A 56870-nucleotide genomic window follows, 5' to 3' on the forward strand; every position below is an offset into this window, starting at 1 on the left:
GTGCGCGGCTCCGCGATGCCGCTCGCGATGAACGTGTTCGGCACCGACCGCCGCCTCCTCAAGGCGCTCGGCCTGAAGTCGTACGCGGAGATCAGCGAGAAGATCGGCGGGCTGCTCAAGCCGGAACTGCCGCACGGCTTCATCGGGGTCCGTGAGGCGTTCGGCAAGCTCGGCTCGATGATGCACGTCCCGCCGAAGAAGGTGAAGGAAGCGCCCGTGCAGGAGGTCGTCCTGCACGGCGACGACGTCGACCTGGACCTGCTGCCCGCGCTGTTCACCTGGCCCGAGGACGGCGGCTCCTTCTTCAACCTGGGGCTCACGCACACCAAGCACCCCGAGACGGGCGTACGGAACCTCGGCCTGTACCGGCTCCAGCGGCACGACCGCCGGACCATCGGCATGCACTGGCAGATCCACAAGGACAGCCGCAACCACTACGCCGTCGCCGAGCAGCGGGGGGAGCGGCTGCCGGTCGCCATCGCCTTCGGCTGCCCGCCGGCCGTGACGTACGCCTCGACCGCGCCGCTGCCGGGCGACATCGACGAGTATCTGTTCGCCGGTTTCGTCGCGGGCAGGCGGATCGAGATGGTCGACTGCAAGACCGTGCCGCTGCAGGTCCCCGCGAACGCCGAGGTCGTGCTGGAGGGCTGGCTGGAGCCGGGGGAGATGCTGCCCGAGGGTCCCTTCGGCGACCACACCGGCTTCTACACGCCGCAGGAACCGTTCCCCGCGCTGACCATCGACTGCGTCACGATGCGCAAGCGGCCGCTGCTGCAGTCGATCGTGGTGGGCCGCCCGCCGACGGAGGACGGGCCGCTGGGCCGTGCCACCGAGCGGTTCTTCCTCCCACTGCTCAAGATCATCGTGCCGGACATCGTCGACTACCACCTGCCGGAGTCCGGCGGCTTCCACAACTGCGCGATCGTCTCGATCGACAAGAAGTACCCGAAGCACGCGCAGAAGGTGATGCACGCCATCTGGGGCGCGCACATGATGTCGCTGACCAAGCTGATCGTGGTGGTGGACAAGGACTGCGACGTCCACGACCTGCACGAGGTCGCGTGGCGTGCGCTCGGCAACACCGACTACGCCCGCGACCTCACCGTGGTCGAAGGCCCGGTCGACCATCTCGACCACGCCTCCTACCAGCAGTTCTGGGGCGGCAAGGCGGGCATCGACGCGACGAAGAAGCTTCCTGAGGAGGGCTACACCCGGGACGGCGGCTGGCCGGCCATGGTGGAGTCCGACCCGGGGACGGCGGCGCTCGTCGACCGCCGCTGGAAGGAGTACGGCCTGTGAGCCCCCTCGCCGTGGGCGGCCCGGCCCTCTTCATCGGCACCGACACCGACTACGTGGCGCTCGTGCGCCCCGAACTCGATCCCGCAGACCCGGGCGTCCGGCTGGCCGCGGAGCAGGCGGGCGTCCCGCCGGAGGAGTTCGCGGGCAGCGGGGACACCTGGGCGCTCCTCTTCGAGAGGGCAGGCAGGGGCGACGGCTTCGAGCTGCCCGGTGTACGCGACGCGGAGCCCGCGGACTTCGCGCAGCGGCTGCGCGCCGAGCTCGCCGCGGTGTCCGGGCCGTTCACGGTCGACGGCGGCGCCGTGCTGCGGCTGGAAGCCGTTCCGGCCGGCGCGGACGCGTACGCCTTCACGGCGCACATCACCCCGCCCGACGACGCCGGGACGCGGCTCACCGTGGAGACGGGTCCGCTGCCCGTCGCCGGGCTGCTGGCCGACCTCGACGCGTTCCTCGGGAGCCTCGCATGATGACGACCGCCGACGGGGTCGTGGGTCCGGGCCCGGCGCCGCAGCCGACCAGGAGGGTGAAGGCCTTCCTGCGGCTGGTGATGATCGAGCACTCGGTCTTCGCGCTGCCCTTCGCCTACATCGCCGCGCTCACCGCGATGTTCCGGGCGGACCGGAGCGTCCACTGGGTCGGGCTGCTGCTCGTCACCGTCGCGATGGTGGGACTGCGGACCTTCGCCATGGCCTGCAACCGGATCATCGACCGCGAGATCGACGCCCGTAATCCGCGCACGGCGGGGCGCGAGCTGGTCACCGGCGCCGTGTCCGTCCGCTCGGCGTGGACGGGGGCGCTCGTCGCGCTCGTCGTCTTCCTCGGCGCGGCCGCGCTCCTGGGCCCGCTGTGCCTGGCGCTCGCGCCGGTCGCGGTGGTGCCGATGGTGGTCTATCCGTACGGCAAGCGGTTCACCGACTTCCCGCACGCGATCCTCGGTCTGGCGCAGGCGATGGGCCCCGTCGGGGCGTGGATCGCGGTCACCGGGGCGTGGTCGTGGGACGCGGTGATCCTGGGGCTCGCCGTCGGCGTGTGGATCGGCGGCTTCGACCTGATCTTCGCCTGCCAGGACGTGCAGGCCGACCGCGCCCACGGCGTGAAGTCGGTCCCTGCCCGCTTCGGCATCCCGGCGGCGCTCCACGGCGCCCGTGGGTCACATGTCGTGACGACCGGCCTGCTGGTCTGGTACGCGCTGGCGACGGACGCGGGCGTCCTCTTCTGGGCGGGCCTGGTCATCGTCGTGGCGGCGTTCCTCTACGAGCACACGATCGTCCGCCCGCACGACCTGTCGCGCCTGAACAGGGCGTTCTTCACGGTCAACGGGTTCATCGGCATCGCCCTCTTCGTGTGTGCGCTCGCCGATCTCGTGGTCCGGGGTCTGACCGTATAGCGGCGGCCCGCACGCACCGCCGCTCGGGGCGAGCCGTCACCGGCGTGCGTTGAGCCGGGCGGCCTGGCGCGTCAGGTAGTCGCGCTCGGCGAGGTTGGGTGCCTTCCGGGCCGCCTCGGCGTACAGCCGTGCCGCCGTCGCCGAGTCGCCGTCGCGCTCGTGGAGGTACGCCGCCACCGCCGCGTGGCGGGGCAAGGCGTATCCCTTGCCCGAAGCGTTCGCGGAGGAGTCGTCCAGCGCGGCGAGCGCCGCCAGCCCGGCGCGCGGGCCGTCGGCCTCGCCGACGGCCACCGCGCGGTTGAGCCGGACGACCGGGCTGTCGGTCAGGCGCAGGAGCTCGTCATACCACTCGACGATCTGCACCCAGTCGGTCTCCTCCGCGGTGGGCGCGTCGGTGTGGAGTGCCGCGATGGCGGCCTGGGCCTGGAACTCGCCCAGCCCGTCGCGGGCGAGGGCCGCCTGCAGGATCCCGACGCCCTCGGCGATCGACCGGGTGTCCCAGCGGCCGCGGTCCTGCTCGGCGAGCGGCACCAGGCTGCCGTCGGGCGCGGTCCGGGCGGCACGCCGGGCGTGGTGGAGCAGCATGAGGGCGAGCAGCCCCGCCACCTCGGGGTGGTCGATCGCGGCCGCGAGCTGCCGGGTGAGCCGGATGGCCTCGGCGGAGAGGTCGACGTCGCCGGAGTAGCCCTCGTTGAAGACCAGATAGAGGACGCGCAGCACGGTGGCGACGTCGCCCGGCTGGTCGAACCGCACGCCGGAGACGGTGCGCTTGGCGCGGCTGATGCGCTGCGCCATGGTCGCCTCGGGCACCAGATAGGCCTGGGCGATCTGCCGGGTGGTCAGTCCGCCGACGGCCCGCAGTGTGAGCGCGACCGCGGACGACGGGGTCAGCGACGGGTGGGCGCACAGGAAGTAGAGCTGGAGCGTGTCGTCCACCGCGGGCGCGGGGCCGGGCGCCGGCTCCTCGTCGACGCGGTCCTCACGCCGGCGGCGGGCGGTGTCCGCCCGGGTCTGGTCGAGGAACCGGCGCCAGGCCACGGTGACCAGCCAGCCCTTCGGGTCCTTCGGCGGTTCGGCCGGCCAGACGCGGACCGCCTCGACCAGCGCGTCCTGCACGGCGTCCTCGGCCGCCGCGAAGTCGGCTCCGCGGCGGACGAGGATCCCGAGGACGCTCGGTGTGAGGCTTCGGAGCAGGGCCTCGTTCATCGAGAGGTCACTCCGTGACGGTGGGCGGCTCGGCGAGGAACGGGCGCAGCTCGAGCCACTCGTGGATCGGCTTCCCGCCCGCCCCGGGGGCGGCCGACAGCTCCCCGGCCAGCTCGACGGCGCGCTCGTAGCTGTCGACGTCGATGACCATCCAGCCGGCGATGAGGTCCTTGGTCTCCGCGAACGGGCCGTCGGTGACCGGCGGGCGCCCCTCGCCGTCGTACCGGACGAACGTCCCCTCGGGGGCGAGCGCCTGACCGTCGACGAACTCGCCGGTGCCCTCGAGCCGCGCCGCGAAGTCCCGCATGTACTGGATGTGGGCCGAGATCTCCTCCGGCGTCCACTGGTCCATGGGCACGTCGTTGACCGGAGCCGGCGCGCCGCGGTAGTGCTTGAGCAGCAGGTACTTGGCCATTGTGTCTCTCCTCGGTGCTGTGCGGCCCATTCTGGCCGCGTTCACCCCGGGGACGGAGCCGGTCACGGGTTCTCGACATCGCCGCCCGAAGTTTTTTCGCTCGGGTGGATTTTCCCGGCTCGCGTGGCTGCCGGTGGCTAAGGGCGAGCGGGGCGGCGGAAGAGGAACGCCCCGGCGATTCCCGCGAGCAGGCCGAAGAGGTGGCCCTGCCAGCTCACGCCGGTGTCGGACGGGGATACGCCGAGGAGGATCGAGCTGCCCCAGACCGCGCCGACGAGCAGGCCCACGCCCACTTCCAGCAGTCTGCGCTCAACGAAGCCGCGCACCACCAGGAAGCCGAAGAGGCCGAAGACGAGGCCCGAGGCGCCGGCGGTGTTGGCGTAGGAGGGGGAGAACAGCCAGATGCCGACGCCGGACACCACAATGATCATCAGCGACAGTGCGAGGAAGCGGCGGATGCCGCCCAGCGCGGCGAGGAAGCCGAAGATCAGCAGCGGGACGCTGTTGGCCGCGACATGGGCGAAGCCGAAGTGCATGAAGGCCGCGGGGACGACATCGGCCAGTTCGTCGGGGTCGCGGGACACGATGCCGTACGCGTCGAGGGCATGGCCCGTCGCCGTGTCGATCGCCTCGAGCGCCCACAGCAGGGCCACCCACGCCAGCATCAGCACGGCAGCGGCTTTCGCGCGGTCGGAGCCGCGCCACTCGGTGAGATCCGTACGCGCCATCCCTGCCCCCTGCGGTGTGTGCGCCTCCCCCTGGGAACGTCCGGTGCACCTTACTCAGTTCCGCTCCGAGGCGGCCGGATAGGCTCAACGGTGTGGAGCAGCAAGAAGTGAAGAGTCGTCGGCCGTGGGTCGTGGGGGTGTCTGGTGCTTCCGGTACGCCGTACGCGGCAGCCGTGCTGCGCGGTCTGCTGGCCGCGGGGGAGAGCGTGGACCTGGTGGTCAGCCGGGCCTCGCGGCTGACGCTGCTCGACGAGACCGGTATCGCCTTCCGGGACGCGCACTGGCAGGGCGACCTGCGGCAGTGGCTGGCCCGGGGAGCCGACGGGAAGCCGGACGCGTTCGACGTCGATGTGTCGGACGTGCGGCACTGGGCGGCCGGGGACCTCGCCGCCGGTCCGTCGTCGGGGTCGTACCCGGTCGAGGGGATGCTGATCGTGCCGGCGTCTACGGCCTGTGTGGCGGGGGTGGCGCTCGGGCTCTCGAAGGATCTGCTGCAGCGCGCGGCGAGTGTGACGCTCAAGGAGCGGCGCCCCCTGGTGGTCGCCGTGCGGGAGACGCCCCTGAACGGGCAGACGCTGAAGCATCTGGTCACGCTGGACGAGGCGGGCGCAGTGGTGCTGCCCGCCTCTCCGGCGTTCTACGCGGGGGCGACGCACATCCAGGATCTGGTGGACTTCGTCGCGGGACGGGTGCTCGACGCGGCGGGGGTGCCGCATCGGCTGTACCGCCGTTGGGAGGGGGAGCTGGGTGGTGGCTCCTCGGGTGATTAGCGCTTCCTGTCCGTGCGCGGCGTGCGGGTCCGGTCGACCTTGTGCGCGGCGGAGGGCTGGTGGGCACGCGAGCGGTTGGCCAGCTCCTGCAGCTGTCGCATGTGGGCGTAGGCCATCTCGATCGTGTACACGGTGAGTGTCAACTCCTGTATGGATCGTGATCCTGTGGGACCAACTGTGATCGTTTGAATGATTCGCAGGGTGTCGCCTCTGCGTGCCTTAGATTCTACACGTAAACTTGCGGTATCGCTGAATAATGGAAGGCTCAGGCATATGGACGCCGTGGACAGGCAGCTCATCCAGGCCCTTCGCGAGAACGGCAGGGCTTCGTACGCCGAGCTCGGCCGGCTCGTGGGGCTCTCCGGCCCCTCCGTCACCGACCGCATCAACCGCCTCGAGGCGGCGGGCGTCATCACCGGATACCGCGCGACCGTCGACGCCGCCTCGCTCGGCCTCGGCGTCACCGCGCTGATCGGCATCTCGCTCTCCGACGCCGCCGACCACGAGGACGTGGCCCGCCGGCTGAAGGACCTCGCCGAGATCGAGGACTGCTGGTTCATCGCGGGTGACGACTCGTACATGCTCAAGGTTCGGGCCGACAACGTGGACGGTCTGGAGAAGACGATCCGCCGCCTCTCGGGGACCCGCGGGGTCTCCCGTACGCGTACCACCATCGTGCTCTCCACCAAGTGGGAGAACCGGGTCGGCGACCTGCCCGAGGAGAGCTAGGGATACCGTTGGTGGAGCTCGAACGTCAGATGTATGGGAGGCGGCCCGAAGTGGACGCAGGACTCAAGCGCGAGCTCGAGGAGAAGGTCCGGGCCGGTGAGCGGCTGACGCGTGAGGACGGCATCGCCCTCTACGAGTCGGACGACCTGGCCTGGCTCGGCGGGCTGGCGCACGAGGTGCGCACCCGCAAGAACGGCGACGTGGTCCACTTCAACGTCAACCGCCACCTCAACATGACCAATGTGTGCACCGCGTCGTGCGCCTACTGCTCGTTCCAGCGCAAGCCGGGCGAGAAGGACGCGTACACCATGCGCATCGAGGAGGCCGTCCGCCTCGCCAAGGCGATGGAGGGCGAGAACCTCACCGAACTGCACATCGTCAACGGGCTCCACCCCAACCTTCCGTGGCGCTACTACCCGCGTTCGCTCTCCGAGCTGAAGAAGGCGCTGCCCGACGTATCGCTGAAGGCCTTCACCGCCACGGAGATCCACCACTTCGAGACGATCTCCGGGATGTCCGCGTCCGACATCCTCGACGAACTGATCGAGGCCGGTCTGGAGTCGCTGACCGGCGGCGGTGCCGAGATCTTCGACTGGGAGGTCCGGCAGCACATCGTCGACCACCGCACCCACTGGGAGGACTGGTCGCGCATCCACCGCCTCGCGCACGAGAAGGGCCTCAAGACCCCGTGCACGATGCTGTACGGGCACATCGAGGAGCCCCGCCACCGGGTCGACCACGTGCTGCGGCTGCGTGAACTGCAGGACGAGACCGGTGGCTTCCAGGTCTTCATCCCGCTGCGCTACCAGCACGACTTCGTGGACATGCAGGACGGCAAGGTCCGCAACAAGCTCCAGGCCCGCACGACCATGGCGACCGGCGCGGAGGCGCTGAAGACCTTCGCGGTCTCGCGTCTCCTCTTCGACAACGTCCCGCACGTCAAGGTCTTCTGGGTGATGCACGGCGTGCAGACCGCCCAGCTGGCCCTCCAGCACGGCGCCGACGACATGGACGGCTCGGTCGTCGAGTACAAGATCACGCACGACGCGGACAACTACGGCACGCCGAACAAGCTGACCCGCGACGATCTGCTCGACCTGATCCGCGACGCCGGCTTCCGTCCGGTGGAGCGCAACACCCGCTACGAGATCATCCGCGAGTACCCGGGCCCGGACGCCGACCGCCGTGAGTCGCCGCAGCCCATGCGCGTCTGAGACGCACGGAGTCGGAGGCCGTAGGCCACGCGGCTTGCCGGTCCCGCCGGATGCCCCTCCTCCTCGCTCGCGACGAGGAGGGGAGGGCCGCGGCCACCGCATTCTGCTCGTTCAACAGCCACCGGCTGATGACTCCACCGGGCTACACGGTGATGGTCCACCGTTCCTGGAGACTGAGCGGGAGTGAGCCCGTTCAGCCGCACGCCCCGAACGGTCTTGGGCGCACTGGTCCCCGGCGTACTCGACCCCGGGGTGGCGACACGCATCGTGTGCGTGGTCCGGGCCCCGGGAGGCCGGTTCCCTTCGCGACCCGGCCGGTTGGATACGGCCAGAGGCGACGGGGAGGTCCCGGAATCATCCATCCGGTGAAGCAGGGGCCCCGCACACTGACGCCGTACCCGGTGTCCCGGATCGCATGGGGAGACCAGCCCGACGTGCCCAGGACGCCACAAGCCCGGGAGCAGACGGTCACACGATCGAGCTACGCCGACCGCTTCTACGCCGCCTGCGGCTACAAGGAGGTCGGCCGGGTGCCCGGCGCGATCCGGGTGGCCGACGGCGACGACCGCGACGACGTCGTCATGCTGCCTGCCCCTCCTCTGGAGCCTCCCGCTGTCCGGGACCCTCCCGGCAGGGCGGCCGCGGGCGGCGTGCTTCACTGGAACCGGCACCCACGTCGTACGCAAGGAAGAAGGCCCGCCGTGTCCGCTGCAAGGACGAGCGCCGCGATCCGGTACACCGCACTGCGTCTGGCGATCTTCGTCGGATGCTTCGTCGTCGTGGCCGGGCTGGTCCAGATCGGGGCCCTGCCCAAGGGGCTCGGCGACTCCAACTTCGTCTGGGTCGTTCTGCTCGCGCTCGTGCTCTCCGCGCCGCTCAGCTTCGTTCTGCTGCGCAAGCAGCGCGACGCGATGTCCGAACAGATCGTCACCAAGGTGGACAGCGCCAAGGCCCGCCTGGACGCCAACCGCACCCAGGAGGACGGCCTCGCCCGATAGGGCACGGGCCGGGGGCCGCAGGGGGTTCCCAAAGAACAGCTTTGAGGTTCTCAAAGTTCAAGTGTTAACGTGTTCGGCATGAAGACAGCAGAGCGCCACCACGACGCCGCGAGCATTCCGCTCGTGGCGCGCCTGCATGTCGACCTGTGCCGCTGTATGTCCGCGGTCTGTTGCCGGTAGCCCTTCGCTCCACCAGGCACCACACTGCGGCACCGCGCCTTCGCGCGCCCGGGCGCCGCACCCCGTCCCCCTGTACTTCCCCACACGCCATCACTGGAGTGCGTCCGTGTCCGCGAACACCGCGTCCACCCCTGCCGGAAATCGGTCCGGCTCCGGTTTCCGCATACCCAAGATCCCCTTCTGGGCCCAGATCGTCGCCGGTCTGGCGCTCGGTGTCCTGCTCGGCTGGCTGGCCCGCAGCCAGGACATCGCCTGGCTGAAGGACACCCTCGACCAGATCGGCTCGATCTTCGTCCAGCTGCTGAAGCTGGCCGTCGCGCCGCTCGTCTTCTTCGCGATCCTGGTGTCCATCACCAACCTGCGGAAGGTCAACAACGCCGCCCGGCTGGCCACTCGCACCCTGCTCTGGTTCATGATCACGTCGCTGCTCGCCGTGGCCATCGGCCTGACCATCGGTCTGCTCACCGACCCGGGCGCGGGCACCGGACTCACCCCCAAGGACGGCCAGAAGCCGGAGAACGCCGGGTCCTGGATCGACTTCCTCACCGGCATCGTCCCGACGGACGTGATCACGCCGTTCACCGAGCTCGAAGTGCTCCAGATCGTCTTCATGGCCGTCGTCGCCGGCGTCGCCGCGCTCAAGCTCGGGGAGCGCGCCAAGCCGATCCTCGCGCTGAGCGAGTCGGTCCTCGAGCTGCTGCAGAAGGCCCTGTGGTGGGTCATCCGCCTCGCGCCCATCGGCACCGTCGGCCTCATCGGCTTCGCCATCGCCGACTACGGCTGGGACCTGATCGGGAAGTACGCCACCTTCACCGCCGACGTCTACATCGGCTGCGCCCTGGTCCTGTTCGGCGTCTACCCGCTGCTGCTGGCGACCGTCGCCAAGGTCAACCCCCTCCAGTTCTTCAAGGGCGCCTGGCCCGCCATCCAGCTGGCGTTCGTCTCCCGCTCCTCGGTCGGCACCATGCCGGTCACCCAGAAGGTCACCGAGCGTCTCGGCGTCCCGAAGGAGTACACGAGCTTCGCGGTGCCGTTCGGCGCGACCACCAAGATGGACGGCTGCGCCGCCATCTACCCGGCGCTCGCGGCGATCTTCATCGCGCAGATCTTCGACGTGCAGCTCGGGATCCAGGACTACCTGCTGATCGCCTTCGTCTCCGTCGTCGGCTCCGCGGCGACGGCCGGTCTGACCGGCGCCACCGTGATGCTGACGCTGACCCTCTCGACGCTGGGCCTCCCGCTGGAGGGCGTCGGTCTGCTGATGGCGATCGACCCGATCCTCGACATGATGCGCACTGCCACGAACGTCGCCGGCCAGGCGCTCGTTCCGGTCATCGTCGCGGCCCGCGAGCAGATCCTCGACCGGGACGCGTACAACTCCGCGACGCCCTCGCCCATCGACGACATCGACTCCGGCGCGGACGCCGACGCCGATGCGGTCGAGGCCGGGCAGAAGGCGGCCGTGCCGGTCCCCGCGTAACGGCTTGTCAGGAACCAGGGCCGTGGGCCTCTCCCGTGAGCGGGAGAGGCCCACGGCCCTTCCGCGTGGCGGGACACGCGCCTCGTGTCCGCCAGCCGGGCGTGGGCCGGCGGCTGCGGCCGCCTCGCCGCGGGACGGGGCACGTATGTCCGGGCCCGCCCGGATTCGGCCGAGACACGCCACACGCGGTTGACCTCCCCGCGCGCGGTGGACCTTAATGCGGGCCATGAACGCCGCCATGACGCTGTCAACTGCCGGAGTCGTAGGCTTACCGCTGAGTAAGGGCACGGGGCGGGAGGAACACTGACATGAGTGCTGTGAAGGGCGTGAGGGCCAAGCGCATGCCGCGCGCCGTGCGCGAGCAGCAGATGATGGACGCCGCCGTGCACACCTTCGGGCAGCGCGGCTACCGGGCCGCGTCGATGGACGAGATCGCGGAGCTCGCGGGTGTCTCCAAGCCCCTGGTGTACCTGTACCTGAACTCCAAGGAGGAGCTGTTCACCGCCTGCATCCGGCGGGAGGCGCAGCGGCTCACCGAGGCCGTGCAGGCGGCGATCCAGCCGGGGCTCACGGCCGACCAGCAGATGTGGGCGGGGCTGGAGGCGTTCTTCCGGCACACCCAGGAGAACCCGGACGGCTGGTCCGTGCTGCACCGCCAGGCCCGCACGCACGGTGAGCCGTTCGCGGCGGAGGTCTCGAAGATGCGGGAGGACATCGCCGCCTTCGTGACCGTACTGATCGGAGCGGCGGCCCGCCAGGGCGTGCCTCCGGCGCCGGGTGCGGCGGGCTCGCACCGGAGCGGCGAGCTGGCCGACCGGGATGTGGAAGGGCTCGCCCAGGCGCTCGTGGGAGCCGCCGAGTCGCTCGCGGGGTGGGCGAACGACGCCGGCGGCATCTCGGCGAAGGAGGCCGCCGGCCTGTTGATGAACTTCGCGTGGACCGGGCTGGGCGGCCTCATGCAGGGGGAGCGCTGGTCCCACCGCTGACGGTCTCCCCGGCCACATGCACCCGGCTGTCGCTGCGCAGTTCGAAGACGGTGCCCCCGGAGGTGGTGCGCGCCGCGTAGGTGACGTCGGCGGGGAGCAGGACGGGCGCCTTGAAGCCGGCCCGCGCCCCGTCCGCCGGTCCACCGGACCGCTCGGCCTCGGCCACACAGCGCGCGAAGGTCCACATGCCGTGGGCGATGGCGCGCGGGAAGCCGAACAGCCGTGCCGTGAGCGGATGCAGATGGATGGGGTTGCGGTCGCCGGAGGCGGCGCCGTAGCGGCGGCCGAGGTCGCCGGGCGCCCGCCACTCGGCGACGGCGGGCGGCGGAGCGGTGCCCGCGGTGCCCGCGGTGCCCGCGGTGCCCGCGGTGCCCGCGGTGCGGCTGTCGTGCGGGCCGTCGTCCGCGGTGCGGTGCCGGGCCAGGTAGGAGCTGCGGGACTGCCAGACGAGTGCGCCGTCGAGCCGGGCCTCCGTGACCATCACCACCTCGGTGCCGCGCCGGTGGGGGACCAGCCCCTCGGCGTGCACGGCGATGTCCGGCCGGTCGCCCCGTAGCAGGACGTGGCCGTGGCGGGCGGCCTCGATACGGGTGTGGACCAGGCCGAGCAGCGGGATCGGGAAGGCGCGGTCCGCCATCAGCCGCATGGCGAGCGGGAATCCGAGGACGTGGGGGTACGGGAGCGGCAGCGCCTCGCCCGCCGGGAAGCCGCAGATGCCGGCGTACGCGTCGAGGCGGTCGGAGTCGATACGCGCCGCGGGCAGCACCAGCCGGGTGCGCGGCAGCGCCGCCCCGGCGTGGACGCGGCGCTTCAGCGGGGAGAGCGCCGCGCCGCGGGCGAGCAGCGGCGCGAGCGGGGGCGAATCTGTGAGCGTGACGGTGTGCATGGTCACGCGCCCAGCAGGCTCTGGCCGCAGACGCGCAGGACCTGGCCGTTGACCGGGCCCGACGACGGGTGGGCCAGGTAGGCGGTGGCCTCGGCGACGTCGACGGGGAGACCGCCCTGGGCGTGGGAGTTCATCCGGCGGCCGGCCTCGCGGATGAACAGGGGCACGGCGGCGGTCATCCTCGTCTCGATGAAGCCGGGGGCGACCGCGTTGACGGTCACGCCGTGCGCGGCGGCGGCGCGCGGTGCGAGCGAGCGGACCAGGCCGATGATTCCGGCCTTGGAGGCCGCGTAGTTGGTCTGGCCGGCATTGCCCGCGACACCGGCGATGGAAGCGGTGGCGACGACCCGGCCGCCGCGGCGGATCGTGCCCGTCTTCAGCAGGGCGTCCGTGGTGTCGAGGACCGCGGCCAGGTTGACGTCGATGACCTGACTCCACCGGTCGGCGGGCATGTTGGCGAGCCTGCGGTCGCGGGTGATGCCCGCGTTGTGGACGAGGACGTCCAGGTGGTTGCCGGGGATCGCGGAGGCGATGCGATAGGCGGCGTCGTCCGCGGTGATGTCGAGGGGGAGTGCGGTCGCCTCCAGCCGGTCGGCGGTGCGCACGAGTTCGGCCTGCGCCCGGGGGATGTCCAGGCAGACGACGTGGGCGCCGTCGCGGGCGAGGACCTCGGCGACGGACGCGCCGATGCCGCGGGCGGCGCCGGTGACGAGCGCCGTGCGCCCGGCGAGCGGGCGGGCGGGATCGGCGGGCGGCTCCGGCTCGGCGTCGGTGAGCTCGACGACCTGACCGCTGACGTACGCGGACTTGGGGGAGAGGAGGAAACGCAGCGTGGACTCGGCGGCAGCGGGTGAAGGGGCGCTCAGCCGGACGAGGTTGACGGTGCGGCCCCGGCCGATCTCCTTGCCGAGGGAGCGGACGAATCCCTCGAGCGCCTGCTGGGCGGCCGCCTGGTGGTGGTCGTCGGCCGAGGGGCGTGCGCCGAGCACGACGACGCGGCCGCTGTCGGCGACGGAGCGTACGACGGGGTGCAGTGCGGCGTGGACCTCCGCCAGGTCGGCGGCGGTGGCGACACCGGTCGCGTCGAGGAGGACGCCGGCCGGGCGGTCCGCCGGGGTGACCGTCTTCGGTCCGAGGTCGGGCAGCGGGCCGTCGAGCCCGGAACGGCCGGCGGTCAGCACGAGCAACGTCCCGTCGAGGGCGGGATGTTCGGGGCTCCAGCGGCGCAACGGGGCCGGCTGCGGGAGACCGAGCCGACGGGTGAGGAAGCGGCCGGGCGCCGTGCCGGTGAAGTTCAGATAGCGGTCGGCCATTGTCTGACTCCCTGCTCGGTCGTAGATTTACTGCTGAGTAAGGTTACTCAAGAGTCAGGAGCTGGTCGAGATGTTGCCGATGATGACCCGGCGCGTAGCGGTGATCGGTGGCAGCCGTATCCCCTTCGCCCGGTCCGACGGCCCCTACGCCACCGCCTCCAACCAGGAGATGCTCGGCGCCGCCCTCGACGGTCTGGTCGAGCGCCACGGCCTGCGGGAGCCGGGCGCGGTCGGAGAGTTCGTGGCAGGCGCCGTCCTCAAGCACAGCCGGGACTTCAACCTCGCCCGCGAGACCGTGCTGGGCTCCGGGCTCGACCCGAGGACCCCCGCGTACGACATCCAGCAGGCCTGCGGCACCGGACTGCAGGCGGTCGTCGCCGTCGCCAACAAGATCGCCCTCGGCGCGATCGAGAGCGGCATCGCGGGCGGCGCCGACACCACCAGCGACGCGCCGCTCGGCGTCAACGACGAACTTCGCCGGATCCTGCTCGAGGCACGGCGCGCGAAGAGCGCCGGCGCCCGGATCAAGGCCCTCTCCCGCGTACGTCCCAGGCACCTCGTCCCCGACATCCCGCAAAACGCCGAGCCGCGCACCGGCCTCTCCATGGGCGAGCACGCCGCGATCACCGCCGCGAAATGGGGCGTCGGCCGCGAAGAGCAGGACCTGCTGGCCGCAACCAGCCACCAGCGGCTAGCCGCGGCGTACGAACGCGGCTTCTTCGACGACCTCGTCGTCCCCTACCGGGGGCTCGAACGCGACCAGAATCTGCGCCCCGGCTCCACGCCGGAGAAGCTCGCCACGCTCAGGACCGTGTACGGCAACGACCGGCCCGGCGCGACGATGACCGCCGGCAACTCGACGCCGCTCACCGACGGCGCGGCGACCGTGCTGCTGGCGAGCGAGGAATGGGCCGAACAGCACGGCCTCCGGCCGCTCGCCCACCTCACCGCCTACGAGACGGGGGCCGTGGACCATGTGAACGGTGACCGGGCCGGCGGCGACGACGGCCTGCTGATGGCGCCCGCGTACGCCGTGCCGCGGATGCTGCGGCGCGCCGGTCTGGGGATCGAGGACTTCGACCTGGTCGAGATCCACGAGGCGTTCGCCTCCCAGGTGCTCGCGACGCTCGCGGCCTGGGAGAAGCAGGGCCTCGCACCGGTCGACCGGGAGCGGCTGAACGTCGCCGGGTCCTCGCTCGCCACCGGGCACCCCTTCGCCGCCACCGGCGCCCGGATCGTCGCCACCCTGGCCAAGCTCCTCGCCGAGCGCGAGGGCCCCGCCCGCGGCCTGATCTCCGTCTGCGCGGCGGGCGGCCTGGGTGTCACCGCGATCCTCGAACGCGCGTGAGCGTCCCCCTACCGCACCCGCCAGACCCTCAACACCCGCAGCACCCGCCAGACCCTCAGCACCCGCCACACCCGGAACCGTCACGAGGAGCCGCACGTGTCAGTCGATCTGGTTGTCCCCGCCGGGGCGCCCGAGCCGGTGGAGCCGCACAAGAAGCAGGTGGACGGCGTGGTCCGGGAGGTGTCCGTGCCGGCGCTGGTCCCGGCCGTCACCGGCGGATCCCTCGCCGACATCCCCTTCCGCAACGCCCGTGAGGCGCCCGACGACGCCGTACTCAGCCGCAAGGGCGCCGACGGGGTCTGGCAGGACGTGAGCGCCGCGCGGTTCGCCGAGGACGTCCTCGCCGTCGCGAAGGGCCTGATCGCCGAGGGGCTGGAACCGGGCGACCGGATCGCGATCATGTCCCGTACGACGTACGAGTGGACGCTCCTCGACTTCGCCGCCTGGGCCGCCGGTCTGATCACCGTCCCCGTCTATCCGACGTCGTCCGCCTTCCAGGCGCGCTGGATCCTCCAGAACTCGGGCGCCGTGGCCTGCGCCGTCGAGAGCGCCGAACAGGCCAGGCTGATCAGCAACGAACGCGGTCAGTTGCCCGGCCTCGACCATCTCTGGGCCTTCGACACCGGCGGTCTCGCCCAGCTCCGGAAGGCCGGTGAGGAGGCCCGCATCCCCGACGCGGTCGTCACGGCCCGCAGGGCCTCGCTCTCGCCGGAAACGATCGCGACCCTGATCTACACCTCCGGCACCACCGGCCGCCCCAAGGGCTGCGTGCTCACCCACGCCAACTTCTTCGCCGAGGTCGACAACGCGATCGAGCTCCTGCACCCCGTCTTCAAGTCGGTCAGCAAGGAACCCGCCTCCACTCTCCTCTTCCTGCCCCTGTCGCACGTCTTCGGGCGCATGGTCGCCATCGGCTGCATACGCGCCCGGGTCCGGCTCGGGCACGCCCCGTCCATCCGGACGGAGGACCTGCTCGCGGACCTGGCGGGCTTCCGGCCGACGTTCCTGCTGGCCATCCCGTACGTGCTGGAAAAGGTCTTCAACACCGGCCGCGCCACCGCGGAGAAGATGGGCAGGGCCGCGTCCTTCGACCGCGCCGCGAAGATCGCGCAGCGGTACGGGCTGGCGGTCGAGGCCGCGCAGCACGGCACCGGACCGGGACCGTCGCTCGGGCTCAGGGCGGCGCGCGCGCTCTACGACCCGCTGGTCTACCGCCGGATCCGCGCGGCGCTCGGCGGCAAGGTGCGGTACGCCATCTGCGGCGGCTCACCGCTCGGCCGCCGGCTCGCCTCCTTCTACGCGGGCGCCGGCATCCAGGTCTTCGAGGGGTACGGCCTCACCGAGACCACCGCGGCCTCCACGGTCACCCCGCCGCTGCGGCCCCGGCTCGGGACGGTCGGCTGGCCGATGCCCGGCACGGCGGTACGCATCGCCGACGACGGCGAGGTGCTGCTGCGCGGCGGCCAGGTCTGCGGCGGCTACTGGGACGCCGAGAGCGGCACGGCGGTCCCGCTGACCGACCGGGAGGGCTGGCTGCCGACCGGTGACCTGGGGGCGCTCGACGGCGACGGCTATCTGACGATCACCGGGCGCAAGAAGGACATCATCATCACCTCCGGCGGCAAGAACGTCGCGCCGGCCCCGCTGGAGGACTGGCTGCGCGCCCACCCGCTGGTCTCCCAGTGCATGGTCGTCGGCGACGACCGTCCGTACATCACCGCCCTGCTCACCCTCGACCAGGACGGGCTCGACCACTGGCGGCGGATGAAGAAGAAGGTGCATCTCCCCCTGGCCGACCTGGTGCAGGACGAGGAACTGCTCGACGCGCTGCAGCGCGCGGTCGACGAGGCGAACCGGCTGGTCTCCCGGGCGGAGTCCATCCGCCGCTTCACGGTGCTGACGGTGGACCTCACCGAGGAGAGCGGCCATCTGACGCCGTCCCTGAAGCTGAAGCGCGCGGCGATCGCCCGTGACTTCGGGTCGGAGATCGAATCGCTCTACGACGGCCGGCGCGGCTAGCGGCGCGGAGCGGCTGCGCAGAAAAGGCAGGAGCCTCACCCCGGACGGGGTGAGGCTCCTTGGGTACTGCTGAGTCGTGCGCGATCGCCGACCCTGGCTGACTAGGCCGGGGTGACGTTCTCCGCCTGCGGGCCCTTGGGGCCCTGGGTGACGTCGAAGTTCACGACCTGGTTCTCCTCGAGGGAGCGGAACCCGGACGCGTTGATCGCGGAGTAGTGGACGAAGACATCCGGGCCGCCGCCGTCCTGGGCGATGAAGCCGAAGCCCTTTTCAGCGTTGAACCACTTGACGGTTCCGGTAGCCATAAGCCCTCCCATGGGCCAAAGGGTTGCCCTGCTCCAGAACCTGCAAGAAGTCTGAAAACTACAAAAGCCTGCGGGTTACATGCTCCGCAGGCTCTGTACTGCAAGGGAAACCAAACTGCAACTTGCGTCGAGCCTAGCACGCAGCGTGTGGGCAGCGGTAGAGGGAAAGATCACGTCACCCGGACGTTTGATTGACCCCCCTGCGAGCTGACGAAGCCCAGCTCGGACGGTCCGCGCCGGAGCGTCGCGGCGACCCGGCGCCAGGGGTGGACGGGCGCAGGTCTAGCCTCACGATGTGGACAGTCTTGGAGAAAGCACAGCAACCGACCTCCGTCGCAGCCGGCCGCGTGTCGGTCACATCCAGTTCCTGAACTGCCTCCCCCTTTACTGGGGACTCGCCAGGACCGGAACTCTCCTCGATCTCGAACTGACGAAGGACACGCCGGAGAAGCTCAGCGAGCGACTGGTGCGCGGGGAACTCGACATCGCGCCCGTCACGCTGGTGGAATTTCTGCGAAATGCCGATGAACTCGTTGCCTTTCCCGACCTTGCCGTCGGCTGCGACGGCCCGGTGATGTCCTGCGTGATCGTGTCGCAGCTGCCGCTGGAACAGCTCGACGGGGCACGGGTCGCACTCGGCTCCACCTCCCGCACGTCCGTGCGGCTGGCCCAGTTGCTGCTCGCCGAGCAGTACAAGGTCGCCCCCGACTACTACACGTGCCCGCCCGACCTCGGGGTGATGATGCAGGAGGCCGACGCCGCCGTCCTGATCGGCGACGCCGCGCTGCGGGCGTCCCTCCACGACGCCCCCCGGCTCGGTCTGCGGGTGCACGACCTCGGCCACATGTGGAAGGAGTGGACGGGGCTCCCGTTCGTCTTCGCCGTCTGGGCGGCACGCAAGGAGTACCTGGCCCGGGAACCGGTCGTGGTGCGCAAGGTGCACGAGGCGTTCCTCGCCTCGCGGGACCTGTCCCTCGAAGAAGTCGGCAAGGTCGCGGAGCAGGCGGCGCGCTGGGAGGCCTTCGACGCGGAACTGCTGGAGCGGTACTTCACGACGCTGGACTTCCGCTTCGGGCCGGACCAGCTGGAGGGCGTGAAGGAGTTCGCCCGCAGGACCGGTCCGACGACCGGCTTCCCGGCGGACGTGACAGTGGAACTTCTCGGCCACAACACCCCTTCGGAGCCATAGTCTGGGCCCTGACCGGTGGGGCGGGCCGAAACGGGGGGATTTCAGGTGCAGGCACTCGAACCGGAGGAGCCGCGCAGAATCGGCGCGTACCAGCTGCTCGGCAGACTCGGGGCGGGCGGGATGGGCCGGGTCTATCTGGGGCGCAGCACCGGCGGGCGCACCGTCGCGGTCAAGGTCGTCCATCCGCACTTCGCGCTCGACGGCGAGTTCCGGGCCAGGTTCCGGCGCGAGGTCGAGGCGGCCCGCCGTGTCGGCGGCGAATGGACCGCCACGGTGCTGGACGCCGACCCGGACGCGCCCCAGCCGTGGGTCGCGACCGGCTACGTCGCCGGGCCGGCCCTGGCCGAGGCGGTCGCCCAGCACGGCCCGCTGCCCGGCCGCTCCGTACGGCTGCTGGGCCGGGGGCTCGCGCAGGCGCTGACGGCGGTGCACACCGTGGGCCTGGTGCACCGGGACGTGAAACCGTCCAACGTGCTGCTGACCCTCGAAGGACCGCGGCTGATCGACTTCGGCATCGTGCGGGCCACCGACGGCACGGCGTCCCTCACCTCCACCGGCGCGTCGGTCGGCTCGCCCGGGTACATGGCGCCGGAGCAGATCCTCGGCAGGCGCGTCACCGGCGCGGCCGACGTCTTCTCCCTCGGCGCGACGCTGGCGTACGCCGCCACCGGAGAGGCGCCCTTCCCCGGCGACTCCTCCGCCGCGCTGCTCTACAAGGTCGTGCACGACGAGCCCGAACTGGGCTCGCTCGACGGCGAGCTGCGGGACCTGGTGGCCGCCTGCCTGGACAAGGACCCGGCCGCGCGGCCCGCTCCCGCCGAGATCGCGGCGAGGCTGCTGCCCGATGCGGAGAGCGGCGACGGATGGCTGCCGACGGCCATGGTCGAGCAGATCAGCCGGGCGGCCGTCGCGCTGCTTCATCTGGAGTCCTCGCCCATGACGGACGCGCCGGCGCCCGGGCTGTCGGGGCCGGTGGCGTTCAGCAGCCCCGCGGTCGGTGTCTTCGGCCCGCCGCTCCCCGAGGCCCCTCCCGCACCGGCCGCCCCTGGGCACCAGCCGTCCGTGCAGAGCCCCGTCGGAGCGGCCGCCCGGGGGCCGTCCGCGTACGGCGGTGACGTCCAGGGCCCGCCCACGCAGCGGCCGCCCGGGCAAGGCGCCACCGGCCAGGGGCCCGTCGGGCCGGCCGCGGCCGCCGGCCGGTGGCCGTCGGACACGCCCGGCGTCCAGCCCGGTCCGTCCGTTCCGTCCGTCAACGGCGTGGCTATCGCGGCCGGCCCTGTCCGGCGTGGCCGGCAGATCAGCTGCGGCCTCGCGCTGGCGGTCGCCTGCGCCGTCGCGGCGGTGACGGTCGGCAGCGCGTTCCTCCTCGAGTGGTGGCCCGGCAAGGGCGACTCGGACAAGGGCGGCTCCGGCACGGCGCAGCCGCCGGCGGGCGGCGACTCGGACGCCGCGCCACCGTCCGGCTCCGCGGACCGGGCCGGCGCGGTGCCGTCGGCGGCCGCAGTGCCGTCCGCCCTCATCGGTACCTGGACCGGTGACGTGGAAGCGCCGACCACGTTTTCGGCGCACGTTCTCACCCTCGAGATCACCGCTGGAGAACAGAACGACATGGTCGCCCGTTCGACCGACCACCTTGTCCTGAGCAATGTCGCCGAGTTCAAGTGCCACGCCCTCGGCAAGCTCGTCTCGGCCACCGACACGGCCGTGCGCGTCCAGGAGAGCGTGGACCCGCAACGTCCGAACCCGCCCGGGCAGTGCCAGACCGCGAGCGTCGTGTGGGTGTTCACCCTCCAGGAGGACGGCACCCTGCGCTACGAGCCCGAAGGTGCCGCACCGGGACGGCAGTCGGGAACGCTCACGAAGAGCGCCGGCTGAGGACGGACGTCTCTCCCGGCGGAGCCCTAGGCTGAGGGCCGACTTGCGCAGAGGCCGAACGGGGAGTTTCAGATGCAGCCGCTGGATCCGGGAGAGCCGCGCCGCATCGGGGCGTACCGCCTGCTGGGCAGGCTCGGGGCGGGCGGGATGGGCCGGGTCTATCTGGGGCGCAGCGCCGGCGGGCGCACCGTCGCGGTCAAGGTCGTCCATCCGCACTTCGCGCTCGACGACGAGTTCCGGGCCAGGTTCCGGCGAGAGGTGGAAGCGGCGCGGCGGGTCGGCGGGGAATGGACCGCCCCCGTGCTGGACGCCGACCCGGACGCGCCCGTGCCGTGGGTCGCGACCGGCTACGTCGCGGGCCCCGCCCTCTCCCGGGTGATCGCCGGGCAGGGGCCGCTGCCCGCGGCATCCGTCCGCGTGCTCGGCTTCGGACTGGCCGGGGCACTCACCGCCGTACACGCGCTGGGGCTGGTGCACAGGGACGTGAAACCGTCGAACGTGCTGCTGACCCTGGAGGGGCCGCGGCTGATCGACTTCGGGATCGCCCGCGCCACGGACGGTACGGCGTCCCTCACCTCCACCGGTGTCTCCGTCGGGTCGCCGGGCTACATGTCTCCCGAGCAGATCCTCGGCAAGGGCGTCACGGGCGCCGCCGACGTCTTCTCGCTCGGCGCGGTCCTCGCGTACGCGGCGACCGGCACCGCTCCCTTCCCCGGCGACTCCTCCGCCGCGCTGCTCTACAAGGTGGTGCACGAGGAACCCGAACTCGCGTCTCTCGAGGGGGAGCTGCGCGAGCTGACCGCCGCATGTCTGGCCAAGGACCCGGCGGCCCGGCCCGCCCCCGGGGAGGTCGCGGACCGGCTGGCGGCCGGGCCGGCGCAGTCGGCCGGATGGCTGCCGGGTCCGGTGGTCGAGCAGATCAGCCGCGCGGCCGTCGAACTGCTGCACCTGGAATCCGCGCCGCCGCAGGCAGAGCCGCCCGTGCCCGGTTCGCCGCCGCCCGTGCCCGCTCCGTCCGGGGCCGATCCGTCCGCGCCCGGGTCCGGGTCCGGTTCCGCGCCCGCGCCCGGATCCGGACCGGTGGCGGCCGAGCCGGGCGCGTCGGGGCCCGTCGCGTTCAGCAGCCCCGCCGTCGGCGTCTTCGGCCCGCCGGTCGGACCGGGTGCGCCGGGGGAGGCCCCGGCCCCCTGGGCGCCGCCGCCCGTCGCACCGGGTGCCGGTCCGCAGCCCGGTCCGCAGCCGTCCGGCCCGTCACAGCCGCCCGGCGGCACGCCCGGCACCCCGCCGCAGACGCCAGGGAGCGGCTTCTCGTTCTCCGGGGGCGGCGGACGGAGGATCAGCTGCACCCTCGCGCTCACCGTCGCCGGCGCTCTCGCCGCCGTCACCGTCGGCGCCGGAGTCCTCCTCGACACCTGGCGCAACGCCGACGCCGACAAGGGCGACCTCGGGGCACAGCCCCCGCCTTCGGCGTCGGCTTCCAAGTCCCCGCCGGCCGCCGGAGGGGCGGAGCAGGTCGACGAGGTGCCCAGGGCGTTCGTCGGCACCTGGAGCGGTCCGGCGACCGAGCAGAGGGGCATACCGCACGGCACGGTCACGGTCACCGTCACCGAAGGGAAGGAGGGCGAGGACGTCGTCCGTACGACCACTTCGATCTCCGTCGCGAAGGTGACCGTCGAGTGCCACGGGGTCGGCAGGCTCGCGTCCGGCAGCACCGCCCGCACGCTGCGGATCGAGGAACGCACGGACCCCGAACGGCCCCCGCAGAGCTTGTGCACCGGAGGCGAGGCGCTGTTGGAGCTCACGCTCGCCGGTGACACCACGCTGCACTACCGGTCCCACGAGGATGCCGCGGGCCGCCCGACCGCGACGCTCACCAAGACGACCGGTTGACGGGCCGGTCGGGGCCGTGGCGTAGCCTGGATCGGTCCGTGGAAATAAGCAGAAAACCGCCGAAGGGTGACGTCCGGTGACCGAGAAGGCCGATCTTCAGACCGTCCTGGACCGTGCCGCCGAAGGCGGTCGGATCACGGCAGAGGAAGCGCTCGAGCTCTACCGCTCCGCTCCGCTGCACGCCCTCGGCGCGGCGGCGGACGCCGTGCGCCGGCGCCGGTACGCGGGCACCGAGCACATCGCGACGTACATCATCGAGCGCAACATCAACTACACCAACGTGTGCGTCACGGCCTGCAAGTTCTGCGCCTTCTACGCGGCTCCGAAGGACACCGCCAAGGGCTGGACCCGCGACCTCGACGACATCCTGCGCCGCTGCGCGGAGACCGTCGAGCTCGGCGGCACACAGATCATGTTCCAGGGCGGCCACCACCCCGACTACGGGGTCGAGTACTACGAGCAGCACTTCGCGGCCATCAAGAAGGAGTTCCCGCAGCTGGTGATCCACTCGCTCGGCGCATCCGAGGTGGAGCACATGGCCAGGATCTCCGGCGTCTCCGTCGAGGAGGCGATCTCCCGCATCCACGCCGCCGGTCTCGACTCCTTCGCCGGTGCCGGCGCCGAGCTGCTGCCCGAGCGGCCGCGCAAGGCGATCGCCCCGCTCAAGGAGTCGGGCGAGCGGTGGCTGGAGATCATGGAGATCGCGCACAACCTCGGGGTCGAGTCCACCTCCACCATGCTGATGGGCACGGGCGAGACGAACGCCGAGCGCATCGAGCACCTGCGCATGATCCGCGACGTGCAGGACCGCACGGGCGGCTTCCGCGCGTTCATCCCGTACACGTACCAGCCGGAGAACAACCACCTCAAGGGCCGTACGCAGGCCACGCTCTTCGAGTACCTGCGCATGATCGCGATCGCGCGGCTCTTCCTCGACAACGTCGCGCACATCCAGGGGTCCTGGCTCACCACCGGCAAGGAGGTCGGCCAGCTGTCGCTGCACTACGGCGCCGACGATCTCGGCTCCATCATGCTCGAGGAGAACGTCGTCTCCTCGGCGGGCGCCAAGCACCGCTCCAACCGCCTGGAGATCATCGACCTGATCCGCAAGTCGGGCCGCGTCCCCGCACAGCGGACCACGACGTACGAGCACATCGTGGTGCACGACGACCCGGCCGACGACCCGGTCGACGAGCGCGTCGTCTCGCACATCTCGTCCACCGCGATCGAGGGCGGGACGGCCCACCCGGAGCTGAAGCTGCTCCCCGCGAACTGACGCGACCGTGCTGACGCTCCACGTCGCCGAGGCCTCGCCGGAACTCGCCGTTCTGGTCGACGGCGCGCACATCGCCGCCGTCGGCCCGTACGAGGAGCTGGCCGCCGCCCGCCCGCAGGCACGCGTGCGGCGGTGGCCCGGCATCCTCACCCCGGGGCTGCTCAATCCCTACGGGCCCGAACTGCTCGAAGGCGCCTACCACCCGGATCCGCGCGAGGCCGGCGAGTTCGGCACCGAGCCGATCACCGGGGAACGCGCGCAGGCCCTCTTCCGCGCCGACGCGTCGCGGCGCGGCGCGAGCGCGCGCCGCGGGGTCCAGCGGATGCTGGCGCACGGAACGGTCGCCGTCGCGGGCGAGCTGCGCAGCCGGCCCGCCCTGGACGCCGTGCGCCGGGCCGGGCTCGCCGTCGGCGGCCGCCCGCCGAACCTGCCGGGCCCACCGTCCTTCTCGCCGGTGCCGCTCGTCCTGCTCCCGCCGCCGGCTCCGGGCGGCCCGGCCCGGTTCGCCGTGTTCGACGTGGCCGACCGGGCGGAACTCGTCCGGCGCGGGGCCTCGACCTGCGTGGCCACCGTCATCGGCGGCCGCCTGGTCCACCGCCGCCGGTAGCCGGACCGGTTCGTCGGTGCGGGTGTGCCGCCGCCGGGCCCGCCCGTCCGCGGCGGTGATGGTCTCCGCTGCGCGCCCTCGACCGTTCGCTGCGCGCCCTCGACCGTTCGTTGTGCGCCCGCGCCAGGAAAAGGCCGCACCCGGAATTCGCGGGGCGGTCCCCTGCCTGGCGAGGTTCCCTCCGGCGCGCGGGGCACCCTGCTCCGTTGCCGGGCCGGGCCGGGTTGCACAATGGGCCTGTGACGCGAGCCTCCCTGGACAAGCAGCCGCACGAAGTCGCCTCGATGTTCGACGACGTGGCGGCGAACTACGACCTCACCAACGACGTGCTGTCGCTCGGGCAGGACCGCCGCTGGCGCAAGGAGGTCGCGCAGGCAGTCGACGCCCGCCCCGCCGAGAAGGTCCTCGACCTCGCCGCGGGCACCGGTACCTCGTCGCTGCCGTTCACCGCCACCGGCGCATACGTCGTGCCCTGCGACTTCTCCCTCGGGATGCTGCGCGAGGGCAAGAAGCGCAACCCCTGGCTGCCGCTCACCGCGGGCGACGCGACGAAGCTGCCGTTCGCCGACGACGTCTTCGACGCCGTGACGATCTCCTTCGGCCTGCGCAACGTCCAGGACACGGACGCGGCGCTGCGCGAGCTGCACCGGGTCACCAAGCCCGGCGGGCGCGTGGTGATCTGCGAGTTCTCGCATCCGACATGGGCGCCGTTCCGGACGGTCTACGAGGAGTACCTGATGCGGGCGCTGCCGCCGGTGGCCCGTGCGGTCTCCTCCAACCCCGACGCGTACGTCTACCTCGCCGAGTCGATCCAGAGCTGGCCCGACCAGCCCGCCCTGGCGCGCCGCCTCCAGCAGGCCGGCTGGTCCAAGGTCGCGTGGCGCAATCTGACCGGCGGCATCGTGGCGCTGCACCGCGGCACCAAGCCCCGGTAGGCAACGGCATGGAGCTTCACGGAATCGCCGTGGACTATCAGGCGGTTCTGGAGCAGATCGCCGCCGATGTCGCCCCGCTGGTCGGCAGCGGCACGCCCGCCGAGTACATCCCGGCGCTCGCCGGTGTCGACCCGCGGCACTTCGGCATGGCCGTCGCCGATGTCAACGGCAAGGTGTACGGAGTGGGGGACTGGCAGCGCCCCTTCTCCGTGCAGTCGATCACCAAGGTTTTCGCTCTCGCGCTCGCGCTCGCCGAGGGCGACGACAGCCTGTGGGAGCGCGTCGGCCGTGAACCGTCCGGCAACCCCTTCAACTCGCTGGTGCAGCTGGAGTACGAGAACGGGATCCCGCGCAACCCGTTCATCAACGCGGGCGCCCTCGTCGTCACCGACCGGCTGCAGACCCTCACCGGTGACGCGAGCAGCGAACTGCTGGAGTTCCTGCGGGAGGAGAGCGGCAACCCGGACCTCGCCTTCGACCCGGAGGTCGCCGAGTCGGAGTCCGCGCACGGCGACCGCAATGCCGCCCTCGCCCACTTCATGGCCTCGTACGGCAACATCACGAACCCCGTGCCGACGCTGCTCGACCACTACTTCTGGCAGTGCTCGATCGAGATGAGCTGCGCCGACCTGACGCTGGCGGCCCGCTTCCTGGCGCGGCACGGGCTGCGCGCCGACGGCACACGGCTGCTGACCCGCAGCGAGGCCAAGCAGATCAACGCCGTGATGCTGACGTGCGGCACGTACGACGCGGCCGGCGACTTCGCCTACCGGGTCGGGCTGCCCGGCAAGAGCGGGGTCGGCGGCGGGATCGTGGCGGTCGTACCGGGGCGGTGCACCCTGTGCGTATGGAGCCCCGGGCTGGACGCCCGCGGCAACTCGGTGGCGGGTGTGGCGGCGCTGGACCGCTTCACGACGCTGACCGGTCTCTCCGTGTTCTGACGTCTGCGTCCACTTCCCTTGCGGAAGGGTCGAGTTGACGGGAACCGGCCGATGGTGAAGATGAGTCAGTTGTCTACGACCGACCGACCGACCGTCCGCGCCGCGCTCGTCTGCTCCCTCCCCGTCCCTGCCTGCCGTCTCGGAGTCTCCCCATGGCGTCGTACTGCCAGCACTGCGGCACCCCATCCCCGGATGAGGCACGCTTCTGCATGAAATGCGGGAAGGAGCGGCTGCCCGAAGCGCCGTCGACGCCACCGGCGCCGGCAGCCCCCGCGACCCCGGCGATGCCCCCGGCCCCGCCCCCGCCGGCGTACGGGCCCGGCCCCGTGCAGCCGTCGCCCCTCGGCGGCTTCCTCGGCAGGGCCTTCCGGGGCGACTGGCTGCCGGCCGCCAGGGCCGCGCTCTGGCCGGCCGGACTGCTGCTGGGGCTCGCGATCGCGCTGGCCGTTCCGTCCTACGGCCAGGGCGACGAGGTCGTCGTCGGCTGGAGCGACCGGCTCCGCATCGCCCTGGCGCTGCTGCTGCAGGGCGTCGGCGGCGACTTCGCGCTGAAGGCGGGCCAACCGTCGCAGTACGGCCCTGACGGTTTCGGCGACGCGTACGGCTCCGGCTCCGGCATGGACGACCTCGCGCAGGGCAGCGCGTCGCTCTCCCTCGTACCGCTGACGGTGACCGCGCTGCTGATCGCGGCGCTCTGGCTCGCCGCCCGCACGCTGCGGCGCCGCGGCGAGGGCCCTGAGGCGGCGGTACGCGTCTCCGTGCTCGTCACGGGCGTGATGCTGGTCCTCGGCCTGTTCGCGCAGCCCGAGATCATGGGTGTGAAGGTCTCCTCCTCGCCCGTGCTCGCCGCGCTCGGTGCGCTGGTGCTCTCCCTCGTGGTGACGGCCGGGGTGCTGCAGCGCGACCGGTTCGCGGCCCGGCTCGCCCAGCGGCCTGCCGCCGGGTCGGCGGTGCGCGCGCTGGGCACGGCGGTCGGCGCGGTGTGCGCGGTGGTCGCGCTGTGCTCGCTGGTCGGCTTCGTCGTCTACGCGAACACCGACGACGTCGACGGCACCGCGCTGCTCCTCGCCCTGCCGGTCCTGCCCAACATCGGTTTCGCCGTCCTGGGGCTGAGCTGGGGTGCGTCGGTGGAGTACAGCTTCCGGGGCAGCTCCGGCTGGGGCGGCACCGCCGTGGAGCGGGGCACCGTCGGACTGGGCGAGATCGGCGACGAGTGGGGCGGCGGGGCCGTGACCGGTGTGCTGGCGCTGGGTGCGGTGTGCGCGCTGGCCATCGGCCTCTGGACGGCCCGCCGCTCGGCCGACCGGCGCGAGCAGGTAGTGGCCGGAGGGCTCGCGCTGGGTCTGGTCCTGGTGTTCGCGGGCCTCAGTGGTGTCACCACCGATCTGGCGGGCGCCTTCGGCGACTTCGGCGGCCTGGGCAGGACCCAGGTTGCCCCGAGCGTGCCGGAGGTGTTGCTGTTCGGCCTGCTGTGGGTGGGTGGATCGCTGCTGCTGGGCCCGGTGCTGCTGCGCCTCGGGAGCGGTGGGCAGGGGCCGTCGGGCACGACGCCCGCCCCGCCCGCGCCGGTGTGGCCCGCTGCCGGGCAGCCGCCCGCCGGGCGCACCGCGCACGCCGCGCCGCCCTACGCCCCGGGCTCCGCCGTCCCCGCGCAGGCCCCGCCCCCCGCCGCATCCGCTGCCGCCCCCGAGCCGGGCCCGGCCGGCCCCGTACCCACGCCCACCGCCGTGGACGGCGGCGCAGCGGCCCACCCGCCCGCGCCGTACGTGCCGCAGCCCCCGCTCCCCGGCGCGTACGACGAGCCCGCCGCCGACGGGGGCGGCCGCAAGCGGCGCGTCCTGGTGTGGACGGCCACGCTCACCGCGGCGTTCGTCGTCGGCGGCGGTGCGACGGCCGGGGTGCTGATGCTTCAGGACAAGGACGACCGGGCCGACCCGGGCATCGAGATCGTCGGGACGCCCGGCACCGACGCCAAGGCCTCCGCGTCGCCCTCGCCCACCCCACCGCCCACGGCGTCCGCCGCCACGCCGTCCGCCGCGCCCTCGTCCCGCGACCCTCTGCCGTCCGACAGCGCCGACTCCGGGCTTCCGCCCGGTTTCGTCCTGAAGCGGGACCCGGCCGGGTTCACCATCGGCGTGATGGAGGGATGGTCCCGCCGGCAGGCCGGCAGCCAGGTGTTCTACGAGGCCCCCACCGGGGGCGAGTACATCCAGGTCGGGATCGTCAAGGACACACCGATGAGCAGTCACGACAACTTCACCGGCCTGGAGCGCAAGCACCTGGCGAACACCCGGAGCGACTACGAACGGATCCGGCTGGAGGAGAACACCTACCAGGGACGCCCGGGCGCGATCTGGGAGTTCACGCACATCCCCGAGCCCGAGGAGAGCCCTCTGCGGCGCCACGTCATCGACCAGGCGTTCGTCGCCGCCGACGGCACCGAGTACGCCATCCTCGCCGCCTGCCGCGCCGACGCGTGGGACCCGGTCACGGACACGGTGTTCTCCACCGCCGTCGACACGTTCGAGGCCGGCTGACCTCCGGGGCCGGCCGGCCGGGTCAGGGGCGGACGGTTCCCAGCTCCAGCCGGAAGCAGAAGCCCTGCTGCCGGGAGACGGGCGTGGTGAAGCTCTCCACCAGCTCCATGCCGAGCCGCCGCGTCACGGCGATGGACCGCTCGTTGCGCGAGTGCACCATCGCCACGACCCGCTCCACCCCCGCCGCCCGTACCCGCTCCAGCGTCGTGCGGGCGGCGGCGGTCGCGTACCCCTTGCCCCAGGCGGAACGCGCCAGCCGCCAGCCGATCTCGATCTCGCCGACGGGGCCGAAGTCCTGGTGCGGCCACGGCTGCGCGCCGGTGAAACCGATGACCTCGCCGTCCTCGTCGAGCATCGTCCAGAGGCAGAAGCCGTGCTCGGCGTCGTGCCGGCGCTGCCGCGCGGTGAGCTCCTCGTAGACGGACAGTTCGGCCGCTTTCCCGCCGTGGAACTCCATGACCTCCGGGTCGTCGAAGACACGGTGCCAGGCGATCGCGTCCTCGTCCGTGGGGACCCGCAGCTGTATGACGGGGAGCGGCCTGCTGGTCATAGACGGAGCCCTTCGGTCGGTCGATCGGTACGCCACCTTAGACTGCACAAGACTGCACCTGTCCTGTGCCGTTCGGTACACAAATATCGACAGCGCCCCATCGAATCTTCGGGAGAAGCCGCCGTGACCGAAGCCCTCACCGAGCACACTGCCGATGTGATCGTCGTCGGGGCAGGCCCGGCCGGTTCCACGACCGCGTACCACCTGGCCAGGGCCGGACTGGACGTACTGCTGCTGGAGAAGACCGCGTTCCCGCGCGAGAAGGTCTGCGGCGACGGCCTCACACCGCGCGCGACCAAGCAGCTGGTGTCCATGGGCATCGACATCTCGGAAGAGGCCGGCTGGCTGCGGAACAAGGGGCTGCGGATCATCGGCGGCGGTGTGCGGCTCCAGCTCGACTGGCCGGATCTCGCCTCGTACCCGGACTACGGTCTCGTCCGCAAGCGCGACGACTTCGACGAGCAACTGGCCCGCCAGGCCCAGAAGGCGGGCGCGCGGCTGTACGAGCGGTGCAACGTCGCCGCGCCCGTCATCGACGACCGCACCGGCCGGATCACCGGTGTGCAGGCCAAGCTGGGCGAGGAGAAGACACCGGTCACCTTCCGCGCCCCGCTCGTCGTCGCCGCCGACGGCAACTCCTCGCGGATCTCGCTCGCCATGGGCCTGCACCGCCGTGAGGACCGCCCGATGGGCGTCGCGGTCCGCACGTACTTCACCTCGCCGCGTCACGACGACGACTACCTCGAATCGTGGCTGGAGCTGTGGGACCGGCGCGGTCCGGGCGAGGACCGGCTGCTGCCGGGCTACGGCTGGATCTTCGGCATGGGCGACGGCACGTCCAACGTCGGCCTCGGCGTCCTCAACACGTCGGCGTCGTTCAAGGAGCTGGACTGGCGCGAGGTCCTCAAGGCCTGGTGCGCCTCGATGCCCGAGGACTGGGGCTACACCGAGGAGAACATGACCGGCCCGATCCGCGGGGCGGCCCTGCCGATGGCGTTCAACCGCCAGCCGCACTACACGCGCGGACTGCTGCTGGTCGGCGACGCGGGCGGCCTGGTCAACCCGTTCAACGGCGAGGGCATCGCGTACGCGATGGAGTCCGGCCAGATCGCGGCCGAGGTCATCGTCCAGGCCCAGGCCCGGCGCACCCCGGCCCAGCGCGAACTGGCCCTGCAGCGCTACCCGAAGGTCCTCAAGGACACCTACGGCGGTTACTACACGCTGGGCCGCGCGTTCGTGAAGCTGATCGGCAACCCGAAGGTCATGAAGATCGCGACGCAGCGCGGTCTGACGCACCCGCTGCTGATGAGGTTCACCCTGAAGATGCTGGCCAACCTGACCGACCCGACGGGCGGCGACGCGATGGACCGCATCATCAACGGCCTGTCCAAGGTCGCCCCGAAGGCATGACGCCGGCCGAGCTCCCCGGCGGCGTCCGCCTGCGCCCGGCGACCGCCCTCGACGCGCCGGCGCTGACTGCGGCGTACGTGGACAACCGGGACCACCTCGCGCCCTGGGAGCCGCGCCGCCCCGACGAGTTCTTCACCGTCGGGGGCCAGTCGCGCCGTCTCGCCGAGCGGCTGGGCGAGTACGAGGCAGGACGCCTGGTGCCGTGGCTGCTGGTGGCCGGCGACGGGCGCGTCGTCGGCACGATCACCCTCTCCGGCGTCGTCCGCGGACCCTTCCGCAGCGCCTCCCTCGGCTACTGGACGGCTGGTGACCAGCAGGGCAGGGGGCTCGCGACGGCGGCGGTGGCGGCGGTGTGCTGCCTCGCGGCCGACGAGCTGGGCCTGCACCGGATCGAGGCGTCGGCCCTGGTGGACAACGTGCGCTCGCAGCGGGTGCTGGAGAAGTGCGGCTTCGAGCCCATCGGCCTGGCGCCGCGGTACCTCCACATCGACGGCCGGTGGCGCGACCACCGTCTCTTCCAGCGCATCCTGCACGACGGCCCACCGGCCGCCTGACGCATCCCGGCCCTCGTCAGCGCCGCTTGCCCGTCAAGGCGGGCGGGGCGAAGGCGCGGCGGTAGTCGCTGGGGGAGATCCTGAGCGTGCGGGTGAAGTGGTGGCGCAGATTCGCCGCGCTGCCCAGCCCGCAGCGTTCGCCCACGACCTCCACGGGCAGCTCGGTGGTCTCCAGCAGGGATTGAGCCAGTGCCAGCCGCTGGGTGAGCAGCCAGCGCAGCGGTGTGGTCCCGGTCGCGGCCTGCAGCCGGCGGTGGAAGGTGCGTGGGCTCATCCCGGCGCGCCGCGCCAGCCCGGCAACGGTGAGCGGCCGGTCCAGGTGCCGGGACGCCCACTGGAGTACGGGCCCGATGCCGTCGTCGGCGGTCTTTGGCATCGCGTGCTCGATGAACTGTGCCTGGCCGCCGCTGCGATGAACCGGCACGACGAGCCGGCGGGCCACCTGGCCCGCGACGCGGGCGCCCAGGTCCTGGCGTACGAGATGCAGGCAGAGGTCCAGGGCGGCCGTCGCGCCCGCGCTGGTCAGGATGCGGTCCTCGTCGGTGTAGAGGACCGAGTCGTCGACGATCACCTCGGGGTGCCGGGAGGCGAGTTCGCCGGTGTGCTGCCAGTGCGCGGTGGCCCGCCGCCCGTCGAGGAGTCCGGCGGCGGCCAGCGCGAACGCCCCGGCGCACAGGGAGACCATCCGCGACCCGGACGCGGCGGCGGAGCGCAGCGCGTCGACCAGGGGCTCCGGCACCGGTTCGTCCCCGACCACGCAGGCCTCGGGCACCGAGGGCACGATCACGGTGTCGGCGCCGACGAGACCGTCCAGCCCGTGCGTCGTACGGATCCCGAACACGCCGCCGGCGGAGTCCGGGCCGGTGGTGTCCCCGCAGAGGCGGAGCTCGTACCAGGGGTCGGCGAGGTCGGGCTGTGCGATGCCGAACACCGCGCAGGCGATGGCCAGTTCGTACATGTCCCACAGCGTGAGTCCTACGCCGGCACCGGGGACGACGGCGATCGCGACGACGCCCGGGCCCGCCCCTGGACGCGGACCGGGTGACCTGCTCATGCTTCTGACCCTACGGCAGGATTTTTGCGCAGGTGGTCAGTTCTGCCGCTGTCGGGCGGGCCCACGGGTTGCGAGGCTGGAACTCCCAACGGCACGAAAGCGGAGCAACTTCTCATGTCTCATGAATCATCCTCGTCCGTCCCCGGTTCCACCCGACCGGTGTCCGTGATCGGGCTCGGGCAAATGGGCTCGGCGCTCGCCCGCGCGTTCCTGACGGCCGGCCGGACCACCACGGTCTGGAACCGTACGACCGGCAAGGCGGCCGCCCTGGTGGAGCAGGGCGCGCTCCGGGCGGACTCGGTCGCGGAGGCCGTCGTGGCGAGCGACGTCGTCGTGGTCTGCGTCCTCGACTACGCGACGGTCCGCGAACTCCTCGACCCGGTCGTGGCGTCACTGACCGGGCGCACTCTGGTCAATCTCACGTCCGGCTCCCCCGAGCAGGCGCGGGAGAGCGCCGAATGGGCAGGGGAACACGGCTTCGCCTACCTCGACGGCGCCATCATGACCACGCCGCCGGGCATCGGCGACCCGGCGAGCATGATCCTCTGCAGCGGCTCCCCGGCGGTGTTCGCCGAGCACCGCGAGACCCTGGCGGTGCTCGGCGACCCGCTCGGTCTCGGGGAGGACGCCGGTCTCGCCGCGCTGTACGACACGGGGCTGCTCGGTCTGATGTGGTCCGTGTTCGCGGGCTGGCTGCACGCCACGGCGCTCGTCGGCGCGGACGGCGTGCCCGCGAAGGCCTTCGCCCCGACGGCGATCCGCTGGCTGACGGCGGTCGGCGGTTTCATGGACACCTACGCGCCGCAGATCGACACCGGGCACTACCCCGGCGACGACGCCACGGTCGACGTCCAGCTCGCCGCGGTGCACCATCTGCTGGAGGCGTCCCGCGCCCGCGGCATCGACACACGACTGCCGGAACTGCACCGGGACCTGATGGCGAAGACGGTCGCGTCCGGGCACGGCCGGGACAGCTACGGGCGGGTGATCGAGCAGTTCCGCCCCTCTCGCGCCTGAGCTGCGCGTGCCGGGGCGTGCCTGCGGCGGGCGGTCGGGGACGGGGGGTACGGCACAGGGCCGGCCGGCTCAGGACAGGTTGACGACGGCCCGGTCGCCCACGACCGCCACGATCTTGACCTTCAGGCCGTTGACGACCGAGGTGCCCGAGGCGGACATGCTGCCGCTGAAGCTGTATCCCGGGGGACCGGCCGCCTTGTGCGTCAGGGTGTCGCCGGCGATGCGGACCACGGTGAAGCTTTTGAGACGGGAGCTGTCACCGACGAAGGTGATCTTGTCCCCCGCCCGTACCTCCACCTCGCAGCGGCTGTCCGCGCAGGCCCTCAGGTCCGTGCCGTCGGCGGCCTCCGGCAGCGCCGGGCCGGACGAGGCCGAGGATGACGGGGGAGCGGAGGGGGCCGGCGCCGCCGAGGTGCCGGGCGGGGCGGGAATCGCCGAGGGCTTGGCCGAGTCGTCGGCACCCCCGCCCCCGCACCCGGCCACCAGCGGCCCCAGCACGGTCGCACACAAGACGGCGCCGAGGCGGTACGCGGTGGAGGGCATTCGGCGGTCTCCCGGGCTCTCGTGACAGGTCCGCGGGCATGCATGCCCGGCCTCGGGCCCGTCGAAGCCCTCGACCGGCAGGAGGGCGTTTTCCGGTGTCCTTGGTGTGCTCGTGTCTGCCGGTGGGCTCGGGCTCAGGGCACGGCGTGGGTGACGCGGAGTTTCGACTGACCGTGCGGCAGCCGCTCCCAGTCGTCCATGAACCGGGCGACGAGACCGTGCCGCGCGGCCAGCCGGGTCAGGGTCTCCGTGCGGTAGTAGAAGTCCTCGCCCAGGACCTGGTGCTCACGTGTCTCGGTGCGGTCGAAGGTGAAGTCGAAGAAGCCGCCGGGCGCCAGCACCCGCCCGATGTGCGTGAGGCACTCGTCGATGACCTCCAGCGGCGAGTGCGAGAAGACGCTGTGCGCGTGGACGACCGTGAAGGACGCGTCGGGGAGGAAGTCGAGCCTCAGATCCTCCACGGGGGTGAGATACGGCATTTTGTGCTGGAGGCCGTAGTGGACGAGGGTCTTCTTCGCCTCGATGAGGATGTCCGGCGAGATGTCGATGCCGTAGTAGTGGCCGGGCTCCAGATGGTCGATGAACCGCCATCCGGCACGCAGGTTGCCGCAGCCGATCTCCAGCAGCCGGTCCTGCGGCCGCAGTCCGTGCTCCAGCAGGTAGTCGAACTGCATCTGCCCGATGGCGAGCCAGCGGCCGTGGGACGGCCCTCCGCCCACCGCCGCCTCGGGGCTCCGCGCGGTGTCCGACGCCATGACCGCCCGGTAGTACGCGACGTGCCCGCCGCGGTGCCGCAGCCGCAGCCACGTGTCCCGGCCCGCGCGGCGCAGATAGGGGACCACTCGCCGCGGGTGCCGCAGTGCGTACCGCACCTTGTGGCTGATCCGTGAGCGGTTCGTTGTCAGCCGGGATACGGGTCTGTCCTGCATGACGGTCTCCCTGGTGCCATCCGTGGGCTGCCCCTCTCGGATGCTATCCACGGACGGCCCCGCCCGCCTGGGCGCGGAGCGCACCGCCGCTCGTGCTCGGCGGGGCCCGGCGCGGCCCTGGGCCCGCGCGAGGGGCCGCCCGGCCAGGGTCTTCGGGTGGCGTCACCCGGAATCGAGGGGCTTCAGGGGCACCGAGCGGCGCCATTCGGCCGTCGGTCTCCTGGCGCTGCTCACCCTGGGCCTTTCCGGCCTCTCCGGCCTTTCCGGGCGGCGGCTGCGGCCGTCCGGTGGCCAGGAACCGGAGCCCGCCGGCAGCACCCGCTAGGGCCGTCCTCGACCGTGAGGCCACGCGCCGGAGGCCGGGGCGGGCGGCTGCCCGCGGATGCGACGCGAAGGGCCGCCGCTCCCCCGAGGGAGCGACGGCCCTTCCATGCGCCTCAGGGCGCTTCGAAGCAACCTCGGCGCTTCAGGCGCGCGTCAGCCGCTGAGCGAACGTCATAGGACGCGGACCGCGCCGCTCGCCGGGTAGCCCGACAGGTCCTGGATGACGACGCCCTTGCTGGGGTTCGCGGCGTCCAGGTACTGGCCGTCGCCGATGTAGACACCCGTGTGGTATGCCGAGCCGGCGCCGCCCCAGTAGAGGATGTCGCCGACCTGGAGGTTGGACGTGCCGACCTGGGTGCCCGCGACCGACTGGTCCTGCGAGACGCGCGGGAGGTCGATGCCGACGGTGCGGTAGGCGGCCTGGACCAGGCTGGAGCAGTCCCAGGCGTTGGGGCCGGTGGCACCCATGATGTACGCGTCGCCGAGCTGGGCCTTGAGGAAGGCGACCACCGTCGCGGCGCTGCCCGTGGCGGTGCTGCCGGCGGAGCTGTAGGCGGAGAGGGAGGTGCGGTCGGAGTCGCGGGACGCGCGCTCCCGGGCGGCCTCCGCGCGCTTCCTCGCCTCTTCCTCTTCCTTCTTCTTCTTGGCCTCGGCCTCGCGGTCCGCCTCGGCCTTGGCCTTCTCGGCGGCCTTCGCGGCCTTGGCCGCGGCGGCGTCCTCCTGGGCCTGCAACTGCGCCTGGAGCTCGAGGTCGAGGGCGACCTGCTGGGTGGCCTCGGCGGCCTGGGTGACCCCGGCGACGGCGTCGGCGGTGAGAAGGGGCATCTCGATGGTCTCGGTCACCGGCTCGGCGTTCGCCGGTCCGGCAGCACCGGCCACCGCGATGGTGCTGAGGAAGCCACCGGCAACTCCGGCCCGTATCGCCATTTTCGAGGCGCTGCGGCGGGGCTTCCGGTGGCTGGGTATGTGAGCGGTGTGGGACATGAGTACAACCGCTATCAGGGCTTCGCGGTTCCCTTCAAGAAACGTGTGTTGCGCCACAGTTACGACCGGAACCTCTGAATCCGCTCCGCATGGACCCTTATTGACGCCGTAACGGGCAAAACGGGCAAGGATGATCAGGGCTGTGATCATGGGCTTTCCGTAAAAGGTCCGAATTGCCGGTGGCTTACCACCCCTTTACGTCCATGGCCAAGCCCCGCTTTTGTTGAACTCTTGAGTGAGTGGCGCAGGTCACAGAATGGTCAACGCCGTCGCGATCGGAAGCCCGTGGAGCGGCGTCCGCGTCCACTGCGATCCAGCCGGTGCCACTGCCGGGTGACCCGCCGTCCAATATCACCCGATGCGGTCCATCTCCAATTTGCGTGCACTCGCCACCCCTTGATAGGGCGCACCGGCTCCGACCAGCGAAGACGCCGCTCAATGTCACAGCTCGTGATCGGTCGAGCGCTTCGCGTATGAAGATCACCGCTCATCCGACTTCATGATCCTTCGTCGGGTGGTGGAGATCACAAACTCCATGGCCGACCCCGTGTCGCAGATCACAGACCGACAGGCATAGGATGCGGGGCAGTCGGGCTTGTGAACTGCCTCACATGTACACGATCTTCGAGCGCGATCCTCGGTCGCGATCTTCGGAAGTCGGGTGTCACCTGCGGGGCGGCGAGGCGGTTGCCCGGTGCGGTCCAACGGTCAAGGACGACTGGAAGGAGCGAGGAGGGTGAATGCTTACGCGCCCATCCTTGTGCTCGGCGCCCTCGGGGCAGGGTTTGCGATCTTCTCCGTGGTCATGGCCACGCTTATCGGCCCCAAGCGGTACAACCGGGCAAAGCTCGAAGCGTACGAGTGCGGCATCGAACCGACTCCTACGCCCGCCGGAGGCGGGCGCTTCCCGATCAAGTACTACCTGACGGCGATGCTCTTCATCATTTTCGACATCGAGATCGTCTTCCTCTATCCCTGGGCCGTCACCTTCGACGCCCTGGGGATCTTCGGGCTCGTGGAGATGCTGCTCTTCGTGCTCACCGTCTTCGTCGCCTACGCGTATGTGTGGCGGCGTGGCGGTCTGGAATGGGACTGAGGGGCTGAGGGGCACACCATGGGACTCGAAGAGAAGCTGCCGAGCGGTTTCCTGCTGACCACCGTCGAACAGGCCGCGGGCTGGGTGCGCAAGTCATCCGTCTTCCCTGCGACCTTCGGCCTGGCCTGCTGCGCCATCGAGATGATGACGACCGGCGCCGGCCGGTACGACCTGGCGCGCTTCGGCATGGAGGTCTTCCGCGGTTCGCCGCGCCAGGCCGACCTGATGATCGTGGCCGGCCGGGTGAGCCAGAAGATGGCGCCCGTCCTGCGCCAGGTCTACGACCAGATGCCCAACCCCAAGTGGGTCATCTCCATGGGTGTTTGCGCGTCATCGGGCGGAATGTTCAACAATTACGCGATTGTGCAGGGCGTTGATCATATTGTCCCTGTCGACATCTATTTGCCGGGCTGTCCTCCCCGCCCCGAGATGCTGCTGGACGCGATTCTCAAGCTCCACCAGAAGATCCAGACCTCCAAGCTCGGCGTGAACGCGGAGGAAGCCGCCCGCGAGGCGGAGGAGGCGGCCCTCAAGGCGCTCCCGACGATCGAGATGAAGGGGCTGCTGCGGTGAGCGACGGCCGTTACATCAGCCGCTGCCGCGGCGGGGCGGCCGCCGGGCCGCGGACGGACACGAAAGCCGCGCCTCTGCTCCCCCTGCCTTCGGCGGGTGGCGCCCCCAGCGCGGGCGGAGAAGCACCAGGGGGACACGATGAGTGACCAGCCGAACCCGGAGAAGGAGCTCTCGGAGCAGAACCTTCCCGGCCAGCGTGGCGAACACGGTGAGGAGATCCGCGTCCAGCGCGGCATGTTCGGCGCCAACAACGGAGGGGACACGTCCGGTTACGGCGGGCTCGTACGCTCCGTACGGATGCCGGGCCCGGCCTCCCGCCCGTACGGCGGCTATTTCGACGAGGTGGCCGACGAACTCGAGGGCGCGCTCGAGGAGCAGGGCCTGGCGCCCGAGAACGCCATCGAGAAGACCGTCGTCGACCGCGGTGAACTCACCTTCCACATCGCGCGCGAACACCTGGTGCGGGTGGCGAGGACCCTGAGGGACGACCCGGCGCTGCGCTTCGAGCTCTGCACCGGCGTGAGCGGGGTGCACTACCCCGAGGACAAGGGCCGCGAGCTGCACGCCGTCTACCACCTGCGCTCGCTCACCCACGGCCGGCTGATCCGGCTCGAGGTCGCCGCCCCGGACAGCGACCCGCACGTCCCGTCCCTGGTGCCGGTCTATCCCACCAACGACTGGCACGAGCGCGAGACCTACGACTTCTTCGGGCTCGTCTTCGACGGCCACCCCGCCCTCACCCGGATCATGATGCCGGACGACTGGCAGGGCTTCCCGCAGCGCAAGGACGTTTCCCTCGGCGGCATCGCCGTCGAGTACAAGGGCGCCCAGATCCCGGCTCCGGACCAGCGGAGGTCGTACTCGTGACTACACCGTCTGCAAGCGCACGCGAAACCACCGAGGGCCCGGTCTACACGGTCACCGGTGGCGACTGGGACGAGGTCGTCCAGTCCGCGGCCAAGGCCGACGACGAGCGGATCGTCGTCAACATGGGCCCGCAGCACCCCTCCACGCACGGTGTGCTCCGGCTGATCCTGGAGATCGACGGGGAGACCGTCACCGAGGCCCGCTGCGGCATCGGCTACCTCCACACCGGCATCGAGAAGAACCTCGAGTACCGGACCTGGACGCAGGGCACCACCTTCGTCACGCGCATGGATTACCTGACGCCGTTCTTCAACGAGACGGCGTACTGCCTCGCCGTGGAGCGGCTGCTCGGCATCGACGACCAGATCCCCGACCGGGCGTCGGTCGTCCGCGTGCTGCTGATGGAGCTCAACCGGCTCTCCTCCCATCTGGTCGCCATCGCCACCGGCGGCATGGAGCTGGGAGCCACCACGATCATGATCTACGGATTCCGTGATCGTGAACTCATTCTCGACGTCTACGAGCTGATCACCGGCCTGCGGATGAACCACGCGTACATCAGGCCCGGCGGACTCGCCCAGGACCTGCCCCCCGGCGCGGTCGACCAGCTCCGCGAGCTCGTGAAGACGCTCAAGAAGAATCTGCCGGAGTACGACAAGCTCGCCACCGGCAACCCGATCTTCAAGGCCCGTATGCAGAACGTCGGCCACCTGGATCTGACCGGTTGCATGGCGCTCGGCGCGACCGGACCGATCCTGCGCTCCACGGGCCTCGCCCACGACCTGCGCAAGACCGACCCGTACTGCGGCTACGAGACCTACGACTTCGAGGTCCCGACCGCCGACACCTGTGACTCCTACGGCCGTTTCCTCATCCGCCTCGAGGAGATGCGGCAGTCGCTGCGGATCGTCGAACAGTGCCTGGACCGGCTGGAGCCGGGCCCGGTGATGGTCGGTGACAAGAAGATCGCCTGGCCCGCGCAGCTCGCGCTCGGCCCCGACGGCCTCGGCAACTCGCTCGACCACATCAAGAAGATCATGGGCACCTCCATGGAGGCCCTGATCCACCACTTCAAGCTGGTGACCGAGGGCTTCCGGGTACCGGCCGGGCAGGCGTACGCCGCGGTCGAATCACCCAAGGGCGAGCTCGGCGTGCACGTCGTCTCCGACGGCGGCACCCGGCCCTTCCGGGTCCACTTCCGCGACCCGTCGTTCACCAATCTGCAGGCCATGGCGGCCATGTGCGAGGGCGGCCAGGTCGCCGACGTCATCGTCGCCGTCGCGTCCATCGACCCCGTGATGGGAGGCGTCGACCGATGACGGACGTATCGCTGGGCATGCCGCAACTGCCGGCGCCCGACTACCCGGCCGATGTGCGCGCGAGGCTGGAGGCGGACGCGAAGAAGATCATCGCCCGCTACCCCGGCAGCCGGTCCGCCCTGCTGCCGCTGCTGCACCTCGTGCAGTCGGAAGAGGGCCATGTGTCCCGCACGGGCATGCGGTTCTGCGCCGAGATGCTCGACCTCACCACCGCCGAGGTCACCGCGGTCGCCACCTTCTACACCATGTACCGGCGCAAGCCGTCCGGTGAGTACCAGGTCGGCGTCTGCACCAACACGCTGTGCGCGGTGATGGGCGGCGACGCGATCTTCGAGGAGCTCAAGGAGCACCTCGGGGTGGGCAACAACGAGACGACCGAGGACGGCAAGGTCACGCTCGAGCACATCGAGTGCAACGCGGCCTGCGACTTCGCGCCCGTGGTGATGGTCAACTGGGAGTTCTTCGACAACCAGACGCCGGAGTCGGCGAAGCAACTCGTCGACGACCTGCGCGCCGGCGAGCCGGTCAGTCCCACCCGCGGCGCGCCCCTGTGCACGTACAAGGAGACCGCCCGCATCCTGGCCGGCTTCCCCGACGAGCGCCCCGGCGCGGTCGAGGCGACCGGCGGCGCGGGACCGGCGTCGCTGATCGGTCTGCGGCTGGCCAAGGGCGAGGCCGCCCCCGCGCGGGTGGTCCACCCGCGGGGCGAGGCGCCGCACGACCGCCCCCAGCCCGGCTCGGAGCACCTCAGCTCCCACGACGCACCGCAGAAGACTTCGGCATCCGACCCGGACAACCCGGCCGGACCTGTGGCCGAGGAGGGGGAGTGATGACCTTGTCCACCGAGTACGGCGGCGGCTCCCGGCCGGAGGTCGGCGGAGAGGGCAGCCCCGAGAAGCTCCTCTCCCCGGTGCTGTCGGCCTTCTGGGACGAACCGGAGTCATGGACGCTGGCGACCTACCGCAGGCACGAGGGCTACGAGGGCCTGCGCAAGGCGCTCGCCATGTCGCCCGACGACCTGATCGCCTACGTCAAGGACTCCGGTCTGCGCGGCCGGGGCGGCGCGGGCTTTCCCACCGGCATGAAGTGGCAGTTCATTCCGCAGGGCGACGGCAAGCCGCACTACCTCGTCGTCAACGCCGACGAGTCGGAGCCCGGCACCTGCAAGGACATCCCCCTTCTCTTCGCCAATCCGCACTCCCTCATCGAGGGAATCGTGATCGCCTGCTACGCGATCCGCTCCAGCCACGCCTTCATCTATCTGCGCGGCGAGGTCGTCCCCGTACTGCGGCGGCTGCACGAGGCCGTGCGCGAGGCGTACGAGGCGGGATTCCTCGGCAAGGACATCCTCGGCAGCGGCCTCGACCTCGAAGTCACCGTGCACGCCGGGGCGGGCGCGTACATCTGCGGTGAGGAGACCGCGCTGCTGGACTCCCTGGAAGGCCGCCGCGGCCAGCCCCGGCTGCGGCCCCCCTTCCCCGCGGTCGCCGGCCTGTACGCCTGCCCCACTGTGGTGAACAACGTCGAGTCCATCGCGTCGGTTCCCGCGATCCTCAACAAGGGCAAGGACTGGTTCAGGTCCATGGGCAGCGAGAAGTCCCCGGGCTTCACGCTGTACTCGCTCAGCGGCCACGTCGCGAGCCCCGGCCAGTACGAGGCGCCGCTCGGCATCACCCTGCGCCAGCTGCTCGACATGAGCGGTGGCATGCGCCCCGGCCACCGGCTGAAGTTCTGGACGCCCGGCGGCTCCTCGACCCCGATGTTCACCGACGAGCACCTCGACGTCCCGCTGGACTACGAAGGCGTCGGCGCGGCCGGTTCGATGCTCGGCACCAAGGCGCTCCAGTGCTTCGACGAGACGACCTGCGTGGTGCGGGCCGTCACCCGCTGGACCGAGTTCTACGCCCACGAGTCCTGCGGCAAGTGCACACCGTGCCGCGAAGGCACGTACTGGCTCGTCCAGTTGCTGCGCGACATCGAGGCGGGCAAGGGCCTCATGTCCGACCTCGACAAGCTGAACGACATCGCCGACAACATCAACGGCAAGTCGTTCTGCGCCCTCGGCGACGGCGCCGCGTCGCCGATCTTCTCCTCGCTCAAGTACTTCCGCGACGAGTACGAGCAGCACATCACCGGCAAGGGCTGCCCCTTCGACCCCGCCAGGTCGACGGCCTGGGCCGGCCGACACACCACGGAGGTGTCCGCATGACTGTGGCGCACGCGCCGAATCCCGGCCGCGGCCCCGCCGCAGGCCGCTGCGCGGACGAAGCCGCGCAGGCCGCCCCGCGTCGCGGGGAGGTGCGGGCATGACCGTCACCACGTCCGGTTCCGCCGCCGCGGGTGGTAACGCCGCGGTCCCGCCCGAGGACCTCGTCTCGCTGACCATCGACGGCATCGAGATCTCCGTACCCAAGGGAACCCTGGTCATCCGCGCCGCGGAGATGCTCGGGATCGAGATCCCGCGCTTCTGCGACCACCCGCTCCTCGACCCCGCCGGCGCCTGCCGCCAGTGCATCGTCGAGGTGGAGGGCCAGCGCAAGCCGATGGCCTCCTGCACCATCACCTGCACCGACGGAATGGTCGTCAAGTCGCAGCTCACCTCGCCCGTCGCCGAGAAGGCGCAGAAGGGCGTGATGGAGCTGCTGCTGATCAACCATCCGCTGGACTGCCCGGTCTGCGACAAGGGCGGAGAGTGCCCGCTGCAGAACCAGGCCGTCTCGCACGGCCAGGCCGACTCCCGCTTCGAGGGGAAGAAGCGGACCTTCGAGAAGCCGGTCCCGGTCTCCACCCAGGTGCTGCTCGACCGCGAGCGGTGCGTGCTGTGCGCGCGCTGCACCCGCTTCTCCAACCAGATCGCGGGCGACCCGATGATCGAACTGCTGGAGCGCGGCGCGCTGCAGCAGGTGGGCACCGGCGAGGGCGACCCGTTCGAGTCGTACTTCTCCGGCAACACCATCCAGATCTGCCCGGTGGGCGCGCTCACCTCCGCCGCCTACCGGTTCCGCTCCCGCCCGTTCGACCTCATCTCCTCGCCGTCCGTCTGCGAGCACTGCGCGGGCGGCTGCGCGACCCGCACCGACCACCGCCGCGGCAAGGTCATGCGGCGCATGGCCGCCGAGGACCCGGAGGTCAACGAGGAGTGGCTGTGCGACAAGGGGCGCTTCGGCTTCCGCTACGCCCAGCAGCGGGACCGGCTCACCACGCCCCTGGTCCGTAACGAGCAGGGCGTGCTGGAGCCGGCGAGCTGGCCCGAGGCACTGGAGGCGGCGGCCCGCGGCCTCGTCAGGGGCCGCACCGGTGTCCTGACCGGCGGCCGGCTGACCGTCGAGGACGCCTACGCGTACGCCAAGTTCGCCCGCGTCGCACTCGACACCAACGACATCGACTTCCGGGCCCGCGTGCACTCCGCCGAGGAGGCCGACTTCCTCGCGGCGCGGGTCGCGGGACAGGGCAGGGACCTGTCCGGCACCGGAGTCACGTACACGGCGCTGGAGAAGGCCCCGGCGGTGCTGCTCGCCGGGTTCGAGTCGGAGGAGGAGGCCCCCGGCGTCTTCCTGCGGCTGCGCAAGGCCAACCGCAAGCACGGGCAGCGCACCTTCTCCCTCGCCACGCACGCCACCCGCGGGCTCGCCAAGGCGGGCGGCACGCTGCTGCCCGCCGCGCCCGGCACCGAGACCGACTGGCTGGACGCCCTGGCCTCCGGCACCGGCCTCGAAGGGGACGGCGCCGAGGCGGCTCAGGCGCTGCGCGCCGAGGGAGCGGTGATCGTGGTCGGCGAGCGGCTCGCCGCCGTGCCCGGCGGCCTCACCGCCGCCGCACGCGCGGCGACCGCCACCGGCGCGCAGCTGGTGTGGATCCCGCGCCGCGCCGGTGAGCGCGGCGCCGTGGAGGCGGGTGCGCTGCCGTCGCTGCTGCCGGGCGGCCGTCCGGCGACCGACCCGCGGGCCCGTGAGGAGACCGCGGAGGTCTGGCGCGTACGCGAACTTCCGCTGCGGTACGGCCGCGACACCGGCCAGATCGTGGAGGCGGCGGCCACCGGCGAACTGGGCGCGCTGCTCGTCGCGGGAGTCGAGGTCGCGGACCTGCCCGACCCGGCGCGGGCCCGTGAGGCGCTCGACGCGGTCGGCTTCCTGGTCTCGCTGGAGCTGCGGCCGAGCGAGGTGACCGAGCGGGCGGACGTCGTCCTCCCGGTCGCGGCCGTCGCGGAGAAGCCGGGCACCTTCCTCAACTGGGAGGGCCGGGCCCGGATGTTCGAGGCGGCGCTGAAGCCGGACCACATGACCCGCCGCCTCGCGCCGACGGACGCACGGGTGCTGCACATGCTCGCCGACACCCTCGACGTGCCCTTCGGGCTGCCGGACCTCAAGTCGGTACGCACCGAACTGGACCGGCTCGGCCGCTGGGACGGCCCGCGGGCCACCGAGCCGCTGGAGAGCGCCCACCCGCTGCCCCGGGCCGGGGAGGGCGAGGCGGTCCTCGCCGGTCACCGGCTCCTGCTCGACCAGGGCCTGCTGCAGCAGGGCGACGAGGCGCTCGCCGGTACCCGGCACGCCGCGGTCGCCCGGCTCTCGGCGGCCACCGCCGCGGAGACGGGCGTCAAGGACGGCGACGAGCTGGAGGTCTCCGGACCGGCCGGCTCCGTGCGGCTGCCGCTCCAGGTCGGCGACATGCCCGACCGGGTCGTGTGGCTGCCGATGAACTCGGTGGGCGGCGGTGTCACCGCGGACACGGGCGCCCGCCCCGGTGAGCTCGTCCGCATCGCGCCCGCCGCCGAGGCCGCCCCGGAGGTGCAGTCATGACCGCCCGTGACCTCGGCCGGCCGGTGGCCGCGCGTATGCGCGGCGCCGTGCCGGCGGCCGGGTCCCCGACCCCTGCCGGCCTGCCGGACACCGCTCCGGCCACCCCCGCACCGGAGGTGCGCGCATGACCACGCTGGCTCATGTCGCAGAAGCGCAGCGCAGCGTCCTCGCACTCGAGGACCTGTCGATGTTCGGACGCGACCCGTGGTGGCTCGTCGTCATCAAGGCCGTCTTCTGCTTCGCCTTCCTGATGGTGACCGTGCTCTTCTCCATCGTGTGGGAGCGCAAGGTCGTCGCCTGGATGCAGCTGCGCATCGGCCCCAACCGGCACGGCCCGTGGGGCCTGCTGCAGTCGCTCGCCGACGGCATCAAGCTGATGCTGAAGGAAGACGTGATCGTCAAGCGGGCGGACAAGGCCGTCTACATCCTCGCGCCGATCGTCGCGGCGATCCCGGCCTTCATGGCGATCGCCGTGATCCCCTTCGGCCCGGCGGGCAACGAGATCTCGATCTTCGGCCAGCGCACCACGATGCAGCTCACCGACCTGCCGATCGCGATGCTCTACATCCTCGCGGTCGCCTCCGTCGGCATCTACGGCATCGTGCTCGCCGGCTGGTCCTCCGGCTCGACGTACCCGCTGCTCGGCGGTCTGCGCGCCTGCGCGCAGATGATCTCCTACGAGATCGCGATGGGCGCGGCCTTCGCCTCGGTCTTCCTCTACTCCGGGTCGATGTCGACCTCGGCGATCGTGGAGGCGCAGGCGGACCGCTGGTTCGTCGTCCTGCTGCCGGTCTCGTTCATCATCTACGTCGTCACGATGGTCGGCGAGACGAACCGCGCCCCGCTGGACATGCCGGAGTCCGAGGGTGACCTGGTCGGCGGCTTCAACACCGAGTACAGCTCCATCAAGTTCGCGATGTTCATGCTGGCCGAGTACGTCAACATGGTCACCGTCGCCGCCGTCTCGGTCACCCTCTTCCTGGGCGGCTGGCGGGCCCCGTACCCGGTCTCCACCTTCTGGGAGGGCGCGAACCACGGCTGGTGGCCGATGCTCTGGTTCGTCCTCAAGGTCCAGCTGCTGCTGTTCTTCTTCATCTGGCTGCGCGGCACACTGCCCCGCGTCCGCTACGACCAGCTGATGAAGCTCGGCTGGAAGGTCCTCATCCCGGTCTCCGTGGTCTGGCTGATGCTGGTGGCGACCGTGCGCGCGCTGCGCAACGAGAACTACGACTTCCAGCAGATCGTGCTGTACGTCGGCGGCGCGGTGATCGCGGTGCTGCTGCTCTCGTTCGTCGCCGACGTCTTCCGCGGCAAGAAGGAGAAGGCGGAGGAGGCGGCCAGGCCGGCGCCGCCCGCCTTCGACCCGATGGCCGGCGGTTTCCCCGTACCGCCGCTGCCCGGACAGGAGTTGCCTCCCGTCCCGCGCAGGCGGTCCCGGCAGGAGCGCGAACTGATTGTCAGTGGCGGGCCCAATACTGACAGTGATGAACCTCGGGACGGAAAGGAGGCTGACGGTGTCTGAGGAATCCGAGAGCACGTTCCAGAATCCGGTTGCCGGCTTCGGCGTGACCTTCAAGGCCATGTTCAAGAAGCGGCTGACCGAGCAGTATCCGGAGCAGGAGAAGGTCACGGCGCCGCGCTTCCACGGCCGGCACCAGCTCAACCGCCATCCGGACGGGCTCGAGAAGTGCGTCGGTTGCGAGCTGTGCGCCTGGGCCTGCCCCGCGGACGCGATCTACGTGGAGGGCGCGGACAACACCGAGGAGGAGCGCTACTCCCCGGGCGAGCGGTACGGCCGCGTCTACCAGATCAACTACGCCCGCTGCATCTTCTGCGGACTGTGCATCGAGGCGTGCCCGACCCGCGCGCTGACCATGACCAACGAGTTCGAACTGGCCGACACCAGCCGGGCCAACCTCATCTTCACCAAGGAGCAGCTGCTCGCCGGTCTGGAAGAGGGCATGGTCGACTCGCCGCACGCCATCTACCCCGGCATGGACGAGCAGGACTACTACCGTGGCCTGGTCACGGAGGCCGCGCCGGGCACGGTCCAGCAGGCCGCGGTCTCCAAGGACGAGAAGGTCCAGGAAGGCGAGTCGACCTTCGGCGAGGACGAGCCCGCGTCGAAGAAGGTGATCGGCGCATGAGCATCCTCGCCGCCACCGTCACCTCCACGGGCGAGGCCGTCCAGTTCTGGGTGCTCGGCACCATCGCCGTCATCGGGGCGCTCTGCACCATCCTGATGAAGCGGGCCGTGCACAGCGCCCTCTGCCTGGCCGGGACCATGATCATCCTCGCGGTGTTCTACCTGGCCAACGGCGCGTACTTCCTCGGTGTCGTCCAGATCGTCGTCTACACCGGCGCGATCATGATGCTGTTCCTCTTCGTCGTGATGCTCGTCGGCGTCACGGCCGCCGACTCCCTCAAGGAGACGCTGAAGGGCCAGCGCTGGCTGGCCGTCGCCTGCGGACTCGGTTTCGGCATCCTGCTGATCGCCGGCATCGGCAACGCCTCGCTGAAGAACTTCAACGGACTGGGCGCCGCCAACTCCGCGCACGGCGGGAACGTCGAGGGTCTCGCCGCACTCATCTTCACCAAGTACGTCTTCGCCTTCGAGATCACCGGCGCGCTGCTGATCACCGCCGCCGTCGGCGCGATGGTGCTCACCCACCGGGAGCGCACCGAGCGCGCCATGACCCAGCGCGAACTGTCCGAGCAGCGCGTACGGGAGGGCAAGCACCTCCCGCCGCTGCCCGCCCCCGGTGTCTACGCCCGGCACAACGCGGTGGACATCGCCGGTCTGCTCCCGGACGGCACCCCGTCCGAGCTGACAGTCAACCGGACACTGCGCGCCCGCGGGCAGATCCGGGACGTCTCCACCGAGGCGCTGAACGACCTCAAGGCGCTGGAGCAGCGCTCCGAGGAGCGCCTCGGACGTGACCGGGACGAGCACGACGGGAACGAGCACGACCGGGACGGACAGGAGGCCAAGCGGTGAATCCGGTCAACTACCTCTATCTGGCCGCCCTGCTGTTCACCATCGGCGCGGCAGGAGTCCTGATCCGGCGGAACGCGATCGTGGTGTTCATGTGCATCGAGCTGATGCTCAACGCCTGCAACCTCGCGTTCGTCGCCTTCTCCCGCATGCACGGCAATCTCGACGGCCAGATCATCGCGTTCTTCACGATGGTCGTCGCCGCCGCCGAGGTCGTGGTGGGGCTCGCGATCATCGTGTCGCTGTTCCGTTCCCGCCACTCGGCCTCGGTCGACGACGCCAGCCTGATGAAGCTGTAAGGGGTCGGAAGAATCGTGGAGAACCTGATTGCGCTGCTCGTCGCGGCGCCACTGCTCGGAGCGGCGGTCCTGCTCTGCGGCGGACGCCGCCTCGACAAGACCGGCCACTGGCTGGGCACCCTGCTCGCCGCGGCCTCGTTCGTCGTCGGCGCCGTACTGTTCGCGGACATGCTCGGCAAGGGCGGCGAGGAACGCGCCCTGCACCAGAGGCTGTTCAGCTGGGTCCCCGTCGAGGGCTTCCAGGCGGACATCGCCTTCCAGCTCGACCAGCTGTCGATGACCTTCGTCCTGCTGATCACCGGTGTGGGCACGCTGATCCACATCTACTCGATCGGTTACATGGAGCACGACGAGCGGCGCCGCCGCTTCTTCGGCTACCTCAACCTGTTCCTCGCGGCGATGCTCCTGCTGGTCCTCGCCGACAACTACCTGCTGCTGTACATGGGCTGGGAGGGCGTCGGTCTCGCGTCCTACCTGCTGATCGGTTTCTGGCAGCACAAGCCGAGCGCGGCGACCGCGGCGAAGAAGGCGTTCCTCGTCAACCGGGTCGGCGACATGGGCCTGTCGATCGCGATCATGCTGATGTTCACCACCTTCGGCACGTTCGCCTTCGGCCCGGTGCTTCAGTCCACGGGTGAGACCTCGGAAGGCATGCTGACGGCCATCGGCCTGATGCTGCTGCTCGCCGCGTGCGGCAAGTCCGCCCAGGTGCCGCTGCAGTCCTGGCTCGGTGACGCGATGGAGGGCCCGACCCCGGTCTCGGCCCTCATCCACGCCGCCACCATGGTCACCGCGGGCGTCTACCTCATCGTCCGCTCCGGTGCGATCTTCAACGCCGCGCCGGACGCGCAGCTCGCGGTCGTCGTCGTGGGTGCGGTCACGCTCCTGTTCGGTGCGATCGTCGGTTGTGCGAAGGACGACATCAAGAAGGCGCTGGCCGGTTCGACGATGTCGCAGATCGGCTACATGATCCTGGCGGCCGGCCTCGGCCCGATCGGATACGCCTTCGCGATCATGCACCTGGTGACGCACGGCTTCTTCAAGGCCGGGCTCTTCCTCGGCGCCGGTTCGGTCATGCACGGCATGAACGACGAGGTGGACATGAGGAAGTACGGCGGTCTGCGCAAGTACATGCCGATCACCTTCGTCACCTTCGGTCTCGGCTATCTGGCCATCATCGGTTTCCCGGGTCTGTCCGGGTTCTGGTCCAAGGACAAGATCATCGAGGCGGCGTTCGCCTACGACGACGGCATCCGAGGCTGGATCTTCGGCGGGGTGGCACTCCTCGGCGCGGGCATCACCGCGTTCTACATGACGCGCGTGATGATCCTGACCTTCTTCGGGGAGAAGCGCTGGCAGCCGGCGCCCGACCCGGACAAGGCGGCGAGTGTCGAGCCGGGCGTGGAGGCTCACCCCGGCGAGATGCCGCACCCGCACGAGTCGCCGAAGTCCATGACGATCCCGATGATCGTGCTGGCCTTCGGGTCGGTCTTCGCGGGGGCGTTCTTCTCCATCGGCGACCGGTTCGCCAACTGGCTCGCCCCGGTCACCGAGTTCGAGCACCCGCACCCGGTGATCAGCGTCCCGGCCATCACCACCGCGACGATGGTGGTCCTGCTGGCCGGCGCCCTGATCGCCTACCTGATGTACGGGCGCCGGCCGGTGCCGGTCACCGCACCGCGCGGCTCGCTGCTCACCCGGGCCGCCCGCCGCGATCTCCTCCAGGACGACTTCAACCACGTGGTCCTGGTCCGCGGCGGCGAGCACCTCACCCGGTCCCTGGTCTACGTGGACCACAGCCTGGTCGACGGAGTGGTGAACGGGACGGCCGCCACGTTCGGCGGGCTCTCCGGCCGGCTGCGCAAGCTGCAGAACGGCTACGCCCGCAGCTACGCGGTCTCGATGTTCGGCGGTACGGCGATCCTGATCGCCGCCACCCTGCTGATGAGGGCGGTCTGACAATGTCCTTTCCGATTCTGACGGCCACGGCGGTGCTCCCGGCTCTCGGGGCCATCGCCACCGCCGCCGTACCGGCCGGCAAGCGGACCGCGGCCAAGTGGCTGGCGCTGCTGGTCTCGCTGGGCACGCTCGTGCTCGCCGCGATCGTGCTCGTACGGTTCGAGCCGGGCGGCGACCGGTACCAGCTCACCGAGTCCCACGCCTGGATCGCCGACTTCGGCGTCCGCTACGAGCTCGGCGTGGACGGCATCGGGGTCGTGATGGTGGCGCTGACCGCGCTGCTGATCCCGTTCGTGATCCTCGCCGGCTGGCACGACGCCGACCCGCTGGAGACCAAATCGTCCCGCTGGCGGCCGACCCAGGGCTTCTTCGCCCTGATCCTGATGGTCGAGGCGATGGTGATCCTCTCCTTCGAGGCCACCGACGTCTTCCTCTTCTACATCCTGTTCGAAGCCATGCTGATCCCGATGTACTTCCTCATCGGCGGCTTCGGCGACCGTGCCCACGCGGGCACCGACGAGAACGCGGCGGCCCAGCGGTCCTACGCGGCCGTGAAGTTCCTGCTCTACAACCTGGCCGGCGGACTGATCATGCTGGCCGCGGTCATCGGTCTGTACGTGGTCGCGGGCAGCTTCTCGCTCTCCGAGATCGCCCAGGCGCGGGCGAGCGGCGAACTGGAGATGGCGACCAACACCGAGCGGCTGCTGTTCCTGGGCTTCTTCTTCGCCTTCGCGATCAAGGCGCCGCTGTGGCCGCTGCACACCTGGCTGCCCAACGCCATGGGCGAGGCGACCGCCCCGGTGGCCGTGCTGATCACCGCGGTCGTCGACAAGGTCGGCACCTTCGCGATGCTGCGCTTCTGCCTCCAGCTGTTCCCCGAGGCGTCGAAGTGGGCCACACCCGCCGTGCTGGTGCTGGCGCTGATCAGCATCGTCTACGGCGCGCTGCTCGCGGTCGGCCAGCGCGACATCAAGCGTCTGATCGCCTATGCGTCGGTGTCCCACTTCGGCTTCATCATCATGGGCATCTTCGCGATGACCAGCCAGGGCCAGTCCGGCGCGACGCTCTACATGGTCAACCACGGACTGTCCACGGCGGCGCTGATGCTGGTGGCCGGCTTCCTCATCTCGCGGCGCGGTTCGCGGCTCATCGCCGACTACGGCGGCGTGCAGAAGGTCGCGCCCGTGCTTGCCGGCACCTTCCTGATCGGTGGTCTGGCCACGCTCTCGCTGCCGGGGCTCGCGCCGTTCGTCAGTGAGTTCCTGGTCCTGGTGGGCACGTTCGCCGCCTACCCCGTCGTCGGGATCATCGCCACCATCGGCATCGTGCTCGCCGCGCTCTACACCCTCGTCCTCTACCAGCGGACGATGACCGGGCCGGTGAAGGCCGAGGTGCGCAAGATGCCGGACCTCAGGGCTCGTGAACTGGCGGTCGTCGCCCCGCTGATCGCACTGCTGCTCTTCCTCGGTGTCTTCCCGAAGCCGCTGACGGAGATCATCGACCCGGCCGTGGAGCACACGATGTCCGACGTTCAGAAGCAGGACCCCCGGCCCGATGTGGAGGCGGCCAAGTGAGCGCTACAGCTGTCCACAACCTGTGGACAACGGCTGCGGATGTCGAGCCGCTCGGCAGGATCCCCGCGCCCCACATCGAGTACGCACAGCTGGCACCCGTGCTGATCGTCGTCGGTGCGGCGGTCCTGGGCATCCTCGTGGAGGCGTTCGTCCCACGCCGGGCTCGTTACTACACACAGGTGTTCCTCACCGTCGTCGCCCTCACGGCCGCGTTCGCGGCGATCGTCGGGCTCGCCGCGAGCGGGTACGCCACGACCGAGAAGCAGATCGCGGCGATGGGCGCCATCGCGGTCGACGGCCCGGCCCTGTTCCTCCAGGGCACGATCCTGCTGGCCTCGCTGGTCGCGGTCTTCACCTTCGCCGAGCGCCGGCTCGACCCGGTCGCCCACGGCAATCGCGTCGACTCGTTCGCCGCGGAGGCCGCCGCCGTACCCGGCAGCGAACACGAGAAGGCCGCGGTCAAGGCCGGGTTCACCACCACCGAGGTGTTCCCGCTGGTGCTGTTCGCGATCGCCGGCATGCTGGTCTTCCCGGCGGCCAACGACCTGCTGACGCTGTTCATCGCGCTCGAGGTCTTCTCCCTCCCGCTCTACCTCCTGTGCGCGGTGGCCCGCCGCAAGCGGCTCATGTCGCAGGAGGCCGCGGTGAAGTACTTCCTGCTGGGCGCGTTCTCCTCCGCGTTCCTGCTCTTCGGCATCGCCCTCGTCTACGGCTACGCGGGCTCCGTCTCGTACGCCCGGATCGCCGAGGTCGTCGAGGGCAGCGTCCGCACCATCGACCCGGCGCTCGCCGACACCATGGGCAACGACGCGCTGCTGCTGATCGGCGGCGCGCTGATCCTCATGGGCCTGCTGTTCAAGGTCGGCGCGGTGCCGTTCCACATGTGGACGCCCGACGTCTACCAGGGCGCGCCGACCCCGCTCACCGGCTTCATGGCCGCGGCCACCAAGGTCGCCGCGTTCGGTGCGCTGCTGCGCCTGCTGTACGTGGTCCTGCCGGGCATGGCCTGGGACTGGCGGCCCGTCATGTGGGCGGTCGCGATCGTCACCATGCTGGGCGGCGCGATCGTCGCCATCACCCAGACCGACATCAAGCGGCTGCTGGCGTACTCCTCGATCGCCCACGCCGGCTTCATCCTCGCCGGTGTGATCGCCACGACCCCCGAGGGCATCTCGTCCGTCCTCTTCTACCTGCTCGCCTACTCCTTCGTGACCATCGGCGCGTTCGCCGTCGTCACGCTGGTGCGCGACGCGGGCGGCGAGGCGACGCACCTGTCCAAGTGGGCCGGTCTCGGACGCCGTTCGCCGCTGGTGGCGGCGGTCTTCGCGGTGTTCCTGCTGGCCTTCGCCGGCATCCCGCTGACCTCCGGCTTCTCCGGCAAGTTCGCCGTCTTCAAGGCGGCGGCGGAGGGCGGCGCGGGAGCGCTGGTCGTGGTGGGCGTGATCTCGTCCGCGATCGCCGCGTTCTTCTACATCCGGGTCATCGTGCTGATGTTCTTCAGCGAGCCGAAGCCGGAGGGCCCCACGGTCGCCGTCCCCTCGCCGCTGACGATGACGACCATCGGCGTCGGCGTCGCGGTGACGCTGGTGCTCGGCCTCGCCCCCCAGTACTTCCTGGACCTGGCGAGCCAGGCGGGCGTGTTCGTGCGCTGACGGGCGGGCCGCACAGCGAGAAGGTCCGGCGTCTCCTCGGGGGAGGGGCCGGACCTTCGGCGTGTTCCGCCACTGCGGCACTCACCTACTGCTCGCGGGACCGCCTGCGCTTGGGCGTGATCGCCGTGAGATCCAGATCGACGGGGAACGGGGCGTCCACCGTCATCCGGCCGCGGTGAATGCCCGTGGACCGGTACTCGCCGGTGTTCGGCTCCAGCTCGAAGGTGTACACGACCGTCTTTCCCTCGACGTTCTCCACCCGCCAGTAGTGCGGGATCTTGGCGCGCGCGTACTTCACGGGCTTGGTCTCCCGGTCCCGGGTCAGCGACTCCGCGGAGACGACCTCGACGGCCAGCAGCACCGTCTGGGCCGGGAAGCGGGTCTGCTCCGCGTCCTGGATCACATGCTCGGGCACGACGATCACATCGGGCTCGGGGCGGTTCTGCCGGTCCACGTCGATGGTGAACTCGCGGACGACCTCGAAGTCGTCCGGTGCCAGCGACTGCAGCTGCCACTTGAAGAAGTCGACCGCTCGCTCGTGGAAAAGGGTCTGCGGACTTACGAAGACAAGGCTACCGTCGATCAGCTCCGTGTGCGGAGGCAGGTTGGGAAGCTTGTCCAGGTCGTCGGCGATCCAGCCGCCCACGGGCGGGACCGGCCAGTCGGCCTGCTTTGCCGTCGGTTCCACGCTCATCAGTGCTCCCATGCGACGGAGTCTCGCGGGCACGTCCAGCGTATCGGGCACAAACGGATCAACACCCTGCGCACGTGTGAACGAGTCACGCTGTGTTGACCTGAGCCGCCCGGACGGTGCCAGTTGTCTGGACCTAATGGCCGGTGTGAGAGGGAACGGCAGCGATGCGCGGTACTACGGTATTACCCGGGGCGACGCCCTGTCGGGCCTCACGGGAGTAACAACACCGACTCGCTGTTCGACCCGCGGCTGCTGATGACCGTGCGCGAGAGCGGCGGCGTGAGGGAAGCGGCCTTCGACTTCGTGCTCGACGTCCCGCAGAACCCGGGCCCGACCGGGAGCCCCACCACACCGCCACCGGGCGGCACCTGGGCCGTGGGCACGACCTACGCGCCCGGGGCACGGGTCACCCATGGGGGCGGCGCATACGTGTGTCTCCAGGGGCATGTGGCCCAGCCCGGCTGGGAACCGCCGTCGGTCCCGGCGCTCTGGCGGGCCGAGTGACCACGGCGGCCCCGGTGACCACGAGGGCCTCGGTGACCACGGCGGGGCGCGGCTGAGGGGGCCGCGCGAAGGCCCGGCACCCCTGAGCCGGGGGAGCCGGGCCTCTGCCGTGTCGGGCAACCCAGCCACGCGAGAGGCCGTCCTACCAGGCGGAACCAACATCCGTCGAACGAGGGGACGTCATGACCGACCAGGAGATCCGGGCCGAGGCGGCGAAGGAGCCAGGCGACGACCACACCTGGCCCCTGGTTCTCCTGCTCCCCGCCCTGCTGCTGCTCCGCTTCCTCGGGGAGCACGCCTGGGCCTACTGGACCGCGGCGGTGGCCGGTGGGCTGGGCATGATGTGCGCGGCGGTCGCGGTCGCCGGGGCGGCCCGGGACCTGGTGCGCGGCCGCCGTCCGTGGAAGGCGGCGTTCGCACTGGTCGTGCTGGCCTGCGGGGCGTTCGCGCTCGTGGTCAGGCTCGTGGAGAGCTGACGGCCGGGCCGTACGCCACGGCGGCCGCAGTTCGGGTCCCCCTCCCCCGAAGAGGGGGACCCGGACGGAGCGGCTCAGACCGCGGGCACGATCCGGCCGGTGACCTCGCCGAGGCCGACCCGTACGCCGTCCGGTCCGGGCGCCCATGCCGTCATGGTCACCTCGTCGCCGTCCTCCAGGAAGGTCCGCTTGCCCTCCGGGAGTTCGAAGGCGTCGCGGCCGTTCCAGGTGAGTTCCAGCAGCGAGCCCCGCTGGTTCACCTCGGGGCCGCTGACCGTGCCGGAGCCGTAGACGTCACCCGTGCGGAGCGAGGCGCCGTTCACGGTCATGTGGGCCAGCTGCTGGGCCGCCGTCCAGTACATCGTGGCGAACGGCGGCTCGGAGACGAGCCGGCCGTTGATCGCCACCGAGATCCGGACGTCGAAGCCGCCCGGCTCCTCCGCCTCCGAGTCGTCGAGGTAGGGCAGCAGCGGGACGTCACGGGCGGGCGGCGCGGTCCTGGCCGCGTCCAGCGCCTCCAGTGGGGTCACCCAGGCGGCGACCGACGTGGCGAAGGACTTGCCGAGGAACGGGCCGAGCGGCACGTACTCCCAGGCCTGGAGGTCACGCGCCGACCAGTCGTTGAGCAGGAACGTCCCGAAGACATGGTCGCGGAAGTCCCCGAGGGCGACGGGACTGCCGAGCGGGGAGGGCGTGCCGACGAGGAAGCCGACCTCCGCCTCGATGTCGAGCTTCACCGAAGGGCCGAACACCGGCGCGGCGTCGGCGGGCGTCTTCCGCTGCCCCGACGGACGCACGACGTCGGTGCCCGAGACCACGACCGTGCCGGCACGGCCGTGGTAACCGATCGGCAGGTGCTTCCAGTTGGGGGTGAGCGCGTCGCCGTCGGGGCGGAAGATCCGGCCCACGTTGGTGGCGTGGTGCTCGCTCGCGTAGAAGTCGACGTAGTCCGCCACCTCGTACGGGAGGTGCATCGTCACGGCGTCCAGCGGGTGCAGCAGCGGCTCTATGTCGGGCCGGTGCGCCGGCACCGTCACCCATGCGGTGAGGGCCCTGCGCACATCGCGCCACGCCGTACGCCCGGCCGCAAGCAGCGGGTTGAGACTCGGCTGCGCCAGCAGACCGGCGTACGGCGAGCCGAGTGCGTGGGCCGCTGCCCCGGCATCGAGCACATGGCTCCCGATCCGGACACCGAGCCTGCGGCGCTCGGGTTCGCCGGCCGTGGTGAAGACGCCGTACGGAAGGTTGTGCGGGCCGAAGGGATCGCCCTCGGGGAGATCGAGCGGGCTCTGCTCGGGCATCGGTGCTTGCCTCGCTTTCCACGGATGTGGGGGACACGTTACGTGGCGGTCCGGCGGCCCCGGCAGTGTGCCCGGCGGCCTGTTCAGCCGGCGGGCCGGCCGATGCGTCTCTCCCAGGTGCGGTGGAAGACGATCTCGTCGCCGCTCCTGCACACCAGCTCGTCGGACGTGAGGAAACCCGCCTCGTCCCGGTGGATTTCGGAACGCGCCCAGACGTGCACGTCCCACGCCTCCTCCGGCCGGTGCAGCCTGATCACCCACTCGGACCGGGTGCGGGCGGACAGCGGGTCGGCCTCCTCGACCGTGTACGTCTCGTGGCACTCCTCGGTGTACTCCAGGCCGTCGGGGTGGATGTGGGTGCCGCCCCGGTGCGGTGTCGCCTCCAGGGTCCAGCGTCCGGCCGGCACGTCGCGGACGAGCAGCAGCCGCGACCGTGGCGCGTCGAGGGTCTGCGGGACGGCGACCGCCGGCGGCTGGGCGTGCTCGGGCTCCGCGAAGCCGACCGTCTCGCCCGTCGGTTCGCGGACCGGCAGGTCGAGCCGGGACCCCGCCGGGTCCAGCGTGAAGCCCGCCGGGCCGGGATGGGGCCAGACCCAGGGCCAGTACGCACACGACACGGCGAGCCGGATACGGTGCCCCGGCGCGAAGACGTGGCCGGCCGCGGCCAGGTCGAAGCTCACGTCCTCGGTGGCGCCGACGGGCCAGGGCACCGCCCGGTCCGGCCCCTCGCGGGCCGCGAGGTTCAGCGCGCCGCGGGTGACGAGCGTGGCGGCGCCGTCGGGGGCGATGTCGCAGAGCCGGGCCACCGCGACGCCGTCCGGGCCTTCGGCCGACAGCCGCAGCGTGACCCGGGGCCGGCCGAGGACGGCGACCGGGTCCTCGCC

The 56870-nt window shown here is 71.2% G+C and carries 53 protein-coding genes and 2 pseudogenes (2 of these 55 cut by a window edge); 40 read left to right on the forward strand and 15 right to left on the reverse strand.

Annotated elements, in window-relative coordinates; genetic code table 11:
* The 3 genes in view from OGH68_RS21035 to mqnP are tightly spaced (each overlapping or abutting the next) and all read left to right on the forward strand, a layout consistent with a single transcriptional unit that may run on beyond the window.
* Positions 1-1299 carry the 3' portion of a menaquinone biosynthesis decarboxylase gene (locus tag OGH68_RS21035; protein ID WP_264246233.1) on the forward strand. Its footprint begins 153 nt before the window's first position, so the window shows 1299 of its 1452 coding nt (coding positions 154-1452); its start codon lies beyond the left edge, outside the window; its stop codon occupies positions 1297-1299.
* Positions 1296-1766 carry a hypothetical protein gene (locus tag OGH68_RS21040; protein ID WP_264246235.1) on the forward strand — a complete coding sequence of 157 codons (471 nt, stop codon included), beginning with the start codon at positions 1296-1298 and terminating at the stop codon, positions 1764-1766. The genes OGH68_RS21035 and OGH68_RS21040 overlap by 4 nt, the downstream gene beginning before the upstream one ends.
* Complete coding sequence (mqnP, locus tag OGH68_RS21045; protein WP_264250198.1) at positions 1766-2686, forward strand: menaquinone biosynthesis prenyltransferase MqnP; 921 nt, start codon at positions 1766-1768, stop codon at positions 2684-2686. The genes OGH68_RS21040 and mqnP overlap by 1 nt, the downstream gene beginning before the upstream one ends.
* 36 nt (positions 2687-2722) lie before the next feature.
* On the opposite strand, the gene OGH68_RS21050 is transcribed toward mqnP, so the two are convergent.
* The 3 genes from OGH68_RS21050 to OGH68_RS21060 all read right to left on the reverse strand — a co-directional run bounded on the left by OGH68_RS21050 (position 2723) and on the right by OGH68_RS21060 (position 5035).
* The gene (locus OGH68_RS21050; protein ID WP_264246238.1) at positions 2723-3892 is read right to left on the reverse strand and encodes an RNA polymerase sigma factor; all 1170 of its coding nucleotides are present in this window, start codon (positions 3890-3892) and stop codon (positions 2723-2725) included.
* A 7-nt stretch (positions 3893-3899) separates the two neighbouring features.
* Positions 3900-4307: a YciI family protein gene (locus tag OGH68_RS21055; RefSeq protein ID WP_264246241.1), complete on the reverse strand. Its 408-nt coding sequence runs from the start codon at positions 4305-4307 to the stop codon at positions 3900-3902.
* Between the two features lie 137 nt (positions 4308-4444).
* The gene (locus OGH68_RS21060) at positions 4445-5035 is read right to left on the reverse strand and encodes a rhomboid family intramembrane serine protease (protein ID WP_264246243.1); all 591 of its coding nucleotides are present in this window, start codon (positions 5033-5035) and stop codon (positions 4445-4447) included.
* 92 nt (positions 5036-5127) lie between these two features.
* On the opposite strand from OGH68_RS21060, the gene OGH68_RS21065 reads away from it, so the two are divergent.
* Entirely contained in the window at positions 5128-5805 is a 678-nt protein-coding gene (locus tag OGH68_RS21065) for a UbiX family flavin prenyltransferase (protein ID WP_264246245.1), read from the forward strand.
* On the opposite strand, the gene OGH68_RS21070 is transcribed toward OGH68_RS21065, so the two are convergent.
* The gene (locus OGH68_RS21070; protein ID WP_264250462.1) at positions 5802-5936 is read right to left on the reverse strand and encodes a hypothetical protein; all 135 of its coding nucleotides are present in this window, start codon (positions 5934-5936) and stop codon (positions 5802-5804) included. The two genes, OGH68_RS21065 and OGH68_RS21070, sit on opposite strands and share 4 nt — an antisense overlap.
* Before the next feature lie 142 nt (positions 5937-6078).
* Here OGH68_RS21070 and OGH68_RS21075 point away from each other — a divergent pair, with 142 nt between their 5' ends.
* The 5 genes from OGH68_RS21075 to OGH68_RS21095 all read left to right on the forward strand — a co-directional run bounded on the left by OGH68_RS21075 (position 6079) and on the right by OGH68_RS21095 (position 11392).
* Complete coding sequence (locus OGH68_RS21075; protein ID WP_264246248.1) at positions 6079-6534, forward strand: Lrp/AsnC family transcriptional regulator; 456 nt, start codon at positions 6079-6081, stop codon at positions 6532-6534.
* 50 nt (positions 6535-6584) lie between these two features.
* Complete coding sequence (mqnE, locus tag OGH68_RS21080) at positions 6585-7748, forward strand: aminofutalosine synthase MqnE (protein WP_264246249.1); 1164 nt, start codon at positions 6585-6587, stop codon at positions 7746-7748.
* Positions 7749-8449: 701 nt separating this feature from the next.
* Positions 8450-8746, forward strand: a complete 297-nt coding sequence (locus tag OGH68_RS21085; protein ID WP_264250199.1) for a DUF4229 domain-containing protein — start codon at positions 8450-8452, stop codon at positions 8744-8746.
* Between the two features lie 286 nt (positions 8747-9032).
* Positions 9033-10406, forward strand: coding sequence for a dicarboxylate/amino acid:cation symporter (locus tag OGH68_RS21090; protein WP_264246252.1), 1374 nt, complete (start codon positions 9033-9035; stop codon positions 10404-10406).
* A gap of 308 nt (positions 10407-10714) precedes the next feature.
* Positions 10715-11392: a TetR/AcrR family transcriptional regulator gene (locus OGH68_RS21095; RefSeq protein ID WP_264246254.1), complete on the forward strand. Its 678-nt coding sequence runs from the start codon at positions 10715-10717 to the stop codon at positions 11390-11392.
* Here OGH68_RS21095 and OGH68_RS21100 read toward each other — a convergent pair.
* Together OGH68_RS21100 and OGH68_RS21105 are read right to left on the reverse strand one after the other, a co-directional pair.
* Positions 11361-12278, reverse strand: coding sequence for a MaoC family dehydratase (locus tag OGH68_RS21100; RefSeq protein WP_264250200.1), 918 nt, complete (start codon positions 12276-12278; stop codon positions 11361-11363). The genes OGH68_RS21095 and OGH68_RS21100 overlap by 32 nt on opposite strands.
* A gap of 2 nt (positions 12279-12280) precedes the next feature.
* Positions 12281-13591 carry a 3-oxoacyl-ACP reductase gene (locus OGH68_RS21105; protein ID WP_264246257.1) on the reverse strand — a complete coding sequence of 437 codons (1311 nt, stop codon included), beginning with the start codon at positions 13589-13591 and terminating at the stop codon, positions 12281-12283.
* 82 nt (positions 13592-13673) lie between these two features.
* On the opposite strand from OGH68_RS21105, the gene OGH68_RS21110 reads away from it, so the two are divergent.
* Positions 13674-14939, forward strand: coding sequence for an acetyl-CoA C-acetyltransferase (locus OGH68_RS21110; protein ID WP_264246259.1), 1266 nt, complete (start codon positions 13674-13676; stop codon positions 14937-14939).
* Between the two features lie 96 nt (positions 14940-15035).
* Entirely contained in the window at positions 15036-16958 is a 1923-nt protein-coding gene (locus tag OGH68_RS21115) for an AMP-dependent synthetase/ligase (protein WP_264246262.1), read from the forward strand.
* Between the two features lie 101 nt (positions 16959-17059).
* On the opposite strand, the gene OGH68_RS21120 is transcribed toward OGH68_RS21115, so the two are convergent.
* A complete protein-coding gene (locus OGH68_RS21120) occupies positions 17060-17263 on the reverse strand; it encodes a cold-shock protein (protein WP_003967102.1) in 204 nt (67 codons plus the stop codon).
* Between the two features lie 295 nt (positions 17264-17558).
* On the opposite strand from OGH68_RS21120, the gene OGH68_RS21125 reads away from it, so the two are divergent.
* The 9 genes and pseudogenes from OGH68_RS21125 (at position 17559) to OGH68_RS21165 (ending at position 28513) form a co-directional block, all read left to right on the forward strand.
* The gene (locus OGH68_RS21125; protein ID WP_264246265.1) at positions 17559-18452 is read left to right on the forward strand and encodes a menaquinone biosynthetic enzyme MqnA/MqnD family protein; all 894 of its coding nucleotides are present in this window, start codon (positions 17559-17561) and stop codon (positions 18450-18452) included.
* 45 nt (positions 18453-18497) lie between these two features.
* Positions 18498-20327, forward strand: coding sequence for a serine/threonine-protein kinase (locus tag OGH68_RS21130; RefSeq protein WP_264246268.1), 1830 nt, complete (start codon positions 18498-18500; stop codon positions 20325-20327).
* A gap of 72 nt (positions 20328-20399) precedes the next feature.
* Positions 20400-22217, forward strand: a complete 1818-nt coding sequence (locus OGH68_RS21135; RefSeq protein WP_264246270.1) for a serine/threonine-protein kinase — start codon at positions 20400-20402, stop codon at positions 22215-22217.
* Positions 22218-22293: 76 nt separating this feature from the next.
* The gene (gene mqnC / locus OGH68_RS21140; protein ID WP_264246272.1) at positions 22294-23493 is read left to right on the forward strand and encodes a cyclic dehypoxanthinyl futalosine synthase; all 1200 of its coding nucleotides are present in this window, start codon (positions 22294-22296) and stop codon (positions 23491-23493) included.
* 7 nt (positions 23494-23500) lie between these two features.
* The gene (locus OGH68_RS21145) at positions 23501-24100 is read left to right on the forward strand and encodes an imidazolonepropionase-like domain-containing protein (protein ID WP_264246274.1); all 600 of its coding nucleotides are present in this window, start codon (positions 23501-23503) and stop codon (positions 24098-24100) included.
* Between the two features lie 239 nt (positions 24101-24339).
* On the forward strand, positions 24340-25035 hold the full coding sequence (locus tag OGH68_RS21150; protein ID WP_264246277.1) for a demethylmenaquinone methyltransferase: 696 nt from the start codon (positions 24340-24342) through the stop codon (positions 25033-25035).
* 29 nt (positions 25036-25064) lie between these two features.
* Entirely contained in the window at positions 25065-25976 is a 912-nt protein-coding gene (locus OGH68_RS21155; RefSeq protein ID WP_413471119.1) for a glutaminase, read from the forward strand.
* 152 nt (positions 25977-26128) lie between these two features.
* Positions 26129-26197: pseudogene (locus OGH68_RS21160) on the forward strand (zinc-ribbon domain-containing protein); the annotation flags it as partial.
* A 105-nt stretch (positions 26198-26302) separates the two neighbouring features.
* Entirely contained in the window at positions 26303-28513 is a 2211-nt protein-coding gene (locus OGH68_RS21165) for a hypothetical protein (RefSeq protein ID WP_264250463.1), read from the forward strand.
* Between the two features lie 22 nt (positions 28514-28535).
* Here the strand turns inward: OGH68_RS21165 and OGH68_RS21170 are convergent, their stop codons facing one another.
* Positions 28536-29063: a GNAT family N-acetyltransferase gene (locus tag OGH68_RS21170; protein ID WP_264246281.1), complete on the reverse strand. Its 528-nt coding sequence runs from the start codon at positions 29061-29063 to the stop codon at positions 28536-28538.
* A gap of 123 nt (positions 29064-29186) precedes the next feature.
* Between OGH68_RS21170 and OGH68_RS21175 the strand changes: the two genes are divergently transcribed.
* Entirely contained in the window at positions 29187-30473 is a 1287-nt protein-coding gene (locus OGH68_RS21175; RefSeq protein WP_264246283.1) for a geranylgeranyl reductase family protein, read from the forward strand.
* Positions 30470-31027, forward strand: a complete 558-nt coding sequence (locus OGH68_RS21180; RefSeq protein WP_264246284.1) for a GNAT family N-acetyltransferase — start codon at positions 30470-30472, stop codon at positions 31025-31027. The genes OGH68_RS21175 and OGH68_RS21180 overlap by 4 nt, the downstream gene beginning before the upstream one ends.
* A 16-nt stretch (positions 31028-31043) precedes the next feature.
* Here OGH68_RS21180 and OGH68_RS21185 read toward each other — a convergent pair whose 3' ends face one another.
* Positions 31044-32081, reverse strand: a complete 1038-nt coding sequence (locus OGH68_RS21185) for a helix-turn-helix domain-containing protein (RefSeq protein ID WP_264246286.1) — start codon at positions 32079-32081, stop codon at positions 31044-31046.
* A 114-nt stretch (positions 32082-32195) separates the two neighbouring features.
* Here OGH68_RS21185 and OGH68_RS21190 point away from each other — a divergent pair, with 114 nt between their 5' ends.
* Complete coding sequence (locus tag OGH68_RS21190) at positions 32196-33098, forward strand: NAD(P)-dependent oxidoreductase (protein WP_264246289.1); 903 nt, start codon at positions 32196-32198, stop codon at positions 33096-33098.
* Between the two features lie 69 nt (positions 33099-33167).
* Here the strand turns inward: OGH68_RS21190 and OGH68_RS21195 are convergent, their stop codons facing one another.
* The 3 genes from OGH68_RS21195 to OGH68_RS21205 all read right to left on the reverse strand — a co-directional run bounded on the left by OGH68_RS21195 (position 33168) and on the right by OGH68_RS21205 (position 35878).
* A complete protein-coding gene (locus OGH68_RS21195) occupies positions 33168-33641 on the reverse strand; it encodes a hypothetical protein (RefSeq protein WP_264246290.1) in 474 nt (157 codons plus the stop codon).
* A gap of 134 nt (positions 33642-33775) precedes the next feature.
* A complete protein-coding gene (locus OGH68_RS21200; RefSeq protein ID WP_264246293.1) occupies positions 33776-34570 on the reverse strand; it encodes a class I SAM-dependent methyltransferase in 795 nt (264 codons plus the stop codon).
* A 495-nt stretch (positions 34571-35065) separates the two neighbouring features.
* A complete protein-coding gene (locus tag OGH68_RS21205; protein WP_264246294.1) occupies positions 35066-35878 on the reverse strand; it encodes a C40 family peptidase in 813 nt (270 codons plus the stop codon).
* A 736-nt stretch (positions 35879-36614) separates the two neighbouring features.
* Between OGH68_RS21205 and OGH68_RS21210 the strand changes: the two genes are divergently transcribed.
* From OGH68_RS21210 to nuoN, 15 genes are all read left to right on the forward strand, one after another.
* Positions 36615-36974 (forward strand): NADH-quinone oxidoreductase subunit A, encoded by a 360-nt coding sequence (locus tag OGH68_RS21210; RefSeq protein WP_003974383.1) that lies wholly within the window; start codon positions 36615-36617, stop codon positions 36972-36974.
* 18 nt (positions 36975-36992) lie between these two features.
* The gene (locus tag OGH68_RS21215; RefSeq protein WP_264246297.1) at positions 36993-37547 is read left to right on the forward strand and encodes a NuoB/complex I 20 kDa subunit family protein; all 555 of its coding nucleotides are present in this window, start codon (positions 36993-36995) and stop codon (positions 37545-37547) included.
* Positions 37548-37685: 138 nt separating this feature from the next.
* Positions 37686-38414 carry an NADH-quinone oxidoreductase subunit C gene (locus OGH68_RS21220; protein WP_264246299.1) on the forward strand — a complete coding sequence of 243 codons (729 nt, stop codon included), beginning with the start codon at positions 37686-37688 and terminating at the stop codon, positions 38412-38414.
* A complete protein-coding gene (locus OGH68_RS21225) occupies positions 38411-39733 on the forward strand; it encodes an NADH-quinone oxidoreductase subunit D (RefSeq protein WP_264246300.1) in 1323 nt (440 codons plus the stop codon). The genes OGH68_RS21220 and OGH68_RS21225 overlap by 4 nt, the downstream gene beginning before the upstream one ends.
* Positions 39734-39750: 17 nt before the next feature.
* Positions 39751-40563 (forward strand): NADH-quinone oxidoreductase subunit NuoE, encoded by an 813-nt coding sequence (nuoE, locus tag OGH68_RS21230; RefSeq protein ID WP_264250202.1) that lies wholly within the window; start codon positions 39751-39753, stop codon positions 40561-40563.
* Entirely contained in the window at positions 40563-41942 is a 1380-nt protein-coding gene (gene nuoF, locus OGH68_RS21235; protein ID WP_264246302.1) for an NADH-quinone oxidoreductase subunit NuoF, read from the forward strand. The genes nuoE and nuoF overlap by 1 nt, the downstream gene beginning before the upstream one ends.
* A gap of 97 nt (positions 41943-42039) precedes the next feature.
* Positions 42040-44532 carry an NADH-quinone oxidoreductase subunit G gene (locus OGH68_RS21240; RefSeq protein ID WP_264246304.1) on the forward strand — a complete coding sequence of 831 codons (2493 nt, stop codon included), beginning with the start codon at positions 42040-42042 and terminating at the stop codon, positions 44530-44532.
* The gene (locus OGH68_RS21245; RefSeq protein ID WP_264246306.1) at positions 44529-44660 is read left to right on the forward strand and encodes a hypothetical protein; all 132 of its coding nucleotides are present in this window, start codon (positions 44529-44531) and stop codon (positions 44658-44660) included. Before OGH68_RS21240 ends, OGH68_RS21245 begins: the two co-directional genes overlap by 4 nt.
* The gene (nuoH, locus tag OGH68_RS21250) at positions 44657-46054 is read left to right on the forward strand and encodes an NADH-quinone oxidoreductase subunit NuoH (RefSeq protein WP_264246309.1); all 1398 of its coding nucleotides are present in this window, start codon (positions 44657-44659) and stop codon (positions 46052-46054) included. Before OGH68_RS21245 ends, nuoH begins: the two co-directional genes overlap by 4 nt.
* Positions 46017-46679: an NADH-quinone oxidoreductase subunit NuoI gene (gene nuoI, locus OGH68_RS21255; RefSeq protein WP_264246311.1), complete on the forward strand. Its 663-nt coding sequence runs from the start codon at positions 46017-46019 to the stop codon at positions 46677-46679. Before nuoH ends, nuoI begins: the two co-directional genes overlap by 38 nt.
* Complete coding sequence (locus tag OGH68_RS21260) at positions 46676-47530, forward strand: NADH-quinone oxidoreductase subunit J (RefSeq protein WP_264246313.1); 855 nt, start codon at positions 46676-46678, stop codon at positions 47528-47530. The genes nuoI and OGH68_RS21260 overlap by 4 nt, the downstream gene beginning before the upstream one ends.
* Entirely contained in the window at positions 47527-47826 is a 300-nt protein-coding gene (nuoK, locus tag OGH68_RS21265; protein WP_100108534.1) for an NADH-quinone oxidoreductase subunit NuoK, read from the forward strand. Before OGH68_RS21260 ends, nuoK begins: the two co-directional genes overlap by 4 nt.
* Positions 47827-47841: 15 nt before the next feature.
* A complete protein-coding gene (gene nuoL / locus OGH68_RS21270; protein ID WP_264246316.1) occupies positions 47842-49785 on the forward strand; it encodes an NADH-quinone oxidoreductase subunit L in 1944 nt (647 codons plus the stop codon).
* Positions 49786-49787: 2 nt separating this feature from the next.
* Positions 49788-51359 (forward strand): NADH-quinone oxidoreductase subunit M, encoded by a 1572-nt coding sequence (locus OGH68_RS21275; RefSeq protein ID WP_264246318.1) that lies wholly within the window; start codon positions 49788-49790, stop codon positions 51357-51359.
* Positions 51356-53011, forward strand: a complete 1656-nt coding sequence (nuoN, locus tag OGH68_RS21280) for an NADH-quinone oxidoreductase subunit NuoN (RefSeq protein WP_264246320.1) — start codon at positions 51356-51358, stop codon at positions 53009-53011. Before OGH68_RS21275 ends, nuoN begins: the two co-directional genes overlap by 4 nt.
* An 85-nt stretch (positions 53012-53096) precedes the next feature.
* Here nuoN and OGH68_RS21285 read toward each other — a convergent pair whose 3' ends face one another.
* Positions 53097-53705 (reverse strand): Uma2 family endonuclease, encoded by a 609-nt coding sequence (locus tag OGH68_RS21285; RefSeq protein WP_264250203.1) that lies wholly within the window; start codon positions 53703-53705, stop codon positions 53097-53099.
* 219 nt (positions 53706-53924) lie between these two features.
* On the opposite strand from OGH68_RS21285, the pseudogene OGH68_RS21290 reads away from it, so the two are divergent.
* Both OGH68_RS21290 and OGH68_RS21295 read left to right on the forward strand, forming a co-directional pair.
* Positions 53925-54209: pseudogene (locus OGH68_RS21290) on the forward strand (carbohydrate-binding protein); the annotation flags it as partial.
* Between the two features lie 182 nt (positions 54210-54391).
* Positions 54392-54685 carry a hypothetical protein gene (locus tag OGH68_RS21295; protein WP_264246322.1) on the forward strand — a complete coding sequence of 98 codons (294 nt, stop codon included), beginning with the start codon at positions 54392-54394 and terminating at the stop codon, positions 54683-54685.
* 74 nt (positions 54686-54759) lie between these two features.
* Here OGH68_RS21295 and fahA read toward each other — a convergent pair whose 3' ends face one another.
* Both fahA and OGH68_RS21305 read right to left on the reverse strand, forming a co-directional pair.
* Entirely contained in the window at positions 54760-55986 is a 1227-nt protein-coding gene (fahA, locus tag OGH68_RS21300; RefSeq protein ID WP_264246325.1) for a fumarylacetoacetase, read from the reverse strand.
* Between the two features lie 83 nt (positions 55987-56069).
* On the reverse strand, positions 56070-56870 hold the final stretch of the coding sequence (locus tag OGH68_RS21305) for a CocE/NonD family hydrolase (RefSeq protein ID WP_264246328.1). Its footprint extends 1182 nt past the window's final position; the window shows 801 of its 1983 coding nt (coding positions 1183-1983); its start codon lies beyond the right edge, outside the window — the gene reads right to left on this strand; it ends in the stop codon at positions 56070-56072.

It is taken from the genome of Streptomyces peucetius (assembly GCF_025854275.1).
GTDB classification, from domain to species: Bacteria; Actinomycetota; Actinomycetes; order Streptomycetales; family Streptomycetaceae; genus Streptomyces; species Streptomyces peucetius_A.

What these genes read in the sequence shown, in the direction of transcription:
- OGH68_RS21095 (WP_264246254.1), top strand. Translation starts at nt 10,715, where the DNA reads ATGAGTGCTGTGAAGGGCGTGAGGGCCAAGCGCATGCCGCGCGCCGTG.
- nuoH (WP_264246309.1), top strand. Translation starts at nt 44,657, where the DNA reads ATGACCACGCTGGCTCATGTCGCAGAAGCGCAGCGCAGCGTCCTCGCA.
- OGH68_RS21200 (WP_264246293.1), bottom strand. Translation starts at nt 34,570, where the DNA reads ATGCAGGACAGACCCGTATCCCGGCTGACAACGAACCGCTCACGGATC.
- OGH68_RS21295 (WP_264246322.1), top strand. Translation starts at nt 54,392, where the DNA reads ATGACCGACCAGGAGATCCGGGCCGAGGCGGCGAAGGAGCCAGGCGAC.
- OGH68_RS21260 (WP_264246313.1), top strand. Translation starts at nt 46,676, where the DNA reads ATGAGCATCCTCGCCGCCACCGTCACCTCCACGGGCGAGGCCGTCCAG.
- fahA (WP_264246325.1), bottom strand. Translation starts at nt 55,986, where the DNA reads ATGCCCGAGCAGAGCCCGCTCGATCTCCCCGAGGGCGATCCCTTCGGC.
- OGH68_RS21170 (WP_264246281.1), bottom strand. Translation starts at nt 29,063, where the DNA reads ATGACCAGCAGGCCGCTCCCCGTCATACAGCTGCGGGTCCCCACGGAC.
- OGH68_RS21245 (WP_264246306.1), top strand. Translation starts at nt 44,529, where the DNA reads ATGACCGCCCGTGACCTCGGCCGGCCGGTGGCCGCGCGTATGCGCGGC.
- OGH68_RS21185 (WP_264246286.1), bottom strand. Translation starts at nt 32,081, where the DNA reads ATGAGCAGGTCACCCGGTCCGCGTCCAGGGGCGGGCCCGGGCGTCGTC.
- mqnP (WP_264250198.1), top strand. Translation starts at nt 1,766, where the DNA reads ATGACGACCGCCGACGGGGTCGTGGGTCCGGGCCCGGCGCCGCAGCCG.
- OGH68_RS21205 (WP_264246294.1), bottom strand. Translation starts at nt 35,878, where the DNA reads ATGTCCCACACCGCTCACATACCCAGCCACCGGAAGCCCCGCCGCAGC.
- OGH68_RS21120 (WP_003967102.1), bottom strand. Translation starts at nt 17,263, where the DNA reads ATGGCTACCGGAACCGTCAAGTGGTTCAACGCTGAAAAGGGCTTCGGC.
- OGH68_RS21060 (WP_264246243.1), bottom strand. Translation starts at nt 5,035, where the DNA reads ATGGCGCGTACGGATCTCACCGAGTGGCGCGGCTCCGACCGCGCGAAA.
- OGH68_RS21100 (WP_264250200.1), bottom strand. Translation starts at nt 12,278, where the DNA reads ATGCACACCGTCACGCTCACAGATTCGCCCCCGCTCGCGCCGCTGCTC.
- OGH68_RS21240 (WP_264246304.1), top strand. Translation starts at nt 42,040, where the DNA reads ATGACCGTCACCACGTCCGGTTCCGCCGCCGCGGGTGGTAACGCCGCG.
- OGH68_RS21050 (WP_264246238.1), bottom strand. Translation starts at nt 3,892, where the DNA reads ATGAACGAGGCCCTGCTCCGAAGCCTCACACCGAGCGTCCTCGGGATC.
- OGH68_RS21075 (WP_264246248.1), top strand. Translation starts at nt 6,079, where the DNA reads ATGGACGCCGTGGACAGGCAGCTCATCCAGGCCCTTCGCGAGAACGGC.
- nuoE (WP_264250202.1), top strand. Translation starts at nt 39,751, where the DNA reads ATGCCGCAACTGCCGGCGCCCGACTACCCGGCCGATGTGCGCGCGAGG.
- nuoI (WP_264246311.1), top strand. Translation starts at nt 46,017, where the DNA reads ATGAACCTCGGGACGGAAAGGAGGCTGACGGTGTCTGAGGAATCCGAG.
- OGH68_RS21285 (WP_264250203.1), bottom strand. Translation starts at nt 53,705, where the DNA reads ATGAGCGTGGAACCGACGGCAAAGCAGGCCGACTGGCCGGTCCCGCCC.
- OGH68_RS21195 (WP_264246290.1), bottom strand. Translation starts at nt 33,641, where the DNA reads ATGCCCTCCACCGCGTACCGCCTCGGCGCCGTCTTGTGTGCGACCGTG.
- OGH68_RS21220 (WP_264246299.1), top strand. Translation starts at nt 37,686, where the DNA reads ATGAGTGACCAGCCGAACCCGGAGAAGGAGCTCTCGGAGCAGAACCTT.
- nuoF (WP_264246302.1), top strand. Translation starts at nt 40,563, where the DNA reads ATGACCTTGTCCACCGAGTACGGCGGCGGCTCCCGGCCGGAGGTCGGC.
- OGH68_RS21180 (WP_264246284.1), top strand. Translation starts at nt 30,470, where the DNA reads ATGACGCCGGCCGAGCTCCCCGGCGGCGTCCGCCTGCGCCCGGCGACC.
- OGH68_RS21215 (WP_264246297.1), top strand. Translation starts at nt 36,993, where the DNA reads ATGGGACTCGAAGAGAAGCTGCCGAGCGGTTTCCTGCTGACCACCGTC.
- OGH68_RS21055 (WP_264246241.1), bottom strand. Translation starts at nt 4,307, where the DNA reads ATGGCCAAGTACCTGCTGCTCAAGCACTACCGCGGCGCGCCGGCTCCG.
- OGH68_RS21275 (WP_264246318.1), top strand. Translation starts at nt 49,788, where the DNA reads ATGTCCTTTCCGATTCTGACGGCCACGGCGGTGCTCCCGGCTCTCGGG.
- OGH68_RS21190 (WP_264246289.1), top strand. Translation starts at nt 32,196, where the DNA reads ATGTCTCATGAATCATCCTCGTCCGTCCCCGGTTCCACCCGACCGGTG.
- OGH68_RS21135 (WP_264246270.1), top strand. Translation starts at nt 20,400, where the DNA reads ATGCAGCCGCTGGATCCGGGAGAGCCGCGCCGCATCGGGGCGTACCGC.
- OGH68_RS21105 (WP_264246257.1), bottom strand. Translation starts at nt 13,591, where the DNA reads ATGGCCGACCGCTATCTGAACTTCACCGGCACGGCGCCCGGCCGCTTC.
- OGH68_RS21110 (WP_264246259.1), top strand. Translation starts at nt 13,674, where the DNA reads ATGACCCGGCGCGTAGCGGTGATCGGTGGCAGCCGTATCCCCTTCGCC.